The sequence below is a fragment of the Thalassobaculum sp. OXR-137 genome, from assembly GCF_034377285.1.
In the GTDB taxonomy this organism is placed as follows: domain Bacteria; phylum Pseudomonadota; class Alphaproteobacteria; order Thalassobaculales; family Thalassobaculaceae; genus Thalassobaculum.
This window is the reverse complement of the sequence record NZ_CP139715.1, coordinates 3,235,036-3,290,525: the sequence shown is the minus strand read 5'-3', so window position 1 is coordinate 3,290,525 and position 55,490 is coordinate 3,235,036. Positions and strand designations below refer to the sequence as shown.

56 protein-coding genes (2 of these 56 only partly in view) are annotated in these 55,490 nt (G+C 67.9%); 25 read left to right on the top strand and 31 right to left on the bottom strand.

Annotation, left to right across the window (positions count from 1 at the left end; genetic code table 11):
• From T8K17_RS15525 to T8K17_RS15510, 4 genes are all read right to left on the bottom strand, one after another.
• Window positions 1-223 carry the start of a DEAD/DEAH box helicase gene (locus T8K17_RS15525; protein ID WP_322330645.1) on the bottom strand. It extends 2,054 nt beyond the left edge of the window, so only the first 223 of its 2,277 coding nucleotides appear in the window; it begins with the start codon at window positions 221-223; the stop codon falls past the left edge of the window.
• Window positions 224-405: 182 nt separating this feature from the next.
• Entirely contained in the window at window positions 406-654 is a 249-nt protein-coding gene (locus T8K17_RS15520; RefSeq protein ID WP_322330644.1) for a Rho termination factor, read from the bottom strand.
• A gap of 72 nt (window positions 655-726) precedes the next feature.
• On the bottom strand, window positions 727-2,187 hold the full coding sequence (locus tag T8K17_RS15515; RefSeq protein ID WP_322330643.1) for a PLP-dependent aminotransferase family protein: 1,461 nt from the start codon (window positions 2,185-2,187) through the stop codon (window positions 727-729).
• A 20-nt stretch (window positions 2,188-2,207) separates the two neighbouring features.
• Complete coding sequence (locus T8K17_RS15510) at window positions 2,208-3,596, bottom strand: aspartate aminotransferase family protein (protein ID WP_416153118.1); 1,389 nt, start codon at window positions 3,594-3,596, stop codon at window positions 2,208-2,210.
• A gap of 307 nt (window positions 3,597-3,903) precedes the next feature.
• Here T8K17_RS15510 and T8K17_RS15505 point away from each other — a divergent pair, with 307 nt between their 5' ends.
• From T8K17_RS15505 to T8K17_RS15495, 3 genes are all read left to right on the top strand, one after another.
• Entirely contained in the window at window positions 3,904-4,905 is a 1,002-nt protein-coding gene (locus T8K17_RS15505) for an ABC transporter substrate-binding protein (RefSeq protein ID WP_322330642.1), read from the top strand.
• A 76-nt stretch (window positions 4,906-4,981) separates the two neighbouring features.
• On the top strand, window positions 4,982-5,785 hold the full coding sequence (locus T8K17_RS15500; RefSeq protein WP_322330641.1) for an ABC transporter ATP-binding protein: 804 nt from the start codon (window positions 4,982-4,984) through the stop codon (window positions 5,783-5,785).
• On the top strand, window positions 5,782-7,047 hold the full coding sequence (locus tag T8K17_RS15495) for an ABC transporter permease (protein WP_322330640.1): 1,266 nt from the start codon (window positions 5,782-5,784) through the stop codon (window positions 7,045-7,047). Before T8K17_RS15500 ends, T8K17_RS15495 begins: the two co-directional genes overlap by 4 nt.
• Window positions 7,048-7,050: 3 nt before the next feature.
• On the opposite strand, the gene T8K17_RS15490 is transcribed toward T8K17_RS15495, so the two are convergent.
• Window positions 7,051-7,938 (bottom strand): AraC family transcriptional regulator, encoded by an 888-nt coding sequence (locus tag T8K17_RS15490; protein WP_322330639.1) that lies wholly within the window; start codon window positions 7,936-7,938, stop codon window positions 7,051-7,053.
• 158 nt (window positions 7,939-8,096) lie between these two features.
• On the opposite strand from T8K17_RS15490, the gene T8K17_RS15485 reads away from it, so the two are divergent.
• The 4 genes from T8K17_RS15485 to T8K17_RS15470 all read left to right on the top strand — a co-directional run bounded on the left by T8K17_RS15485 (window position 8,097) and on the right by T8K17_RS15470 (window position 13,999).
• Window positions 8,097-8,852 carry an SDR family NAD(P)-dependent oxidoreductase gene (locus T8K17_RS15485; protein ID WP_322330638.1) on the top strand — a complete coding sequence of 252 codons (756 nt, stop codon included), beginning with the start codon at window positions 8,097-8,099 and terminating at the stop codon, window positions 8,850-8,852.
• A gap of 118 nt (window positions 8,853-8,970) precedes the next feature.
• On the top strand, window positions 8,971-11,844 hold the full coding sequence (locus tag T8K17_RS15480; RefSeq protein ID WP_322330637.1) for a hypothetical protein: 2,874 nt from the start codon (window positions 8,971-8,973) through the stop codon (window positions 11,842-11,844).
• Window positions 11,844-12,833 (top strand): lysylphosphatidylglycerol synthase transmembrane domain-containing protein, encoded by a 990-nt coding sequence (locus tag T8K17_RS15475; protein ID WP_322330636.1) that lies wholly within the window; start codon window positions 11,844-11,846, stop codon window positions 12,831-12,833. The genes T8K17_RS15480 and T8K17_RS15475 overlap by 1 nt, the downstream gene beginning before the upstream one ends.
• Window positions 12,833-13,999 (top strand): glycosyltransferase family 9 protein, encoded by a 1,167-nt coding sequence (locus T8K17_RS15470; RefSeq protein WP_322330635.1) that lies wholly within the window; start codon window positions 12,833-12,835, stop codon window positions 13,997-13,999. Before T8K17_RS15475 ends, T8K17_RS15470 begins: the two co-directional genes overlap by 1 nt.
• 8 nt (window positions 14,000-14,007) lie before the next feature.
• Here the strand turns inward: T8K17_RS15470 and T8K17_RS15465 are convergent, their stop codons facing one another.
• Complete coding sequence (locus T8K17_RS15465) at window positions 14,008-15,033, bottom strand: ABC transporter permease (protein ID WP_322330634.1); 1,026 nt, start codon at window positions 15,031-15,033, stop codon at window positions 14,008-14,010.
• A gap of 308 nt (window positions 15,034-15,341) precedes the next feature.
• On the opposite strand from T8K17_RS15465, the gene T8K17_RS15460 reads away from it, so the two are divergent.
• The 6 genes from T8K17_RS15460 to T8K17_RS15435 all read left to right on the top strand — a co-directional run bounded on the left by T8K17_RS15460 (window position 15,342) and on the right by T8K17_RS15435 (window position 22,593).
• Window positions 15,342-16,352 carry a substrate-binding domain-containing protein gene (locus T8K17_RS15460; protein WP_322330633.1) on the top strand — a complete coding sequence of 337 codons (1,011 nt, stop codon included), beginning with the start codon at window positions 15,342-15,344 and terminating at the stop codon, window positions 16,350-16,352.
• Window positions 16,353-16,443: 91 nt separating this feature from the next.
• Window positions 16,444-17,211: an SDR family oxidoreductase gene (locus T8K17_RS15455; RefSeq protein ID WP_322330632.1), complete on the top strand. Its 768-nt coding sequence runs from the start codon at window positions 16,444-16,446 to the stop codon at window positions 17,209-17,211.
• A gap of 115 nt (window positions 17,212-17,326) precedes the next feature.
• Window positions 17,327-18,406, top strand: coding sequence for a substrate-binding domain-containing protein (locus T8K17_RS15450; protein WP_322330631.1), 1,080 nt, complete (start codon window positions 17,327-17,329; stop codon window positions 18,404-18,406).
• Window positions 18,407-18,479: 73 nt separating this feature from the next.
• Complete coding sequence (locus T8K17_RS15445; RefSeq protein ID WP_322330630.1) at window positions 18,480-20,747, top strand: ABC transporter permease; 2,268 nt, start codon at window positions 18,480-18,482, stop codon at window positions 20,745-20,747.
• A complete protein-coding gene (locus tag T8K17_RS15440; protein ID WP_322330629.1) occupies window positions 20,740-21,507 on the top strand; it encodes an ATP-binding cassette domain-containing protein in 768 nt (255 codons plus the stop codon). Before T8K17_RS15445 ends, T8K17_RS15440 begins: the two co-directional genes overlap by 8 nt.
• A gap of 69 nt (window positions 21,508-21,576) precedes the next feature.
• The gene (locus T8K17_RS15435; protein WP_322330628.1) at window positions 21,577-22,593 is read left to right on the top strand and encodes a sodium:calcium antiporter; all 1,017 of its coding nucleotides are present in this window, start codon (window positions 21,577-21,579) and stop codon (window positions 22,591-22,593) included.
• Window positions 22,594-22,630: 37 nt separating this feature from the next.
• On the opposite strand, the gene T8K17_RS15430 is transcribed toward T8K17_RS15435, so the two are convergent.
• Together T8K17_RS15430 and T8K17_RS15425 are read right to left on the bottom strand one after the other, a co-directional pair.
• Window positions 22,631-23,413: an SDR family oxidoreductase gene (locus T8K17_RS15430; protein WP_322330627.1), complete on the bottom strand. Its 783-nt coding sequence runs from the start codon at window positions 23,411-23,413 to the stop codon at window positions 22,631-22,633.
• A gap of 1 nt (window position 23,414) precedes the next feature.
• On the bottom strand, window positions 23,415-24,773 hold the full coding sequence (locus T8K17_RS15425; RefSeq protein WP_322330626.1) for an MmgE/PrpD family protein: 1,359 nt from the start codon (window positions 24,771-24,773) through the stop codon (window positions 23,415-23,417).
• Window positions 24,774-25,017: 244 nt separating this feature from the next.
• On the opposite strand from T8K17_RS15425, the gene T8K17_RS15420 reads away from it, so the two are divergent.
• Both T8K17_RS15420 and T8K17_RS15415 read left to right on the top strand, forming a co-directional pair.
• Window positions 25,018-25,593 (top strand): DUF4347 domain-containing protein, encoded by a 576-nt coding sequence (locus T8K17_RS15420; protein ID WP_322330625.1) that lies wholly within the window; start codon window positions 25,018-25,020, stop codon window positions 25,591-25,593.
• A gap of 159 nt (window positions 25,594-25,752) precedes the next feature.
• The gene (locus T8K17_RS15415) at window positions 25,753-26,760 is read left to right on the top strand and encodes a dimethylarginine dimethylaminohydrolase family protein (protein ID WP_322330624.1); all 1,008 of its coding nucleotides are present in this window, start codon (window positions 25,753-25,755) and stop codon (window positions 26,758-26,760) included.
• Window positions 26,761-26,982: 222 nt separating this feature from the next.
• Here T8K17_RS15415 and T8K17_RS15410 read toward each other — a convergent pair whose 3' ends face one another.
• The 4 genes from T8K17_RS15410 to T8K17_RS15395 form a co-directional block, all read right to left on the bottom strand.
• The gene (locus T8K17_RS15410; protein WP_322330623.1) at window positions 26,983-27,378 is read right to left on the bottom strand and encodes a hypothetical protein; all 396 of its coding nucleotides are present in this window, start codon (window positions 27,376-27,378) and stop codon (window positions 26,983-26,985) included.
• A complete protein-coding gene (locus T8K17_RS15405) occupies window positions 27,375-28,415 on the bottom strand; it encodes a ParA family protein (RefSeq protein ID WP_322330622.1) in 1,041 nt (346 codons plus the stop codon). The genes T8K17_RS15410 and T8K17_RS15405 overlap by 4 nt, the downstream gene beginning before the upstream one ends.
• Before the next feature lie 335 nt (window positions 28,416-28,750).
• Complete coding sequence (locus T8K17_RS15400; protein WP_322330621.1) at window positions 28,751-29,542, bottom strand: hypothetical protein; 792 nt, start codon at window positions 29,540-29,542, stop codon at window positions 28,751-28,753.
• Window position 29,543: 1 nt separating this feature from the next.
• Entirely contained in the window at window positions 29,544-30,326 is a 783-nt protein-coding gene (locus tag T8K17_RS15395; RefSeq protein ID WP_322330620.1) for a gamma-glutamyl-gamma-aminobutyrate hydrolase family protein, read from the bottom strand.
• Window positions 30,327-30,556: 230 nt separating this feature from the next.
• Between T8K17_RS15395 and T8K17_RS15390 the strand changes: the two genes are divergently transcribed.
• Entirely contained in the window at window positions 30,557-31,231 is a 675-nt protein-coding gene (locus T8K17_RS15390; protein WP_322330619.1) for a DUF6655 family protein, read from the top strand.
• A 13-nt stretch (window positions 31,232-31,244) separates the two neighbouring features.
• On the opposite strand, the gene T8K17_RS15385 is transcribed toward T8K17_RS15390, so the two are convergent.
• Window positions 31,245-32,810 carry a glucan biosynthesis protein gene (locus T8K17_RS15385; protein ID WP_322330618.1) on the bottom strand — a complete coding sequence of 522 codons (1,566 nt, stop codon included), beginning with the start codon at window positions 32,808-32,810 and terminating at the stop codon, window positions 31,245-31,247.
• Window positions 32,811-33,007: 197 nt separating this feature from the next.
• Between T8K17_RS15385 and T8K17_RS15380 the strand changes: the two genes are divergently transcribed.
• Window positions 33,008-33,214 carry a hypothetical protein gene (locus tag T8K17_RS15380; protein WP_322330617.1) on the top strand — a complete coding sequence of 69 codons (207 nt, stop codon included), beginning with the start codon at window positions 33,008-33,010 and terminating at the stop codon, window positions 33,212-33,214.
• Between the two features lie 57 nt (window positions 33,215-33,271).
• Here the strand turns inward: T8K17_RS15380 and mdoH are convergent, their stop codons facing one another.
• Window positions 33,272-35,044, bottom strand: coding sequence for a glucans biosynthesis glucosyltransferase MdoH (mdoH, locus tag T8K17_RS15375; protein ID WP_322330616.1), 1,773 nt, complete (start codon window positions 35,042-35,044; stop codon window positions 33,272-33,274).
• A 191-nt stretch (window positions 35,045-35,235) separates the two neighbouring features.
• On the opposite strand from mdoH, the gene T8K17_RS15370 reads away from it, so the two are divergent.
• Window positions 35,236-35,871, top strand: coding sequence for a glutathione S-transferase family protein (locus T8K17_RS15370; protein WP_322330615.1), 636 nt, complete (start codon window positions 35,236-35,238; stop codon window positions 35,869-35,871).
• Window positions 35,872-35,877: 6 nt separating this feature from the next.
• Here T8K17_RS15370 and T8K17_RS15365 read toward each other — a convergent pair whose 3' ends face one another.
• From T8K17_RS15365 to T8K17_RS15335, 7 genes are all read right to left on the bottom strand, one after another.
• The gene (locus tag T8K17_RS15365) at window positions 35,878-36,237 is read right to left on the bottom strand and encodes an iron-sulfur cluster assembly accessory protein (RefSeq protein ID WP_322330614.1); all 360 of its coding nucleotides are present in this window, start codon (window positions 36,235-36,237) and stop codon (window positions 35,878-35,880) included.
• A 77-nt stretch (window positions 36,238-36,314) separates the two neighbouring features.
• Window positions 36,315-36,713: an SUF system Fe-S cluster assembly protein gene (locus T8K17_RS15360; RefSeq protein ID WP_416153117.1), complete on the bottom strand. Its 399-nt coding sequence runs from the start codon at window positions 36,711-36,713 to the stop codon at window positions 36,315-36,317.
• Between the two features lie 28 nt (window positions 36,714-36,741).
• Window positions 36,742-37,989: a cysteine desulfurase gene (locus tag T8K17_RS15355; RefSeq protein ID WP_322330613.1), complete on the bottom strand. Its 1,248-nt coding sequence runs from the start codon at window positions 37,987-37,989 to the stop codon at window positions 36,742-36,744.
• A gap of 2 nt (window positions 37,990-37,991) precedes the next feature.
• Entirely contained in the window at window positions 37,992-39,287 is a 1,296-nt protein-coding gene (gene sufD / locus T8K17_RS15350; protein ID WP_322330612.1) for a Fe-S cluster assembly protein SufD, read from the bottom strand.
• Window positions 39,288-39,297: 10 nt separating this feature from the next.
• On the bottom strand, window positions 39,298-40,053 hold the full coding sequence (gene sufC, locus T8K17_RS15345; protein WP_416153116.1) for a Fe-S cluster assembly ATPase SufC: 756 nt from the start codon (window positions 40,051-40,053) through the stop codon (window positions 39,298-39,300).
• Window positions 40,054-40,077: 24 nt separating this feature from the next.
• On the bottom strand, window positions 40,078-41,535 hold the full coding sequence (gene sufB / locus T8K17_RS15340) for a Fe-S cluster assembly protein SufB (protein WP_322330611.1): 1,458 nt from the start codon (window positions 41,533-41,535) through the stop codon (window positions 40,078-40,080).
• A gap of 23 nt (window positions 41,536-41,558) precedes the next feature.
• Window positions 41,559-42,029, bottom strand: coding sequence for an SUF system Fe-S cluster assembly regulator (locus tag T8K17_RS15335; RefSeq protein WP_416153115.1), 471 nt, complete (start codon window positions 42,027-42,029; stop codon window positions 41,559-41,561).
• Window positions 42,030-42,243: 214 nt separating this feature from the next.
• On the opposite strand from T8K17_RS15335, the gene T8K17_RS15330 reads away from it, so the two are divergent.
• A complete protein-coding gene (locus tag T8K17_RS15330; RefSeq protein ID WP_322330609.1) occupies window positions 42,244-43,119 on the top strand; it encodes a DMT family transporter in 876 nt (291 codons plus the stop codon).
• 156 nt (window positions 43,120-43,275) lie between these two features.
• Here the strand turns inward: T8K17_RS15330 and T8K17_RS15325 are convergent, their stop codons facing one another.
• A complete protein-coding gene (locus T8K17_RS15325; protein ID WP_322330608.1) occupies window positions 43,276-43,701 on the bottom strand; it encodes a flagellar FliJ family protein in 426 nt (141 codons plus the stop codon).
• 13 nt (window positions 43,702-43,714) lie between these two features.
• Entirely contained in the window at window positions 43,715-45,055 is a 1,341-nt protein-coding gene (gene fliI, locus T8K17_RS15320; protein WP_322330607.1) for a flagellar protein export ATPase FliI, read from the bottom strand.
• Window positions 45,056-45,201: 146 nt separating this feature from the next.
• Between fliI and ctrA the strand changes: the two genes are divergently transcribed.
• Complete coding sequence (gene ctrA / locus T8K17_RS15315; RefSeq protein WP_322330606.1) at window positions 45,202-45,900, top strand: response regulator transcription factor CtrA; 699 nt, start codon at window positions 45,202-45,204, stop codon at window positions 45,898-45,900.
• Window positions 45,901-45,968: 68 nt separating this feature from the next.
• Here the strand turns inward: ctrA and T8K17_RS15310 are convergent, their stop codons facing one another.
• From T8K17_RS15310 to T8K17_RS15290, 5 genes are all read right to left on the bottom strand, one after another.
• The gene (locus tag T8K17_RS15310; protein WP_322334967.1) at window positions 45,969-46,805 is read right to left on the bottom strand and encodes a protein-glutamate O-methyltransferase; all 837 of its coding nucleotides are present in this window, start codon (window positions 46,803-46,805) and stop codon (window positions 45,969-45,971) included.
• On the bottom strand, window positions 46,802-47,977 hold the full coding sequence (locus T8K17_RS15305; protein ID WP_322330605.1) for a chemotaxis response regulator protein-glutamate methylesterase: 1,176 nt from the start codon (window positions 47,975-47,977) through the stop codon (window positions 46,802-46,804). The genes T8K17_RS15310 and T8K17_RS15305 overlap by 4 nt, the downstream gene beginning before the upstream one ends.
• On the bottom strand, window positions 47,977-48,342 hold the full coding sequence (locus T8K17_RS15300) for a response regulator (protein WP_322330604.1): 366 nt from the start codon (window positions 48,340-48,342) through the stop codon (window positions 47,977-47,979). Before T8K17_RS15300 ends, T8K17_RS15305 begins: the two co-directional genes overlap by 1 nt.
• Before the next feature lie 61 nt (window positions 48,343-48,403).
• A complete protein-coding gene (locus T8K17_RS15295) occupies window positions 48,404-48,910 on the bottom strand; it encodes a chemotaxis protein CheW (RefSeq protein WP_416153114.1) in 507 nt (168 codons plus the stop codon).
• 163 nt (window positions 48,911-49,073) lie between these two features.
• A complete protein-coding gene (locus tag T8K17_RS15290) occupies window positions 49,074-49,685 on the bottom strand; it encodes a histidine phosphotransferase family protein (protein WP_322330603.1) in 612 nt (203 codons plus the stop codon).
• Between the two features lie 122 nt (window positions 49,686-49,807).
• Here T8K17_RS15290 and T8K17_RS15285 point away from each other — a divergent pair, with 122 nt between their 5' ends.
• Window positions 49,808-49,990, top strand: coding sequence for a DUF3553 domain-containing protein (locus T8K17_RS15285; protein ID WP_322330602.1), 183 nt, complete (start codon window positions 49,808-49,810; stop codon window positions 49,988-49,990).
• A gap of 11 nt (window positions 49,991-50,001) precedes the next feature.
• Window positions 50,002-50,739: a Rossmann-like domain-containing protein gene (locus tag T8K17_RS15280; RefSeq protein ID WP_322330601.1), complete on the top strand. Its 738-nt coding sequence runs from the start codon at window positions 50,002-50,004 to the stop codon at window positions 50,737-50,739.
• Here T8K17_RS15280 and T8K17_RS15275 read toward each other — a convergent pair.
• Entirely contained in the window at window positions 50,730-51,248 is a 519-nt protein-coding gene (locus tag T8K17_RS15275) for a helix-turn-helix domain-containing protein (protein ID WP_322330600.1), read from the bottom strand. The genes T8K17_RS15280 and T8K17_RS15275 overlap by 10 nt on opposite strands.
• Window positions 51,249-51,385: 137 nt before the next feature.
• Between T8K17_RS15275 and bdcA the strand changes: the two genes are divergently transcribed.
• The 3 genes from bdcA to T8K17_RS15260 are packed head-to-tail and all read left to right on the top strand — an operon-like array spanning window position 51,386 to window position 54,508.
• The gene (gene bdcA, locus T8K17_RS15270) at window positions 51,386-52,099 is read left to right on the top strand and encodes an SDR family oxidoreductase (RefSeq protein WP_322330599.1); all 714 of its coding nucleotides are present in this window, start codon (window positions 51,386-51,388) and stop codon (window positions 52,097-52,099) included.
• A 60-nt stretch (window positions 52,100-52,159) separates the two neighbouring features.
• On the top strand, window positions 52,160-53,710 hold the full coding sequence (locus T8K17_RS15265; protein WP_322330598.1) for a class I adenylate-forming enzyme family protein: 1,551 nt from the start codon (window positions 52,160-52,162) through the stop codon (window positions 53,708-53,710).
• Between the two features lie 21 nt (window positions 53,711-53,731).
• Entirely contained in the window at window positions 53,732-54,508 is a 777-nt protein-coding gene (locus tag T8K17_RS15260; RefSeq protein WP_322330597.1) for a citryl-CoA lyase, read from the top strand.
• Between the two features lie 443 nt (window positions 54,509-54,951).
• Here T8K17_RS15260 and T8K17_RS15255 read toward each other — a convergent pair whose 3' ends face one another.
• The gene (locus tag T8K17_RS15255; RefSeq protein ID WP_322330596.1) at window positions 54,952-55,338 is read right to left on the bottom strand and encodes a hypothetical protein; all 387 of its coding nucleotides are present in this window, start codon (window positions 55,336-55,338) and stop codon (window positions 54,952-54,954) included.
• On the bottom strand, window positions 55,338-55,490 hold the 3' end of the coding sequence (mobA, locus tag T8K17_RS15250; RefSeq protein ID WP_322330595.1) for a molybdenum cofactor guanylyltransferase MobA. It continues 489 nt past the right edge of the window; only the last 153 of its 642 coding nucleotides appear in the window; the start codon falls outside the window, past its right edge — the gene reads right to left on this strand; the stop codon is at window positions 55,338-55,340. The genes T8K17_RS15255 and mobA overlap by 1 nt, the downstream gene beginning before the upstream one ends.

The following is a 55,490-nucleotide window of genomic DNA, read 5'->3' as shown; positions in this document are numbered from 1 at the left end:
GCAGGTCGGCGCGGGGCAGCCGCTCGGCACCCTCCAGAAGGGTGGGCGCCATGGCGAGGCCGAAGGCCACGGTCTTGCCCGAGCCCGTCTGGGCCGACACCAGCGCGTCGGCGCCGTCCATCTCCGCGCCCAGAACCGCCTGCTGCACGGGGGTCAGCGTCTCGTAACCACGCTTCGCCAAAGCCTGGGCAAGCGCCGGAACAACGCCTTCGATTTCCGTCATTTCGTGTCTTTCGGGTGCCTGCGATCGGCCGGTCGGAACGTGGATCGCTCCAGGCGGGATCGGCAGTCCTGCGCTAACGGCGCACGGTCATGTCAAAGTGGCGCGCACCATATGCCGCAGCGCGGCAAATGTACAGCATTCCCGACCAAGACTACCGCCGGCCGATCCGGCACCCGACAGGGTCAATGGTTGCGCAGCGCCTTGACCAACTGCGGCTTGCTCATGTCGGAGCGGCCCTCGATGCCGATCTCCTTGGCGCGGTCGTAGAGATCGTCCTTGGTCCACTCCTCGTAGGGGTCGGCCTTGCCGCCCTTCTTCGACGCGCCCTTGGCATTGGCGATGCGGGCCGCCTTCTCCTTGCTGGCGCCGTCCTCGCGCAGCGCCTGGTAGGTCTCGTCGTCCTTCACACTGGGTCCGTGGTTCTTCGCCATGTCCATCCTCCGTCGGATATCGCCCCTTCGATGGCAGAACGCCGGACGCGGTCGGAAGTTGCAGGCTGACGATCAGCGGAGCGCGGCGGCGATGCGCTCGATGCCCTCGGCGATGCGGGCGGACGGGATGGAGGAATAGGCCAGCCGGTAGAACTGCACGTTGCCGTCGGCCGGATCGAAGAACGCCTGGCCCGGCTCGATCAGCACGCCCTGTTTGCGCAGCGACAGGGCCAGTTCGGTGGTGTTCACCCCCTCAGGCGCCTTCATCCAGAAGCTCGACCCGCCGAAGGCGCCGGCCCCGGCCACCTCCAGCCCGCAATCGCGGATCGCCTTGTCCATCACCGCCCGGCGCCGGCCATAGGCCTTGCCGACCCGATTCAGCATGCTGTCGTGATAGCCGCGCGACAGGAAATAGGCGGTCGTGCGCTGCAGGCTGCCCGGCGGGTGGCGCATGACGATGGAGCGCAGGCCCCGCGCCTCGCGGATGAAGGCGGGCGAGCCGACGATGTAGCCGAGCCGGAGCCCGGGAAACAGCGACTTGGAGAAGGAGCCGATATAGACGACCGACCCGGCGCGATCGAGCGACTTCAGCGCCGGGGTCGGCTGCTTGGCGAAGGACATCTCGAACTCGTAATCGTCCTCCACCAGGACGAAGCCCTTCTCGGCCGAGCGGGTGAGCAGATCCTGGCGGCGCTCCATCGGCATGGTGGTGTTGGTCGGACACTGGTGGCTGGCGGTGGTGAAGACCACGCCGGCCCCCTCCGGAATGCGCTCCGGCGGCAGGCCGGCGGCATCCACGTCGATCGGGATGACCGGGCAGTTGGTGTGTTGCAGCACCTCGCGCAGGCCGGGATAGCAGGGATTCTCGATCACCGCCGTCCGGCCCCGGCTCAGCAGGAGCTGGGCGCACATCCAGATGGCGTTCTGCGCCCCCAGGGTCAGCAGCACCTCGTCCTGGTGGGCGGAGATCCCCCGGCGCGGCAGGACGTTGCGCACGATGTACTCGATCAGCTTGGGATCGTCCTGCTCGTAGCTGTCGGAGGTGACCGCGTCGAAATCCCTCAGCCCATGCGCCTCCAGCGCGCAGCGCCGCCAGTTGTGGTGGTCGAACAGCGTGGGATCGGGCTGGCCGTAGATGAAGGGGAACTCGTATTCGCGCCAGTTCGGCGGCCGCGCCAGCAGATGCAGGTGCCCGGCATAACGGTCGCCGAGCACCTTGTTCCAGTCGAACAGCTCTGCCGGATCGGTATTGGCGAGCGTGTAGTGCGGCGGCAGCGGCGCGTTCTCGGAGACGAAATAGCCCGAGCGCCCGCGCGCCACCAGATACTCGGTCGCCACCAGCTCGGCATAGGCCAGGGTGACGGTGATCCGGCTGATGCCGAGCCGCACCGCCAGCTCGCGGCTGGACGGCATCTTCTCGCCGGGCAGGAAGCGGCCGGCCAGGATGCCCTGGCTGACCATCTGCTGGATCTGCTGTTGCAGCGTGCCGTCGAACCCGGGTTCGAGGTGGAACTGCGTCGCCTGGATCCCCATCGCGCTCCCTGGGATTGCCGTTATCCGTTGCCGAAGACCGCGCCGACCGCGTTGCCGATGGCGTCGGAGATCTGGTCGATGTCCTGGGGCGTGGCGATCAGTGCCGGGGCGAGGCAGAGCGTGTTGTTCAGCCCCTCCAGCGACCGGCTGGTCATGCCGATGATCACGCCGTTGGACAGGCAATGGCCGACCACCGCCTGCACCTTGAATTCCTCGGCCGGGGCGCGGGTCTCGCGGTCGGCGACCAGCTCCACGCCGCAGAGCAGGCCCTTGCCGCGGACCTCGCCGATGGCCGGATGCTTGTCCTGCAGGGCGCGCAGGTTGTCCATCAGCCGGTTGCCCATGGCGGTGGTGTTGGCCAGCAGCCCCTCGTCCTCGATGATCCGCATGTTCTCCAGGGCCGCCGCCGGGCCCGACGTGCAGCCGCCGAAGGTGGAGATGTCGCGGAAATAGCCGAGCGGATCGGCCGCGTCGTCCTTGAACAGGTCGAAGATCGCTTCCGTCGTCACCGTGCAGGAGATCGCCGCGTAGCCCGACGCGACACCCTTGGCCATGGTCACGAAATCCGGCTTCACGCCGTAATGCTGGTAGCCGAACCATTCGCCGGTACGCCCAACGCCGCAGACCACCTCGTCCAGGTGGATCAGCACGCCGTATTTGGTGCAGATCTCCTGCACCCGCTCCCAGTAGCCTTCCGGCGGGGTGATGATGCCGCCGCCCGCCGTGATGGTCTCCAGGCAGATCGCGCCGACCGTGTCAGGCCCCTCGCGCAGGATCACCTCCTCGATCGCATCGGCCGCCCGCTCGCCGTAATTCTCGATGGCGCCGTACTGGCTGCGGTATTCCAGGCAGTGCGGGACCATGACGAATCCCGGGGTGAACGGGCCGTACTGGGCCTGGCGCTGCGGCTGGCCGGCGGCGGAGAGCGCGGTGATGGTGGTGCCGTGATAGTCGCGCTCGCGGTACAGGATCTTGTGCTTCCTGCCGCCGTGATGGCGCTGCGAGATCTGCCGCACCATCTTGAAGACCTTCTCGTTCGCCTCCGATCCGGAGTTCGAATAGAAGACCCGGCTCATGCCCGGCATCTTGGAGATCAGCTTCTCGGCGAAGCGCGCGCCGGGGACCGAGCCGACCGTGTTGGCGAAGTAATTCATCTTCACCAACTGGTCGCGCACCGCATCGGCGATGGTCTCGCGCCCGTAGCCCACATTGACCGTCCACACGCCGCCGGACACCGCGTCCAGATGCTCCTTGCCGACGGCGTCCCAGACCTTCATGCCGCGGCCTTCGACCATGACCCGCGGGTCGGTCGTCTCCAGCGCCTTGTGCTGCATCAGATGGTGCCAGACATGCGCCTTGTCGGCGGCGACGGCATCGGACAGGTCGTTCTCGAGATGGGTGGTAGCCACGGCGTTTTGCCCTCCGGAAATGGCGACTGCTCAAAAAGTAATCAATTCAGTTCGCCCAAATCATAATTTGCACAGTCCTTCGCCAAATTATAGGGCCAGGAAGATATTACAGATAAGTCCAGAGCGCTGCACCCCCTTGCCTCGCGAGACCTGACCACCGTAGCGTTATTTTGCATTGCAGCACACACGGTGTCGGCAACGGGTCCGCCGCCGGGAACAGGGGCCGCCACGGGGCCCGCTGTCTACGCTCCGTCAGGGTCGGCGATGGGCGAGCGGGCACCGTCGGTGCAACAAGAAAGAGAAAATCATGTCGCTCAAAGTCACAGCACGCGCGGCGCTCGCCGCTTTCGCCCTTCTATCGTCCGCGCAGTCCGCCTCGGCGCTGGAGGAGATCACGGTCGGCTACTTCCTGGAATGGCCGATGCCGTTCGAATACGGCAAGGCCACCGGCAAGTATGACGAGGCCCTGGGCGTGAAGGTCAACTGGGTGTCCTTCGACGCCGGCACCGCCATGTCGGCCGCCATGGCGTCGGGCGACGTCCAGCTTTCGGTCAGCCAGGGCGTGCCGCCCTTCGTGGTCGCCACCTCGGCTGGCCAGGATCTGAAGATCGTCGACGTCGCCGTCAGCTACTCGGAGAACGACAACTGCGTCGTCGCCGAGAAGCTGGAGATCGACAAGACCAGTGCCAAGGAACTGGAAGGCAAGAAGGTCGGCGTGCCGATCGGCACCGCCGCCCATTACGGCTTCCTGAAGCAGATGTCCCATTTCGGCGTCGATATCGGCACCATGGAGATCGTCGACATGGCGCCGGCCGACGGGGCCGCCGCCTTCGCCCAGGGCAGCCTGGACATGGTCTGCGGCTGGGGCGGTGCGCTGCGCCGCATGAAGGAGCACGGCAACGTGCTGCTGACCGGCGCGGAGAAGGAGGAGCTCGGCATCCTGGTGTTCGACGTCACCTCCGCCCCGGCCTCGTTCGTCGCCGAGCAGAGCGAGCTGGTGGCCAAGTTCCTGAAGGTCACCGCCGACATGAACGCCATGTGGAAGTCCGGCGAGCACAAGGCCGAGATGCTCCCGGTCATCGCCAAGGATGCCGGTATGTCCGAGGAAGCCACCGAGAGCACCATGGCGACCTTCGTCTTCCCGTCGGTGGACGAGCAACTCGGCGCCAAGTGGCTCGGCGGCGGCGCCCAGGAGTTCATGAAGGGCGTGGCCAAGGTATTCCTGGACGCCGGCAGCATCCCGTCCACCCGCGACACCTATGAAGGTGCCGTGGATACCGGCCCGCTGAAGGCCGCCAGCGCCATGTAGGTCCTCTCTCCCATCCGGGTCGGGCGGCGACGGTCGCCCGACCCTTCCCGCATTTCGGCGACCAGGGGGCGCTGCGGTGACGCTGACCATCGAAAACCTGTCCATGCGCTTCGACCTGCCGAACGGCACGGCGGTCCAGGCGCTCAAGGACGTCTCGCTCTCCCTCAACGACGGCGAATTGCTGTCGGTTCTGGGCCCGTCGGGCTGCGGCAAGACCACCCTGCTGAACATCGTCGCCGGTTTCCTGGCGCCGACCGAAGGACGGGTCGCGCTGAACGGCGAAACGGTCACCGGTCCCGCCCCGGAGCGCGGCATGGTGTTCCAGAAGGGCGCGCTGTTCGAGTGGATGAACGTGCGCCAGAACGTCGATTTCGGCCCGCGCATGAAGGGCATGCCGAAGGCCGAGCGGGACGCCATCACCGACCATCTGCTGGAGACCGTGGGTCTGCAGGACTTCAAGGAGAAGGCGGTCTACGAACTCTCCGGCGGCATGCAGCAGCGCGTGGCCCTGGCCCGCTGCCTCGCCAACGATCCCGAGATCATCCTCATGGACGAGCCGCTGGGCGCGCTCGACGCCCTGACCCGCGAGAAGATGCAGGGTCTGGTGCTCAAGCTGTGGAAGGAGACCGGCAAGACCGTCATCCTGATCACCCACTCGGTGGAGGAGGCCCTGCTGCTGGGCGAGCGCCTGCTGGTCATGGCGCCGCGGCCGGGCCGGATCCACCGCGAATACACCCTCCCCTTCGCCGACAGTGCGGTGAACGCCGACCTGCGCGCGGTGAAGAAGCAGCCGGAATTCGGCGAGCGGCGGGAGGAGATCCTGTCGATGATCTGGGAGATGGAAGAGGAGATCATGGGCCGCTCGGAGACCGCGGCATGATCATCCTGTTCGCCTATATCGCCGTCTTCGTCGCGTCCATGCTGATCGTGCGCTTCGTCGGCCGCCTGATGGCCGCCCGCCACGATTTCACCAGCCTGAAGACCGTCACCTTCGGCGACGAGACCGCGGTCAAGCCGCACCGGGTCGCCTCCATCGTGTCCATTCTGGCGATCTTCGCGATCTGGGGTGCCTTCACCGGCTCCAGTCTGGTTCCGATCCATGTGCCGGGGCCGTTCATCGGCACCACCCAGTTCACCTATACCGCCAAGAACGCCGCCGGCGAGACCGACGAAGCGACCGTCACAGTGGTGGTCCACAAGATCGGCGAGGACGTCGCCCTGCCGGAGATCGAGCCCGGCGCCGGCTTCGCCAGGAACGACGTGGACAAGGTCGGCGCCTGGCGCAGCGGCCTGATCCGCCCGGACCGCAACGACGAGGGCGGCAAGGAGGACGGCTATCGGATCGTCGCCGTGGACGGCCAGCCGATCGACGACACCAGGACGGTCGCCGTGGCCGATGGCGCGATTACCATGACGCCGAAGGGCTCGCTGAACTTCACCCCGACGGCCGGGATGCAGATGGAGCCGATCTGGCTGCCCTCGCCGGAAGCGGTCTGGCACCGCTTCGTGGAGATCTGGAGCGAGGGCTATCAGGGCATCACCCTGGGCGAGCATCTGGGCTGGTCGCTGATCCGGGTGCTGGCGGGTTTCCTGGCGGGCTGCATCCTCGGCATTCCGCTGGGCTACGCCATGGGCCTGTCCGGCTGGTTCCGCGGCTGGTTCGACCCGATCGTCGAGTTCATGCGCCCGGTGCCGCCGCTGGCCCTGATCCCGCTGGTGATCATCTGGTTCGGCATCGGCGAGACCGGCAAGGTCATCCTGCTGTTCCTCGCCGCCCTGTGGATCATGACCATCGCCGCGCGGGCCGGGGTGTCGGGGGTGAACATATCCAAGGTGCACGCCGCCTATTCGCTCGGCGCGTCCAAAACGCAGATCCTGTGGCACGTGATCGTGCCGAACTCCCTGCCGGAGATCTTCACCGGCGCGCGGGTCGCCATGGGCGTGTGCTGGGGCACGGTGGTCGCCGCCGAACTGGTCGCCGCCGAGAAGGGGGCCGGCAAGATGATCGTGGCGGCCTCCAAGTTCCAGCTCACCGATATCGTGATCATGGGCATCATCCTGATCGGCGTCATCGGCTTCGGCATCGACGTGCTGATGCGCAGGCTGGAGAGCTGGCTGGTGCCCTGGAAGGGCCGGAGCTGAGCGCTACTCGGCTGCCTCGATGCGGGTCTCTCGCCGGTCGCGGGCCGGCGGGCGGCCGAACATCCGTCCGTATTCCCGGGTGAACTGGGACACGCTCTCGTAGCCCACGGCGAAGGCCGCCGTTGCGGGCGACGCCCCCTCGGCCAGCAGCTTCCGCCGGGCCTCGATCAGCCGGAGCTGCTTCTGGAACTGCAGCGGCGTCAGCGAGGTGACCGCGCGGAAGTGCTGGTAGAAGGCGGCCGGGCTCATTCCGGCGGCGGCCGCCAGACGGTCGGCCGGCACCGTCCGGGCGAAGTCGGCGCGCAGGACCGCCACCGCCCTGGCGATGCGCTGGGCGTGGCTGTCGGGCAGGCCGAGCCGCCGGATCGCCGGGCCGTGGCGTCCGGCCAGCAGCCAGTAATGCAGCTCCCGCCTCAGCTGAGCCTGCAGGACCGGCAGGGCCGCCGGACGGTCGAGCAGCCGCATCAGCCGCAGGGCCGCATCGGCCACCTCGCCGTCGGTCGGCTCCACCCGCACCGGCCCGCCGTCGGCCGCCGGCACCGCCTCCATCTCCAGCGCCAGGTCGGCGATCAGGTCGGCGTCCAAATCGATCACCAGCGACTGGTAGGGTGCGACCACCGTCGCCCGGGTGATCTGGCTGACCGTCGGCACGTCGGCGGTGATCAGCAGGGAGTCCCCCGCCGCGAAGTCCACACTCTGCGACCCGGTGGCGACCCGCTTGGCCCCCTGGAGAACCAGGCAAACCAGCGGCCGGGAGATCGCATAGTCCAGCGCGCTGGGAGCCGTCGCCCGGATCGCCGTGATCCCGGCGATCGGCGTGCGGGCCGTGCCGCTACTATCCGCGTGGCTCTGCGAGAACCGGCGGACCAGTTCGAGGAGTGTCTCCGTCATGCCGCCACTGTAGTCCCGCGCGACGGCCCGCCCAACCGGTTTGGAGGATCGGGCAAGAATCCCCGAGGCCCAGGCAACAAAGGCGGGCCGACCTTTGCGACATCAGGGACAGCCGACGGGGCGTTCCCGTGGCCTCCCCTGACCCGAAGGATCCCGCCATGACCAAGATCACCCTCGTCACCGGCGCCAGCCGCGGCCTCGGCCGCAACACCGCCCTCAGCATCGCCCGGGCCGGTGGCGACGTCGTGCTCACCTACCGCAGCAACGCCGACGAGGCCGCCACCGTGGTCGCCGAGATTGAGCGGATGGGCCGCAAGGCGGTCGCCCTGCAGCTCGACACCGGCACCATCGCCGGGTTCCCCAGTTTCACCGACCGGCTCCGCACTGCCCTCGCCGAGACCTGGCAGCGCGAGAGCGTCGACAATCTGGTGAACAATGCCGGCCATGGCGACATGGCCCCCATCGCCGAGACCACCGAGGCGCAGTTCGACGCTCTGGTGAACGTCCATTTCAAGGGCGTGTTCTTCCTGACCCAGGCGCTGCTGCCGCTGATCGCCGATGGCGGGCGGATCGTGAACCTGTCCTCCGGTCTGACCCGGGTCGCCTTCCCCGGCTTCGCCGCCTATTCGGCCGCCAAGGGCGCGGTAGAGATCCTGTCGCTCTACCTGGCGAAGGAGCTCGGCAGCCGCGGCATCGCGGTGAACACGGTCGCTCCGGGCGCCATCGAGACCGACTTCCTGGGCGGCGCGGTGCGCGACACCCCGGACCTGAACGAGACCTTCGCCGGCATGACGGCGCTGGGCCGGGTCGGCGTGCCGGACGATATCGGCCGGATGATCGCCAGCCTGTTGTCGGAGGAGAACCGGTGGGTCAACGCCCAGCGGATCGAGGTCTCCGGCGGCCAGTCGATCTGACCCGCCATCGGGTGGGGCCTTCGTCGGCCCGGATCCGGCGGGAAATCAGTATCCCCTGGAAATCCCTGAAGCCTATACGGTATCAAGCGCCGCCCGGGACCGACGAAGACCCTGCACGATGCCTGATGCCAAAGCCGGAACGCCTTCGGTCAGCGCCCTTTCCGGGTCGCTGATCGCTGGGCTGGTTCTGGGCGCTACGGCGGCCATCGCGGCGGTCGCGTTTGCCGGTCCTGCCGCCCCCGCCCATCACCCCAGCTTCGTCGCCGGCGAGTCGAGCTTTCTCGGCCTGGGCAAGGGCCTGGAGACGCGGTTCCTGTGGACCCTCCTGCTGGTCTCGGGCCTTGCCATCGCCGGGCTGGAGATGCTGCGGGCACGGGTCCAGCCGGAACTGCACCGGGTGCTGTGGCCGGCGCTGATGCCGGCGGTCTACTGGCTCGCCACCCGCGTCATCGCCCCGCCCACCCCCACCGCCGAGGTGCTGGCGGACACCGCCTGGCTGTTCGTGTCCGCGGGGCTGGTCCTGCTGACGGTGCTGCTTGCGGGCATCGGGCGGCACCATCCCCAGGGCTGGGCGCGCGACGCCGGCTCGGCGCTGCTGTTGCCGGTGCTGGGAGTCGTGTCCGGCATCGCGGTGCTGACAGGGATCGGACGGCTCGACCTCGGCGCCTTCGCGGTGCTGTCGGAGGTGAGCGCCTGGCATCTGGCGTGGTTTTCCGCCCTGCTGACGGTATTCGGCCTGGTCGGTTTCTGCCTGCCGGAAAACGCGCGGGCGGCCTTTCTCGCCCGACTGCTTCGCACCGCCCAGCTCCCACTCGCCGCCGGGTTCCTGTGCCTGCTGCTGCCGCCGGCCGAGGTGGGCGGCACCCTTCTGCGCCAGGGCGGGCTGACCGGGCCGGCGCTGCCGATCCTGCTGGCGCTGGTCGCGGTCGGCGCGGCGGTTGGCATCCTGCTCGGCTGCCGTAAACACAAAGGGCCGAGCCTGTCGCCCTGGGCCGTCGCGGGTGCAGTGACCGCCCTCAAGCTGGGCGACGGCGGCGCCATCGCCTATGCGATGGACAACCCGCTGGATCTCTACCATCACGGCGAATGGCTGATCCCCTGGGACCAGTATTGGCGCCACGGCGTGATCCCCTATGTGGACAGCGCCCCGTCCCACGGCCTGATCAACTTGGCTGTCGGCGGCGTGGCGGCCCTGGTCGGCGACGGCACCATGGTCGGGCTGGCGCAGGGTCAGGTGCTGGTGCGCGGCGCGGCGCTGACGGTGGCAGCCCTGGTGCTGGGACGGCTGCTCGGCGGTCCGGCGGCCCTGCTGGCCCTGGTTCTGCTGCCGTTCAGCGGCCGCACGCCCATCCTGCTGCTGGTCGCCTCCGCCCTCGCCTGGTTCATCGCCCGAACACAGACCCGCCATCCGGTCGCCTGGCTCTGCGCCGCCCTGGCGGTCTGCATCGCCCTGGTCGGCCTCGCGCCAGGACAAGGCTCCATCGCGTCCGTCGCCCTGCTGCCGGTGATCGTGCTGATGCTGTGGCGCGCCTGGCAGGCGCAGCGCCGCGCCCTGCTGGTCGCGGTGTCCGTCGTCCTGGCCCTGGTCGCCCTGGTCGTCGCGCTCGGTCTGGCCGGGCACGGGCCGGGACCGATCCTCTGGGGGCAGATCCGCTTCATCCTGGAGAACCGCGCCCTCTATGAGGCGGTGCACGGCCTGCCCTGGACGGCGTCCTTCACCCATGACATGCCGCTCGGCCCGGTCGCCTGGGAAGTGCTGCGGGCGCTGTGGATCCCGGTCGCCGCCGGCCTGGTCGCAGTGCTGGTCCTGGCCGCGACCCGCCGCGCGCCGGGGGGCGCTTGGATCTTCATGGCCGTCGCGGTGCTGGTCTACCTGCTCGGCACCGTCGGCCATACGCTGGGCCGCATCGACCTGGGCGGGCCGTCGCGTACCGGGGCGCAGACGGTGTTCGCCCTCGCCATCCTGCTGCCGATGGTCGCGGCGATGCTGTCGCCCCGGCATCTGCTGGCCGCCCTGTGGCTGGCGCTGGTGCCCATCGCCCTGCTGAGCCCGAGCTTCCGCGCGACCCTCAATCCTCTGGCGCTGGCCCATCTGCATCAGGCCCGCGACCGTGAGGAGGCCGGGCGCCGCTGGATCGACGGCGCCGCCGAAGGCCTCCCTTCCCTCGGCACCGGCCTTATGTCGCCCAGCCTGGTCGTGCTGGTGAAGCCGGTCCACGCCCTGGTCGAAAGCGTGCTGGCCGAGGACGAGACCTATCTCGACCTGACCGACCGCAACGCCAACTACTTCTACCTGCGCCGCCCGGTGCCGGTGGAGAGCGGTGCTGTGGCGACCATGGCGACCCAGGGTATGCAGACCCGCTCCATCGCCAGGCTACGCGCCGACCCGCCGCCGCTGGTGCTGCTGGACGCCGCCTATCCCGCCGGCAACCCGTTTCCACCGCCCCTGCGCACGCCGCTGCTGTACCGGTACCTGATGGCCGAGCTGGCCGCCGGCCGCTATGCGGTGTGGAGCGACGGCACCCTCACCGCCCTGATCGAACCCGGCCGCGCGCCCTCTCCGCCCCTGTCGCGGGAAGAGGGCATCGCCCGGCTGGACGCAATCTGGGGCCGGACGCCCCTCGAGCACCTCCCGACCGCCTGGGGCGCGTCGGCCGACACCATCGCCGAGGACCTCACGCCCCTGCCCGCCACCGTGTCCCTGACGGGCGGCTCGGTGGAGGTCACCCTGGAGACGCCCGGCACGGTCGACTTCCTCGGCCTGCGCCTCACCTGTATGGGTGACGTGGGCGACGCCGCCCTGACCTGGACGGTCGGCGCCCGGACCCCGTCCTTCACCTTCAGCCCGAGCACCGGTTTGGCCCTTCTGCCCCTCGATATCTGGCCGCCCCAGGCCGTCGCCCTGGCAGCACCGACGGCCCGGTTCGCGCTGACCCTGCCGGCGGGCTGCACGATGACGGACGGGGCCGTGTGGTCGCGGAAGGTTCCGTGATGGCCGGCTACTTCAAGACCGGCCTCAAGGTCTGCGTCACCCTCGGCCTGCTCGCCTGGGTGTTCTCCCTGGTCGACCGCGAGGCGGTGCTGGCCCAGCTCGCGCGCATCGATCCGGTCTTCGGCATCGCCGCCGTGCTCGCCCAATGCGCCCAATTCCCCGTCGGCGCCTGGCGCTGGCGGATGATCCTGGCCGCGGACGGGGTGGCCATGCCGTTCCGCGATGCCTTCTCCTTCCTGATGATCGGCCTGCTGTTCAATCAGGTCCTACCCTCGACCATCGGCGGCGACGGGGTGCGGGTCTGGCTGTCGGCGCGGACGGGCATCGGCTGGAGCCGGGCCTTCGGCGCCGTCGCCGTGGACCGGGCGGCCGCCATCTTCATGATCCTGGTGCTGTCGGTGCCGCTGTTGCTTGTCCTGACGCCGATCGTCGACAACGCCGTGGCGCGGACCAGCCTGACAGTGGTGGTGCTGCTGGGCGCCGCCGCCGTCGCCGTGGTCCTACCCCTGGCCCCGGTGGTGATGTCCAGGCTGGTCACCCGCCTGCCCGAGCGCCGGATCCTGCGCCCGCTGATGGCCGCCGCCGGACAGAGCGCGATCCTATGGCGCCGGGGCTCGACCACCGCCGTGCTGTCGGTCTGCAGCGTTCTGATCCTGACCAGCCATGTGGCCACCGTCTGGCTGATCGCCCTGTCCATGGGGGTGACCCTCGACCCGCTGAAACTGTTCGCGCTGATCCTGCCGGTCATGCTGCTGCTGGCGGTGCCGATCTCCATCGCCGGCTGGGGCCTGCGCGAGGGGTTGATGGTCACCGCGCTCGGCTATCTCGACGTGGAACCGAGTGCCGCCGTCGCCATCTCCCTGCTCTGGGGCGGGGTGACCCTGTTCGGCGGGCTGCTGGGCGGCATCGCCCTGATGCTCGACCGCACCGACCTCGCCACCCTATTCCGCAGCACCGGCACCGCGCCGGTCGAGGAAGAGCGCCCCTGATGACGAGCCTGCGCGCCAAGCAATGGATCGACGACAAGCTCGGCAGTCTGCTGATCGCGATCCTGAAGCCGATGGCGCTCGCCCTCGGCTTCCTGCTGCGGCGCGACCATGGGCTGAGCGTCCAGGGCGACATCGTGGTGATCAAGCTGCTGGGCGGCGGCAGTCTGGTGCTGGCCCTGCCCGCTTTGCTGTCCCTGCGCCGGGCCCATCCGTCGCGCCGGCTCAGCCTCGTCTGCACCCGGGGAACGAAGGCCTTCGCCGAGACCCTGGGCGTATTCGACGACTACATCGTGGTGGACGATGGCGGGGCGCGGGCGCTGCTGGTCTCCGGCCTGCGGGCGCTGACGCGCTGCTGGCGGGTCGACACGGTCATCGACCTGGAAGTGCACAGCCGGCTCAGCACCGTGTTCGGCTGCCTGACCTGCGCGCGCAACCGGATCGGCTTCTACCTGGACACCGCCTTCTGGCGCCGCGGCGTGGCCACCCACCTGTTCTTCTACAACCGGGCCAGCGCCAGCCATGTGCATTACGAGCAGATCGCCCGCGCCCTCGGCGGCACCATCGCGCCCATGGCGGAGGTCCGAGCCGCCTACCGCACCGCCAACGGCCTGCCCGCCGCGCGCAGCCCGCAGAGCCCGGCCACCCGCATCGGCCTCGGCTGCTTCTGCTCGGATCTGAGCGTGGAGCGGATGCTGAGCGCGCAGGAATGGGCGCGCATCCTCGCCGGCCGGCTGGGCGAGGAGAAGGTCACCCTGCACCTGTTCGGCGGCAAGCAGGACCGGCCCGCCGCCGACCGCTTCATCGCCCTGCTGTCCCAGGCGCTGCCGACCGCGGAGTTCGTGAACGAGTGCGGCGCCCACGATCTGACCGGCAGCCTGCGCCTGCTGGACCGGATGGACCGGTTCTACTCGATCGACAGCGGGCTGCTGCACATCGCCCGGCTGATCGGGGTGGAGACGGTGTCGTTCTGGGGGCCGACCGATCCGCAGACGCTCCTGCTGCCGCTCCCGGAAGGCAGCACCGACGAGGTGCACTACAGCCGGCTCGCCTGCTCGCCCTGCGTCCACCTGACCGAGGTGCCGCCCTGCCGGGGCAACAACATCTGCATGCACGCCCATCTCGACCCGAGCCTGGCCGACGAGCCGCCGATCTGGGTGATCCGCTAGCTCGGGCGCTAATCCGTCTTCCGCACCGTGCGCAGCCGGTCGATGGCGACCGCGACGATGATGAAGGTGCCGACGAAACTTCCCTGCCAGAAGGTGCTGATGCCGAGCAGGATCAGGCTGTTGCGGATCACCTCGATCAGCGCCGCCCCGATCACAGCACCGAAGGTCGTGCCCGACCCGCCGGCGAGGTTGGCGCCGCCGATCACCGCCGCGGCGATCACCGTCAGCTCCATCCCCTGCCCCAAATTGGTGGTCACCCCGCCGAGCCAGCCGACCTCCAGCACGCCGGTCAGCCCGGCGCAGAAGGCGCAGAGCAGATAGACCGACAGCTTGACCAGCCGCACCGGCACCCCGGTCATCCGCGCCGCCTCCTCGTTGCCGCCGATGGCGAAGAGATGGCGGCCCCAGCGGGTCCAGCGGAAGGCAATACCGATCACAACGGCGAGCAGGATCAGAATCAGCACCGGGTTGGCGATGCCGAACGTCGTCCCGCCGCCCAGCGCCAGCAGCAGGGCCTGGTCCGGACCGAACTGGTAGATCATCTTGTTGTTGGACAGCACCATGGCGAGGCTGCGGGCCAGCGCCAGGGTGCCCAGCGTCACCACGAAGGGCGGCATACCCACGAAGGCGATCAGCACGCCGTTCAGCAGCCCGACACAGAGGGCGGCGAAGATCGCCAGGGGCATGGCGACCATCAGCGGCTGCCCCGCCTCCATCGCGCCGCCGACCACGATGCCCGCCAGCACCAGGGTCGAGCCGACCGACAGGTCGATGCCGCCGGACGCGATCACCGCCGTCATCCCCAGGGCCACGATGCCGACGAAGGCGAAGTTCCGGGTGACGTTGAACAGGTTGCGCTCGGTGGCGAAGGTGTCGGTGGCGAGCGACAGGACGATGCAGGCGATCACCGCCGCCAGGAAGATCCAGAAGGTCTGCTGTCCGGCCAACCAGCGCAGCCACGTGTCGTGTTCGCGGCCGCCGATGGCCGCCTTGAGCGTGTCTCCCGGCCCCGACGCCAAGCCCTCACCCGCCATGGCGACCGCCCCGGCGCGGCAGCCGCACAGCAACCACAACCTGAACTAATCCCACACACCGACGTGGCCGTCGCAGCGGTCCGAAGGGCATCCGATCCTCCCTGGCAGGCCGGATTTCGACGCCGGCGCTCCATTTTTTGTTCAAAATATCAACTTATTTAGACCCAAGCAACCAACAACCCTGCCGTATAGATAGCAATCTTGCTTGACTCCCCCCGTATGCCGGCAAATAATTTTTCTTGTTAATTAATTAATCCGTGGAACCGTCGAAACCGGCGGAGCAAACCAACGGACGGGAGGACACCACCATGAAACGCATTGCAGGCATGAAGCGTATTGCAGGCCTCGGCGCGGTCGCCCTCATGCTCGCTCTGGCGGCGGGCACCAGCGACGCGGCGGAGAAGAAGACCCTGGCCATCGTGGTGAAGGGTCTCGACAACCCCTTCTTCGAGCAGATCAATCTCGGCTGCCAGAAGTGGCAGAAGGAAAATCCGAACTCCGAATACACCTGCCTCTATACCGGCCCGGCCTCCAGCGCCGACGAGGCCGGCGAGGTGCAGATCGTCGACGACCTGCTGACCCGCGGCGTGGCCGCCATCGCCATCTCGCCGTCCAACGCGCCGGCCATGGGCAACCTGATCAAGCAGCGCGCGCCCGACATCCCCGTCATGACCATCGACGCCGACTTCATCGAGGCCGACCGCGGCCTGCGGGTCACCTATCTCGGCACCGACAACTACCTGATGGGCGTGAAGATGGCCGAGCACGCGGCCAAGCTGAAGCCGTCGGGCGGCACGGTCTGCCTGCAGCTCGGCAACGTCGCGGCCGACAACATCAACGCCCGCGCCGCCGGCTTCCGCGACACCATCGCCGGGGCCAAGGGCACCGACCGGCTCACCGGCCAGAGCGGCTGGACCGAGATCGACGGCTGCCCGGTCTTCACCAACGACCAGGTCGACCTCGCCAACCAGCAGATGGCCGACACCTTCACCGCCAACCCGGATCTGGACGCCTTCGTCCTGATCGGCGGCTGGGCCCAGTTCGCGCCCCAGGCCTATGCCCAGGTCACCGACCAGGTGATGGACAAGCTGAAGAGCAAGGAGCTGATCATCATCGCCGGCGACACCCTGCCGCCGCAGATGGACGCGCTCAAGGCCGGGCGCAGCCGTGTCCAGGTCGGCCAGCGGCCGTTCGAGATGGGCTACCGGGCGCCGAGCGTCATGATCGACCAGATCGAGGGCAAGACGGTCGAGGACCCGCTCTATACCGGCCTCGACGAGTGCACGCCCGAGACCGCCGACAGCTGTCTGGCGAAGTAACCGGTCTTCCGCGGACCAGGACCAACCGATCCGATCCCGGCGCTCCCAACGGGCGCCGGGGCCGGACCCTCGCGACAGAAGGAACACCGCGATGACCGAGCAGATGGCGACATATCCGAGCCTGGCCCACCGCAGCGTGCTGGTCACCGGCGGCGGCTCCGGCATCGGGGCCGAGATCGTCCGGCAGTTCGCCCGCCAGGGCGCACAGGTCGCGTTCCTCGACATCGACGTCGACGCCTCCGGGGCCCTGGTCGAGGAACTGACGACCGCCGGCGGGGCCGTGTCGTTCTACGAGTGCGACCTGACCGACATCCCGAAGCTGCGCGAGACCATCGCCGCGGCGGCGGCCGTCCAGGGGCCGATCACGGTCCTGGTCAACAACGCCGCCAACGACCAGCGCCACCCGATGGAGGACGTCACCCCGGAATACTGGGACGACCGGCTGGCGGTGAACCTGAAGCACCAGTTCTTCGCCGCCCAGGCGGTGGCCCCCGGCATGAAGGCGGCCGGCGGCGGCGCCATCGTCAATCTCGGCTCGATTTCCTGGATGGTCGGCCAGGGCGGAATGCCCGGCTACACCACGGCGAAATCCGCCGTGCTCGGCCTCACCCGGTCGCTCGCCCGCGATCTCGGCCCGGACGACATCAGGGTGGTCTGCGTCGTGCCCGGCTGGATCATGACCCAGCGCCAGCTCGACAACTGGCTGACCCCCGAGGCCGAGGCCGCCCTGATGAAGGCCCAGTGCCTGAAATACAAGCTCTACCCGATCGACATCGCCCGGCCTGTCCTGTTCCTCGCCTCCGACGAAGCGCGGGGCTGCACCGGCCAGCACTACATCGTCGATGCCGGCTGGCATTGAGACCGGCTGGCACTGAGACCGGCGGATCGGCGCACACGGCGGTCACAACGGCGGGACCGTCCGGCCAAGGAGACAAAACGCCGACAGAAAAAATGAGAGAGTGGAGGACACGCCCATGTCTGCGATACGCACACTGCTTCTCGCCTCGGCCTTCAGCCTGGCCGCGACCGGCGCGATGGCCCAGTCCGGCAGCATCGACCGCGCGGTCGGCGGCTACAGCTTCGAGGACGCCGCCAAGGAGGCGCCGGGGACCAAGGACTTCCATTCCAAGGACGGGGTCCTGACCTTCGCCATCGTCACCCACACCGCCGGCAACGGCTTCTTCGACCCGGTCTATGTCGGCGCGCTCACGGCGGCCAACATGATCGGCGCCAAGGTGCTGCTGCTCGGCTCGGAATCCCCGGCCGACGATCCGGCCCGCGAGATCGAGATCCTGAACCAGATCATCCAGGATCCGACCCTGGACGGGCTTATCATGACCACGCCCCAGGTCGGCGCCTATGACGACATCGTCAAGGCGGCCATGGGCAAGGGCCTGCCGGTGGCGACCACCAACTCCTATGACGGCGGGATCCTGAACCGCAACGCCATCAGCCATACCGGCCAGGACGCCAGCGCCGCCGCCATCGCCGGCGAGGCGCTGGTGCAATGCCTGCAGGAGCGCGGCGTGACCGGCGGCACGATCCTACTGCCGAACGATACCGCCATGGGCAATATCGAGGTGAACAACCGGGTCACCGCTGCCTATGAGGCGATCGTCGCCAACCTGGCCAAGGCGGGAACGCTTGGGAATTTCAAAGTAGATGCCGGGCCGGAAAGCGTGGGCGTGTCGGCCGACATGAACGATCCGGTCAACAGCATCATCTCCCTGATCGAGAGCCGCGGCGACGTGGTCGGCGCCTTCGCCGGCAACAACGTCTTCACCCCGGCCCTGGCCAAGGCGGTCGCCCAGACCGGCAACAGCGGCAAGATGTGCGCCTACGGCTTCGACCTCGGGCCGGCACAGCAGGAGGCGCTGCGCTCCGGCGACCTGACCGGCGCGCTGGGTCAGCAGCCGTTTCTGCAGGGCTTCTGGCCGGTGATGCAGCTCTACCTGCAGATCGACCGGGGCATCTCCGCCGCCAACCTCGACACCCGCGCCCAGCTCGTCACCAAGGACAGCGTCGGCAGCGTCGGCAAGCGGTTCGAGAACTAGCCTGACACCCCGGCGGGAGGGGCATACCTCCTCCCGCCGCCCAAGCCCCCTGGGAACCGGACCGGATCACCCCATGACGGACACATTGGCGAGACCGGCCTGGCGACGGCCCGGCGAGCTTGTCGGCGCCTGGGAGGCCGGGCTGCTTGCGATGATGGCCCTGCTGTTCGTCGCCGGCGCCGTGCTCAACCCCGCGTTCTTCGGCACCACCGATGCCCTGCACGCCCTGTTCCGCGACAGCGCCCGCGTGGCGGTGATGACCGTCGGCATGACCTTCGTCATCGCCAACAAGGATCTCGACCTCTCGGTCGGCTCCACCCTGGGGCTGGTCGCGGTGGTCTTCTCCATCGTCTTCGATCCGAACCGGATGGACATGGGCGTGGTTCCGGCCGTCGCCGTCTGCGTCGTGCTGGGGACCCTGATCGGCGTGATCAACGGGGTGCTGGTCACCTATCTGCGGGTGCCGGCCTTCATCGCCACCCTGACCATGCTGTTCATCGGCCGCGGGCTGGTCCTCGGCCTGACCAGCGGACGCTCCGTGCTCTATCCGATCAAGGCGCGGGAGTACGAGACATTCTTCCAGCTCGGCGAGACCAACGGTTGGGGCTTCAACAACCAGATCGTCCTCGCCCTGATCTGCGTGGCGCTCGGCGCGGTGGTGCTCGGCAAGACCCGCTGGGGCTACGAGACCATGGCCACCGGCGGCAACGAGCAGGCCGCCAAGTATGCCGGCATCCCGACCAACCTCGTGCGCATCCGCGCTTATGTGCTTTCCTCGCTCTGCGCCACCCTGGCGGCGCTTATGACCGTCGCCCAGGACAAGGGCGTGACCTCCCAGGCCGGGCTGCTGACCGAGCTGATGGTGATCGCCGCGGTGATCGTCGGCGGCGCGTCCATCCTCGGCGGACGCGGCCGGGTCATCGGCAGCTTCCTCGGCGCGCTGCTGATCGTGCTGATCAACAAGGTGCTGCGCGAGGGCGTGCCGATCACCCGGGTCGTTGAGATCGGCGGCCAGAAGATCGAGGTCAACGCCGTCTCCACCCTGCCCGCGGGTGCTGTGCCCGCCTTCATCGGCACCCTGCTGATCGTCGCCGTGCTGATCGAGCCCTATGTGATTCGCCGGCGGCTGCTGGCCCGGCTCTGGGCGCGGCTGCGCAACCGCCCGCCGCCGCCGAAACCGGATGTCGGCGGCATCGCCCTGGTCGGGGCACAGACCCGGGCGTCCGGTGGGGGCGAGCTCAGCCTGTCGACCAATCCGATTGTCCGTTTCCTGGCGCGGCGCGACGCCCTGGCGATCCTGCTGACCGTGGCCCTGTGGATGGTCGGGATGGCGCTGCGACCGGACTATTGGTGGCACCTGTCCAACAGCTTCGCGATCCTGCTGAACTATACCGAGCTCGCCCTGCTCACCGTCGGGCTGACCTATGTGATCGCCTGCGGCGACATCGACCTGTCGGTCGGCGCGGTGCTGGCGCTCGCCGGCAGTGCCGCGGCCTACGGGCTGAAGGTGCTGGGGCTCGACCCGGTCTCGGCCATGGCGCTGGGGCTGCTGGCGGGGTTCCTCGCCGCCTCGGTCAACGCGCTGGTGACGGTCGGCTTCGGCCTGCCCTCCTTCATCGCCACCCTGGGCATGTTCTACATCGCCCGCGGGGTGGCCGCCTGGATCGTGTCGGGCCAGCAGCTCACCGGCTGGTCGGAAGGCTTCAACCTGATCGGCCGCAAGGTCGGCGACATCCTGGACTATGCCGGGATCGCCCCGCCCGGAGGATGGCTGGGGTCGGTGGCCGACGTGGTCAGCGTCCAGACGGTCTGGCTGCTCATCGTCGCCGCCCTCGCCGGCCTCGTGCTGGCCCGCACGCCGCTCGGCCAGGCGGTCTACGCCACCGGCGGCAATCGGCGGGCGGCCGACTATGCCGGCATCAACACCAACCGGGTTCGGATCATGGCGCTGCTGCTCTGCGGCTTCTGCGCCGCCATGGCCGGGGTGATCAACGTCGCCTATTTCCGCAGCTTCAACCCGGTCGCCGGCCAGTTCCGCGAGCTCGACGCCATCGCCGCGGTGATCATCGGCGGCGGCTCGATTTTCGGCGGCTACGGCACGCTGATCGGCTCGCTGGCCGGGGCGGCCGTCATCACCCTGGTGCGCGCCATCCTGCAGCTCAACATCGTCACCGCGTCGGGCGAGTCCATCGTGCTGCCGCAGCACTGGGTCAACGTGATCATCGGCCTGATCCTGATCTTCTCGGTGCTGACCGACATCTGGCTGCGCCAGTCCCGCCCGCTCGCCCGGCTCACCGCCCTGCTTCTCCGGCGCCGCATCAGGAGGCAACCCCATGCCTGACACGTCCCCCGCCCCGTTCCCGGCTCCCGCTCCCTTCATAGAGATGCGCGGGATCTGCAAGAGTTTCGGCGCGATCCAGGCGCTGACCGACGTGAACTTCACCATCGGCCATGGCGAGATCCTGGGGCTGGTCGGGGACAATTCCGCCGGCAAGTCGACCCTGATGAAGATCCTCACCGGCGCCTATCAGCGCGACACCGGCAGCGTCACCGTCGACGGCGCACACACCGATTTCCGCAGCCCGCACGAGAGCCGCGACCGGGGGATCGAGATGATCTACCAGGACTTCGCGCTGTGCGGGAACATGGATGTGGGCCAGAACATCTTCCTCGGCCGCTGGCCGCGCAAAGGCCTCTTCGTCGACCGCAAGAAGATGTACGCCGATGCCGCCGACGTGCTGCGCCGGCTCAAGGTCGACGTGAACTCGGTCTATCAGCGGGTGGAAAGCCTGTCCGGGGGCCGGCAGCAGTCGGTCGCCATCGCCCGCGCCATCTCCTTCCAGCCCCGCCTGATCGTCCTGGACGAGCCGACCGCCAACCTGTCGGTCATGGCGACCAACCAGCTGCTGGAGACCATGGCCGAGCTGAAACGGCTGGGGGTGGCCCAGGTGATCATCTCCCACCGGCTGACCGACATCTTCGAGGTCGGCGACCGGGTGATGGTGCTGAAGCGCGGCCAGAATGTCGGCGAGCGCCGGATCGCGGAGACCACCGAGCAGGAGGTTCTGGAGATCATCGTCTCGGGCACGCCCACCGGCTGACCCGACATTCGGCGAACCGACCGCGCTCTGGTCCGTTGCCCCATGATGTTCTCAGATTTATCGACTCCGATGCTGCTCGGCATCTTCGCCGCCTGCGCCTTGGGCATCCTGCTGGGCGGGTTGCGCATGACCGGCCAGGCCGACCAGATCGCCGACCGCACCGGCCTGGGCGAGGCCCTGGTCGGCGGCGTGCTGCTGGGAGCCGCGACCTCGCTCTCCGGCACGATCGTGTCGCTGACCGCAGCCATGGACGGCCGGGCGTCGCTCGCCTTCTCCAACGGCATCGGCGGCATCGCGGCGCAGACCGCCTTCCTGGCGCTGGCCGACATCCTGCACCGCAAGATCAACCTGGAGCACGCGGCGGCCGACCTGTCGAACGTGTTCCAGGGCGCCCTGCTGATGCTGATGCTGGCGCTGCCGCTGTTCGCCCTGACCGGACCGGACGTCGCCATTTTCGGCGTGCATCCGGTGTCGATCCTGCTGGTGGCGATCTATGTGGCCGGCGTCATCGCCACCAGGCGTATCCGCGAGGAGCCCATGTGGCGGCCGGTGGAGACGCGGGACACCATCCCGGACGAGCCGGAAGAGGAAAGCGACAAGGGCCCGTCCACGCCCTGGCTCTTCGCCTCGTTCGTGGCACTGATGCTGGTGATGGGCGCCATCGGCTGGGTGATCGCCCAGATCGCCGAGACCATGACCGACCGCTACGACCTCTCCGCCTCGGTCGTCGGCGCGCTGATGACGGCGGTGGTGACCTCCCTGCCGGAGCTGGTGACGACACTGGCCGCCGTGCGGCGCGGGGCGCTGCAGCTCGCGGTCGGCGGCATCATCGGCGGCAACACCTTCGACACCCTGTTCCTGACGATCTCCGACGTCGGCTACCGCGAGGGCTCGCTCTATCACGCCATCGGGCCGGACGACCTGTACTGGCTGGCGGTCGGGCTGATCATGACCGCCATCCTGACCCTCGGCCAGCTCTACCGCCAGCGCGAGGGCCCCGGCGGGATCGGCCTGGAGAGTGCCGCCATGCTGGGCGTCTACGCGGTCGCCATCGCGCTGCCGCTCCTGGCCGGCGGCAGCGCCTGATCCTTGCTGCACTTGATCCCTGCGGCGCCCGACCGCCTCAGGCGGCGAACCAGCCGCAATCGACCGGCAGGGCGGTGCCGGTGATGTCGTCGCCCGCCGGGCTGCACAGGAAGACCAGGGCCGCCGCCAGCTTCGCCGGATCGACGAACCGGCCCATCGGGCTGCGGTCGGCGGCATAGCGTTTGGCGACCGTCTCAACGTCCTCCCCGCTCTTGGCCGCGATTCCGGCGATCCGGTCCTCGATGGCCGGGGTCAGCACCGAGCCGGGGCACAGCGCGTTGCAGGTCACGCCGGTCCCCGCCGTCTCGATGGCGATGGCCCTGGCCATGCCGATCAGCGCGGTCTTGGTGGTGACGTAGTCGATGCGGTTCTCCGCGCCTCGGAAACCGTAATAGGAGGACAGGTTGACGATCCGCCCCCAGCCCCGCGCCTTCATCCCCGGCAGCGCCAGCCGGGCGGTGTGGAACGGCGCGGTGAGGTTCACGGCGAGGGACTCCTCCCAATCGGCCGTCGCGAAATCCTCGATCGGCGAGAAATGCCGGATCACCGCGTTGTTCACCACGATGTCGAGCCCGCCGAAACGCTCGGCGACACCGGCGACCATCGCCGCGATCCGGTCGCCGTCGCGCAGGTCCGCCCCGTCGAACGCCGCGGACACCCCATGCGCCTGCGCCAGCCGGTCGGCGGCGGCTTGCCCCTCCTCTGGGGTGCAGAGCCCGTTGATCACCACATTGGCCCCGGCGGCGGCCAGCCCTTCGGCCAGCGCGTAGCCGAGCCCCGCCACCGACCCGGTGACGAGCGCCGTGCGTCCGTTCAGCATCTCAGCCTCCCGCCGCCAGACGGACCACTTCGCCGGCATCGGGCGCGTCGTCCAGGGTCCAGATCGCCTCGATGAGCGCCTCCACCTCGCCGGTGAACCCGACCCCCTCGGCCAGGGTGGCGAGCTTCGCCTCCAGCTCGCTGTCGGTCAGCGGATTGGTCTTCGAGCCGCGCGCCGCCTGGACCTCCCGGGTCAGGCTGCGCCCGTCCTTCAGGTGCAGGGTGATCACGGCCGAGGCGACGTCGCGCCCGGCCTCGTCGCGGAAGCGGACCTCGGGCCGGCCAGTGGCGGCGGTCTCCGCCACGGCGGCGTCGGTGAACTCGGCCAGACCGGCACGGCCATGGGTCAGGACCATGGCGATCGCATGCTGGGCGCTGACCTGGGCCTCGCGGCCGGTGGCGATGTCCGGTCGGTCGGTGCGCTGCTGCAGCAAGGGATGGCCGATGAGATCGACCGAGGCCACGTCGCCGGCCCGCACCTCCTCCTCCAGATACAGCTCCAGGCAGGCATCCAGCACCGGGTTCAGCACCACGCCCACCGGATAGGGCTTGTAGGCGTTGTCGGCGATCTCCCAGCGGTGGCCGAGATCGTCGCTCAGCGCGGCGGCATCGGCCTTGTCGCCATAGACCGCCAAGTACCCCCGCGCCCCGGTCAGCGGCTGCGCCGGGCCGGAGAAGCCGCGCGAGGCCAGGTCGGCGGCAATCAGCCCGTTGCGCGCCGCCCCGCCGACGCTGGCGCTCTTCGCCATGGTGCCGAGCGTGTCGACCAGGCCCGACGACTGCGCCGCCGCCGTGGCGAAGGCGCCGTTCATCTGCGCCGCATCCAGGCCGAACAGCGCCCCGCTCGCCGCCGCCGCGCCGAACGCGCCGCAGGTGGAGGTGATGTGCCAGCCGTGGCTGTAGTGATAGGGCGACACCGCCAGGCCGATCCGGCACAGCACCTCGCCGCCGATCACGAAGGCCCGCAGGGCGTCGATGCCGGCGAACGGATGCGCCTCGGCCCGGGCGAAGATCGGCGCGAAGACGACCGAGGCCGGGTGGATGATCGTCGCCTCGTGGGTGTCGTCGAAATCGAAGATGTTGGCGGCCATGGCGTTGACGCAGGCGGCACTCGGCGCGTCCAGCCGCTCGCTGCGGCCGATCACCGTGCTGGTCGCCGGCCCGCTATAGGCGGCCGTCGTCTCCACCATGATGTCCACCGCCGGCTCGCGCGAGCCGGCGAGGGCCGTGGCGAAGATGTTCATCAGCGAGCGCTTGGCCTCGTGGCGCACCCGATCGGGAATATCCTCCCAGCGCAGCGAGGCGGCGAAGGCGCACAGCGCCCCGTCCCCCGAGCGGGCCGCGGCCCATTGCGTCTCCATCCCAGTCCCTTTCGCAGGTTTCTTTCCGGTCCGCCCATCCGACCACGCTTTGCGCCCCGGAGGCCAGACACGAACGGAAACGGTTAAAATGAGACGCTAAGACAAGATTTTTGAGACACCGGCGCAATCGCGAGAATTTGAACTGGGCCATAATGGGGTAATCAGCCTATCCCGCCGACGACCCTCGGTGCGGCCGCCTGCCTCGAATGCTTGTGGGATCCAGAAAGGTGACCTCGACATGGACATGCTAGAAAGCAGACCGACTCCGGCCAACAGACGCGACACGGAAAAGCCGGTTCTCGTCATCGACGCCGAAGTCGCGGAAGCGGGCCTGCTCATCGACGATCTGGACGATGCGGTCGATATCCTGCTGCTGATCCCGGGCCGCAGCGGTCTCGGTCAGATCGCGGACTATCTCGAATTCCGGCGCGACGTCCCGTCCCTGCACATTCTCAGCCACGGCCAGCCGGGCGCGCTGTTCCTGGCCGGCAGCCGGATCGACCTGGCCTCCCTCGTCCTCAGCCAGAAAACCCTCGACACCATCGCCGCCGCCCTCAGTGCCGACGCCAGCGTCGTGCTCTACGGCTGCTCCGTGATGGCGGGACCGAAGGGCTCCAGCTTCACCAGGTTCCTGGGCGTGGCGCTCGACGCCGACGTCTCCGCCTCGCTGATGCCGGTCGGCAGTCTGGCGCTGGGCGGCGACTGGATCCTGCGGAACATCGACGGCGAGTGGATCGAGCCGATCTTCACATCGAACGCGCGGGTCAGCTACCCGGCCCTGCTGGCCGACGGCCGCCGCATGGGACGCGCGTTCGCCTGAGCTCCGGGGGGAGGCCCGGGGTCCGGACCGTCCTTCGGGACGCCGGACCCCGGGTAAAGGAGCCCCCGCATACGGTCCGTCCGGAAATCAGCGGGTGGCGTCCCCGGCGACCGCACTGCACCATTGGTCCCTCACGCTCCGGCCGATGAGGGACGTCCCATGACCGCCAAGCCGTCCGCCCACTGGGTCTATAACGAGACCATCCGCCTGTTCGCCGCCCCGGCCGAGCCCGCCTTCCACACCGAGGGCGAGATGACGTCCATCTGGGGTCGGAACTGGGGCGTCGACAACGATGTGGGCCGGCTGCGGGCGGTCATGGTGCACCGGCCGGGTCCGGAGATGGCCGTGGTCGACCCCTCCCAGCGCATCGCGTCCACCGGTTCCTTCGGCGATGTGGCGCACGGCTGGTATTTCCAGAGCGAAAGCGTGCCCGATTTCGACGAGATGCGGGCCCAGCACGACGCCCTCGTCGCCACCCTGAAGGACGAGGGCGTGGAGGTGTTCGAGGTCCAGGGCGTGACCGGCGGCCGGCTGAAATCCTGCTATACCCGCGACCCGTTCGTCATGGTGAAGGGCGGCGCCATCGTCAGCCGCATGGGCGCGCGCATCCGCCGGGGCGAGGTGCTGGCGATCACCCGAACCCTGGCCGAGCTCGGCATCCCGATCCTGCGCACCCTGTCCGGCACGGCGCTGTTCGAGGGCGGCAGCTTCGCCTGGATCGATGCCAAGACCGCCGTGGTCGGCTGCGGCATCCGGGTGAACCGCGAGGCCGCGCGCCAGATCGCCGAGGTGCTGGCGACCCAGGGGGTGGAGCTGCTGGCGATCGACCTGCCCGGCCACGACATCCATATCGACGGCCAGTTCCTCATGGTCGACAGGGACCTCGCCCTGATCGACCAGGACCGCCTGCCCTACTCGTTCCTGGAAGCGCTGAAGGAGAAGGGCATCCGCACCATCGAGATCAGCCCGGCCGACAACCGCGCGATCATCAACTCGCTGGCCGTCGCCCCGGGCCGGCTGATCATGCCGGAGGGCGGCACAAACGAGACCCTGGACAAGCTGGCGGCCGCCGGGGTGACGTGGACCACGCTGGCCTACGAGAAGATGATGCTGAACGGCGGCGGCATCCACTGCTCCACCATGCCGCTGATCCGGGACGCGGTGTAGGGGGCTGGGGGGGGGCTCCTGAGAGCCCAGAGTGACGAATAAAGCGGCGAGCACGAAATGGCTGCTCTGTGCCAATATTCTGTCGTTCTAGGCAACAATAATGGTTGGCTAAAACGCCCATCGGCAATCTGACTTGGTCGAGCGGCCAATCAAAGGACTAACCCACAATGCTTGGGAGCGACCGCCACGCTCCAAAGTTTGGGCGTCTCTTCAGGGAGGTTGTTACTCGGATCTGAATGCGTCGCCCTTGGAGGCGCGAGATATCGAGACCTCGACGATGCGGTCGACGACGCGATCCCTGTCTTTCCATTTCATGACGAGTTTTCCCGGATCCATGCCGTAATCTGCCACTATGTCGAGTAGTTGCTCTAGATTGAGGGGGCGCAGCGCATTGCGAAGCGTTTCGGGGCCTGACTGGGCGATCGCTACCGGGTCGATCAATGCTGGTGTGCGTCGGCCGCCCTTTCGGGCACCCTGATTCCTCGTCGTGCTCTTGGGTTTCGTCATGCCGTCACCGCCCATGATCTCTTCGATTTTCTTCGCGAACTCGGGATCGCGAGCCGCCTGTTCGGCGATGGCGGCAGCGAGCCTTGAAAGCCGTATCTTGAGGGTCGTCATTGCATGTCCAGTCGGGTCAGGAGTTCCTGCGCTAGGTCGATGTAGCGAGTTGCGAGGTCGCCATACCCGTACTTCTGCTTAAGCGTCCGGCGTTCCGACTGCCACTCGGCAGCAGCGGCGATCTGGTTGGCTTGTCTGACAACGGTGGCGAAGACTGGGGGGTCATCCCGGCGACGCAGGTCCCGGGATACGTTCACGTGGATGGTGCTGGCCTCTTGGTATTTGGTGATGACGATGCCCAGCGGCTCAATGTCTTCCCCCACCTCCTTCGAGAAGTTGCCGACACGGGTGACGATCTGGGGGATACCGTAAGTCGATAGAACGTCGGGCACAGTCGGGATGATGTAGCCTTCGGAGATGCGCAGGCCGTTTAACGTGATGATGCCAAGATTAGGCGGGCAGTCGACGAGAACAATGTCGTAGTCGTCCAGAATTGGCTTCACCGCCAGGCGCAACAGGTCAATCGGCGTGACCGAATAGAACTGGCCCGTCGGCGCGCTCGCTAGTTTGTCTTGTACGTCGATTAGATCGAGGCTGGACGGTAGCAGGTCGACGGTCTTGGCACCCTGCACGTCCGACACCCCCTTTTGGAGCGTCTTCTTCAGGTCAAATGACTTGTTTTGCGGATCAAGTGCGTCCTTGAACAACGTTGCCAGCGTCCAGCCCATCCCATTGATCTCCTTCCACCGCTTCTCACCAATCAGGATCGTGGTAGCGTTGGTCTGAGGGTCCAAATCGATGACAAGCACCCGCTTGCTAAAATGCGCTGCCAGCGTTTCAGCGAGTGCGACAGTGGTAGTCGTCTTGGCGACGCCGCCTTTAAGGTTAATGAGAGATACGACTCGAGCCATGGGTACTTTCCTTCTTCTGAGCCAAGATCGGACTTGGGTGGTTTTGAAAACAGGGCCTGCAGCGAGTTCAACGACCGGAGTTGGAAAGTCGCGAAACCGGGTTCGCCAGTTGGCGACCGCCTGCCTTGAGACCTTTGCCATTGCCGCGATCTCATTAATTCCCACTAGGTCTTCTTGCTCGTCCAACGCCTCAACCTCTCGTGTTTACGATGAACACATTTATTGTGATCATCGTAAACAGTCAATTGGTAATCTTGGGGGTGGCAAATTTTCTTGCACAGCGGGCCAAGCGTGATGGTGTCGCTCATTTGGCTCGCTCTAAAGTCGCAGAACAGCCCCTGTCGTGGACCTGCATCGCGAAACTAGACAGTCCAAATTCGGCCGACAGCAGAACGCTGCGACACAATCACGAATGTCCGAATAGGCCCGCCATCCAGTCATCGGCCAATATTTCGCCAACGTCCGTTATCGGAAGACCCGGCCGTCGCTATTCCCGCCGCGTCACACGACCAGCACTCAGCTCACAACCTGAACAGCCCGCCGTATCCCGACACCTCCGCCCTTACCCCGGACAGGCGCAGGCAGTGCCAGAGGCTGACCTGGTTGGCTGACAGGACCGGGCGCTGCAGGTCGCGCTCCAGCGCGTCGAGGATCGCCACGCAGCGGAAGCCGGTGCCGGCGATGAAAACGCCGTCGGCCTCGGCCGGGCAGGCGTTGCGGATCTGGGTGTAGAGCGGCTCCACCTGCTGCTCGAAGCCGAGGCCCTGCGGGTACATCTCGCCGTGCGGCACGTCGCGCCAGCCGCGGCCCGGGTCGTAGCTGAGCGGGCCGACCGGCTCCACACCGAGCCCCCGGTAATAGGCCATCGCCTGCTCGGCGGTCGCGGCGTTGAACCAGGGCGGCAGCACGATGAACGGACGGCGCACCCCGGCGGCCCGCATCGCCGCCTGACCGTCGAGCCCGTTGGTGGTGACCCTGGTCTCCGGCCGCACGATCGCCGAGATCGCCTCGACCACCGCGTCGTCCCAGCCGGCCCCGCCCAGAATGCTGCTGGAGCTGTGGCCGATCACCACCGCGTCCAGGCGCATGCCGGCGAAATGCTCCGCCCCGCGCTGCAGGTCCGGCTCCAGCGTCACCGCCGTATGGTCGTCGTTCCAGCGGGCCCAGGGGGCCTTGGCGGCGACCCGCGCGGCATGGACGGAGACATGCGGCGGACACATCGCCCACCACTCGGCCTCGGGCACCGCCTCGCTGGAGACGATGAACATCCCGATCCGCGCCTGCCAACCCCAGTTATCGGGGGAGAAGGTCACTTCAAGCCGCTCCGGCGAGGCGGCCCGCCTCTCGGCGCGTCCGGCGCACCCGGGCGGCCTCGCCCAGACGCTCGAACAGCACCCGGCTGACCGGATCGGCGGCGGCGTTGTACTCGGCATGCCACTGCACGCCGATGGCGAAGCTCGGGGCGTCGGCGATGGAGATCGCCTCGATCGTGTCGTCAGCCGCCAGCCCTTCGACCACCACCCGCTCGCCGGTCTTCAGGATCGCCTGGCCGTGCAGCGAATTGGTGACGATCTCCTCGGTGCCGAGCATGGTCGCCATCAGCCCGCCGGGGGTCAGCCGCACATGCTCGCGCAGGGCGAAGATGATCTCCGGGTCCTTGCAGTCCTTGGGCATGCGGTGCCGGTGCTTGCCCGGCAGCTCGCCGATCTCCGGATGCAGGGTGCCGCCGAACGCCACGTTCATCTCCTGGATGCCGCGGCACAGGCCGAGGATCGGAATGCCCCGCTCCACGCAGGCCCGCACCATCGGCAGGGTCAGAGCGTCGCGCCCGTCGTCCATCTGGCCGTGACGCTCGGACAGCTCCTCGCCGTAGTGCCGGGGGTGCACGTTGGCCCGCCCGCCGGTCAGCACGACCCCGTCCAGCACCTCCAGCAGGTCGGCCAGGTCGACCGCGTCGGGCATGCCCTGGATCAGCAGTGGCGTGCAGTCGGCCACCGTGCCGACCGCCTCGATGGTCCGCTTGCCGGTCATCTGGGCCTCGATGACCCCCTCCGCGACGTGGCGGTTGCACTGGATGCCGATCACGGGCCGGGCCATGGGGTCTCCTTCGGACGTGGATCCGCGCGAACGCGCGTCCCCTTAGTTTTATCCACCGCCGGGGGGTGGCGTCCAGGCATCGACGTATGCAGGGTGCCGCATCGCGCCGGGTGCGCCGATGCCGGAACGGAATTAAAGCGCCGCTCCGGCGGTCGCTTCAGACAACGAGCTGGCCCGCGATCCGACCGACGATCCACCCGCCCCGCCCACTCAGCACGACGATTTCAGCGATGACATCGAGGACCGGACGACTGGCGATACCTTTGGCGATTCTCGCCCTGTGCACCGCCTGTACCGAAAGCCGGCGCAGCGATCCCGAGCGCACGGCGGAGGAACAGCTCCTGCTGTCGACCGCCGTCGACCGGGCGGTGGACGGGGTGACCCTGAACGTGCCTAAGGGGACCAAGGTGTTCGTCGACGCCTCGCGGTTCGAGGCCTACGACAAGAGCTACGCCATCAGCGCCTTCCGCGACCGAGTCCTGGAGAGCGGCGCCCATCTGGTCAGCCAGCTCGCCGACGCCCAGGTCATCGTCGAGATCCGCTCCGGCGCGCTGTCGACCGACGGCAGCAGGACCATCGTCGGCATCCCGTCCTTCGACGTGCCGATCCCGCTGGCCGGCGACCTGTCGGTGCCGGAACTCTCCCTCGCCTCGCGCAAGCAGCGACTCGGCGTGGCCAAGGTGGCCTATACCGCCTATTGGCGGGAGAGCGGCGCCCTGGCCGACCGCAGCGAGCCGATCCAGGGCGTGGCGGGGTATCGCGACTGGGAGTTCATCGGCTTCGGCTGGCGCTCGGGCGACACGCTGATCCAGGCCGACATCCCCGACACCCTCGCCGAGCCGCAGTCGGAACAGCCGGAAGAGACCTCCGATCCGGCCGCAACCGGCGGGGATGCCGGCCGCTGACCGGTCCGGCCGGTCAGTCGTCCTTCGGGTTCCAGGTATAGATCCAGGTCTCCGTCAGCGCCCCGCCGCGGAAGCGCAGGAAGGCGCGCATGTCGACCGATTCCGTCCCTTCCGGATCCAGGTCGAAATTCATGCGCCAGCCGCCCAGCTCCTCGATCGGCCGGCAGGCGACCCGGCGCACCGACCCGCCGGAGCTGCTGACCACCGCCTCGACCTCGTCGCCTTCGCGCAGGCGGGCGAGGTCGCCGCCGGTGAAGTCGACCACGAACTTGCGCACCTTGGGGTCGCGCTCCTCCCCCGGAATGCCGCCGATCCCGGTCCAGGTCGCCATGACGCGGCCCGGGGCCGGCAGCCGGTCGGGCATTTCCGTGCCCCAATACATCCGGTAGCCGACGGTCAGCGGCTGGTCCGGCTGCGGGGTCGCTTCGGGACGCCAGTAGACGACCATGTTGTCCACCGTCTCATCGTTGGCGGGCAGCTCGACCAGCTCGACCCGGCCCTTGCCCCAGTCGCCGTTCGGCTCGATCCAGAGGTTGGGCCGGCGGTCGTAATAGACGCCGTCGTCCAGGTAATGGGCGAAGCTGCGGTCGCGCTGCTGCAGGCCGAAGCCGCGCGGCGCGGTGTCGGTGAAGGTGCTGATCCGCGGCTCCGACGGGTTGCGCAGCGGGCGCCAGATCCACTCGCCCGCGCCGGTGCGCATGACCAGCCCGTCGGAATCGTGGACCTCCGGCCGGAAGTCGTCCCGTTTGCGGTAGTCGTTCTCGCCGTGCAGATACATGGAGGTGATCGGCGCCAGGCCGATCCCGTCCAGCTCGGTGCGCGGGAAGATCGACGCGGTCACGTCCATCACGGTGGATCGCCCGCTCTCGATCACGAACCGGTAGGCGCCGGCGGTGCTGGCGCTGTCCAGCAGGGCGAGCACGGTGATCGCGTTGCTCTCTGGCGCGGGACGCTCGAACCAGAAGGCGCGGAAGATCGGGAACTCCTCCTCGCCGAAGCTTGCGGTGTTCAGCGCCAGGCCGCGGGCCGACAGGCCGTACTGCATCTCCTTGCCGACCGCGCGGAAATAGCTGGCGCCTAGGAAGGCGGCGATGTCGCGCTCGAAGTCGAACCGGTCGAACAGCCGGAAGCCGGCATAGCCCAGCCGCTCGCTTTCGCCGGCGTCGGGAGCCGGGATCTCCGGGGGATAGGCGAAGCGGCTGGCGTCGAACGGCACCGGCGAGGTCCCGTCCGGGCCGATCCGGTACAGGGCGATCGGATGCGGGAACAGCCAGCCGGTATGGAACGGCGCCGTGCGGAACGGCAGGTCGGTCTCGGCCCAGAGCTTCGCCCCCTCGGCCAGACGGATCGACATGTAGGCGTCGTGGTTCAGCTGGTTGAACCGCTCGGGAACACGCGCCGGCGCCTCGAACGGGGTCTTGGCGACCTCCTGGGCGAGCGCCTGCAGGGCCTCGAAGGAGCCGACCCGTCCCATGCGCTCACGCAATCCCTCGTTCTGCGCCCAGGCGCCGCCCATCGGCAGGGCCGCCGCCAGCGACGACGCGCCCAGGGCCAGGAGTTCTCGACGGTCGATCTTCATATCGCCTCCGTTAAGTCGTTCTAAACTCGGGAACATTCGGAACAGGAAACCGAATGCCCCGTCATGCGTTCAGGAATTGGGCACGGCAATTCGGAATTTCCTTCGGCCGTGCACCGTCAGTGTCAAGTGAGGCACGAGACGGATCCCCGCCTCGGTGCCGCCACCACCCGCCAGAAAGGGCAGGCTTTATGTCTTCCGTGGACGTTGACTTACTGAGTGCGCTCGACGACGCCGCCAACCCGCTGACCCCGCCTCCGGCGCCGATGCCGATGCCGGCGCGCGAAGTGCGCACCGTCGGCGGTCTGATGATCACGGCGATGTCCGGTTTCCGCCCCTTCGCCCCTGCCGCCCTGCCGCAGCATGCGGTCGCGACGGCCGTCGAGACCCCCTCCTCCCGCCGGTAAGTCCGGCCCGGCGCCGGCCTCCCCGGCCCGCGCCCGGCGCCGTTGCGCGCCACCGCCCTACCCGCCATCGGTCAAGACCCGCGGCGGGTGAACTTCTTCCGGAATCAGGAACAGCCTGGCCCGCCGCAGCGCCGCCCCAAGCCTGGGGGAGCTCCCGGCGAGGGTGAGCGGCGCCGACAGCACCAGTCCGGCGATCACCGGCGAGGCCACCGCCAACGCCTCCAGCGACGCCCAGCCGATCGCCACGGCGGCAATCACCCCGATCAGCATGTGCATGCCGTGGGCCCGCAGCACCTCGCCCAGGGCCGCCTGCTCGCCGGTGCGCTGCCCCGGTTTCCAGCCGCTGGACGCGCCGGCCAGGATCTCGCCGACGAAGCGGGTGTGCAGCAGCATCATCACCGGCGCGCTAAGGGTGCTGAACACCATCTCCATCAGCATGCTGCCGAGCAGCGCGAAGAACCCGCCATGGCCACGGCGCAACTCGCCGTCAGCCATCACCAGCAGCGTGCCGATGATCTTGGGCAGGAACAGCATGCCCAGGGACACCCCCACCAGAATCCAGGGATTGGCGTCCACCACCGGGGGCAGCGAGACCGGCGCCACGCCGGACAGCGCCGCCATGCCCGGTGCGCGGGACAGCAGGCCGACCGCGCCGGCGATCAGGAACAGCATCCAGATCGGCGAGGCGAGATAGGCGAGCGCCCCCATGAAGAAGTGCAGCCGGTTGGTCCAGCCGATGCCGTCGGCGACGAGAAGCTGCATGTGCTGCAGGTTGCCCTGGCACCAGCGCCGGTCGCGGGCCGCATGGGCCAGTAGGCTGGGCGGCGGCTCCTCGAAGCTGCCCAGGCGGTCGGCCACCACCTTCACCGACCAGCCGCCCCGGTGCAGCATCGCCGCCTCGACGAAATCGTGGCTCAGGATCTCCCCACCCAGCGGCGCGTTGCCCGGCAGTGCCGCCAGGCCGCAGCATTCCGCGAAGGCCGCCATGCGGATCATGGCGTTGTGCCCCCAATAGGTGGCGCTGTCGCCCATCAGCAGGCGCACGCCCTCGGCCGAGGCCTGGCCGTAGACCGAAGTGGCGAACTGCTGCATGCGGCCGAACGGCGTGGTGCCGCGCACCGGGCGCACCCAGGTCTGCACCAGGGCGAGCTTCGGATCGGCGTCAAGCTCGTCGGCCAGGCGCTGGACCGTCGGTCCGTCCATGCGGCTGTCGGCGTCGAGGATCAGGGCGAATTCGTAGGCGCCGCCCCAGGTCTCCACGAAGTCCTGGATGTTGCCGGCCTTGCGCCCGTGGTTGTCCTTGCGCTGGCGGTAGAAGATCCGGTCGGCCGCGTCGTATTTCGCCCTCAGGCGGCGGCAGACGGCGATCTCCTCGGTGACCTTCTCCTCGCTGCGGGTGTCGCTCAGGATGAACAGGTGGAACCCGTTCAGCCGCGCCTCGGCGCTGAGCGAGGCGAACATGCGGTCGAGCCCCGCTTCCACCGCCTCGGGGTCCTCCTCGTAGATCGGGATCGCCACGGCCAGCCGGCGGCCGACCACCCGGTCCGAGTGGGGCGCCCGGCTGCGCCGGCTGATCGCCAGGGAGACGGCGCCGATCAGCGAGAGACTGAAATTGGCCGAGATCCAGGCGGTCAGGATCGCGAACAGCCCGACCAGCAGCCACTGGTACGGCCCGACGATCGACTGGGAGATGTAGTCGTGGAATTCCAGCGTGATGCCGATCGTGAGCGCGAAGGTCATGGCGGCGCAGAGCACCGACAGGACGAGCGGTCGGACCCGGCCATGGCCGGTCTTGGTCGCGGGCGGGGTTGGCGGGGGTCGGTTGGACATGGACTAGGGTCACTCGTGGCGAACACAGGCGCATCCCCGCCGCCGTCTCGCGGCAGCGGAACACCCTAGTCAGACGCCGGGATGGCGTGTGTTATTCCCATGGCAGCGGATCTCGACCGGTTTGCCGCCGGAGCCGTCCGCGCGTCCCGCCCCTCCCCTCACCATCTCCATGACGAGAAAGGGATTGTTCGATGGTCCACACGCTCTACTGGGGCAGCCATACCGGATCCCTGGCGCCGCTCTGCCTGATGATCGAGGGCGGGGTGCCGCACGACACGGTCCAGGTCCGCACCAAGGAGCGCGAACACAAGGCCGCCGCGTATATCCGGAATGTCCACCCGCTCGGCACGGTGCCGGCGCTGCGGCTGCCCGACGGCAGGGTGCTCCTGGAATCGGCAGCCATGGTGCTGTACCTGGCCGAGCTCGTCCCCACCCTGGCGCCGCCGCCGGGGGCCGCCGATCGGCCGATGTTTCTGCAATGGGTCGCCTACGGGTCGGCCACGCTCTACCCCACCTATCAGCGGATCTACCATATCGAGGACATGGTGCCCGAAGAGGCGGCGCGGCCGGCCGCCAAGGACCTGGCGGTCTCCGCTCTATCGCCGCGGTGGGGCGTCGTGGAAGAGGCGCTGGGCGCCGACGGGCCGTTCCTGTTCGGGGAGACGCCGAGCGCGGCGGACGTCTATCTGGCGATGCTCGCCCTGTGGCATCCGCACCCGGACAGGTTGTCGGCAGGCTGCCCGAAGGTGGCGGCGATGAAGAAGGCGGTGTGGCAGATGCCGTCGATGCAGCAGGCCCTGACAGTGCACGGCCTGCCGACGGAGTAGGACGCCTTACTGGGCGGCGGCGACGCTGAAGCTCTCGCCGCAGCCGCAGCGGCCGGTCTCGTTCGGATTGTTGAACACGAAGCCGGAGAACATCTTGTCCTCGGTGTAGTCCATCTCCGAGCCGAGGATGAACATGATCGCGGTCGGGTCGATGAAGATCTTCACGCCCTTGTCCTCGACCACATCCTCCATCCGCTTCCGCTCCTTGGCGTACTCGACGATGTAGGACAGGCCCGAGCAGCCGGTGTTCTTCACGCCGACGCGCAGGCCGATGACGCCGTCGTCGCCGGCATTCTCCATCAGCTTGCGAACCCGCGCCGCGGCGGCTTCGGTCAGGGTGATCGGGGCTTTTCCGGGTTGGAACATCGATCTCACCTAAGGTTTGGGCAGCCTTTGACGCTCAAAGCCTGCGCTCACGTCCTCACCGTACAGGTGGGGATAGTTTAGAACATGTCCAGGAGCAGTCGAGCCTCTTCGCTCATCCGGTCCTTGGTCCAGGGCGGATCCCAGACCAGAATCACCTGGACCTCGCCCACGCCGTCGGCCTTGGCGACGGCGTCGGCCACCATTTTCGGCATCTCGCCGGCCACCGGGCAGGCCGGCGCCGTCAGGGTCATCTCGATCTTCACCGTGCCGTCGTCGAACCGCTCGATGTCGTAGATCAGTCCCAGATCGTACAGGTTCACCGGGATTTCCGGGTCGTGCACGGTCTTCAGCGCCTCGATCACCGCCTGCTCGTCGGCCGGTCCCTTGGGATCGTCCAGCGGCGCGCCGGCCTGGGCCATGCCGTCGGGTCCGACGGTGCCGGGCATGAAGTCGTGCAGGCCGAGTTCGTGATTCATGACGAGGTCCATCCTCAGGCGGTCCGGCTCAGGCGAAGATCTGGCGCACTTTGTCGAGGGCCTCGACCAGCACGTCGATCTCCTCGCGGGTGTTGTACAGGGCGAAGCTGGCCCGGGTGGTCGAGCCGACGTCGTAGAAATCCATCAGCGGCTGGGCACAGTGATGGCCGGCGCGCACCGCCACCCCCTGCTGGTCGACGATGGTGGCGATATCGTGCGGGTGGGCGTAGTCCAGGGTGAACGTCACCAGCGACACCTTCCCCGCGGCGGTGCCCAGCATGGTCAGCCCCTCGACCGAGGCCAGCTTCTGGGTGGCGTAGTTCAACAGGTCGCGCTCGTGCTCGGCGATCCGGTCGAGACCGATGCCGGTCACGTAGTCGATCGCGGCGGCCAGGCCGATCGCCTGGGCGATCGCCGGGGTCCCGGCCTCGAACTTCGCCGGCAGGTCGGCCCATTCGCTCTTCTCGATCGAGACCGAGGAGATCATGTCGCCGCCGCCCTGATACGGCGGCATGGCGTCGAGCACGCTCTCCTTGCCGTACAGCACGCCGATGCCCGAAGGGCCGTAGAGCTTGTGCCCGGTGAAGCAGTAGAAGTCGCAGTCCAGATCTTGGACATCGACGCCGATATGCTGCACCGCCTGGCTGCCGTCGAGCAGCACGGTGGCCCCCGCCTCGTGGGCGAGCCGGGTGAGCTCCTTGACCGGCACCACGGTGCCCAGGACGTTGGAGACGTGGCAGACGGCGACCAGCTTGGTGCGGTCGGTCAGCATCTCCTTGAAGGCCGCCATGTCGAAGGCCCCGCCCTCGCCCGGCTTCACCGCCTTCAGCACCAGCCCCTTCTCGTCGCGCAGCATCTGCCACGGCACGATGTTGGAGTGGTGCTCCATGTAGGTGATGACGATCTCGTCGCCCGGCTGCAGGTTCTTGCGGCCCCAGCTCGAGGCGACCAGGTTGATCGCCTCGGTGGTGTTGCGGGTGAAGACGATCTCGGCCGTCGAAGCGGCGTTCAGAAAGCCGCGCACGGTCTCGCGGGCACCCTCGTAATCGTCGGTGGCCTTCTCGCTCATATAGTGGAGGCCGCGGTGCACGTTGGCGTAGCCGCTGCTGTACACCTCGGAGATCCGGTCGATCACTTGGCGCGGCTTCTGGGCCGACGCACCGTTGTCCAGATAGACCAGGGGCTTGCCGTGCACCGTCGTCGACAGGATCGGGAAGTCGGCCCGGTACCGGGCGACGTCGTAGGCTGCGTTTCCGGTTGCACTACCTTCCGGCATGGTCACGCCCCTTCGCTGGCCGGCGCGCCGGCAATGTGCTTCTGCATCCAGTCAGCCGCCGCCGTCCGGAACGCCTCGCGCACCGGCTCGCGCTGGATCTGGTCGATCGCCTCGTCCACATAGGCCGCCACCAGCATCGCGCGGGCCCGCTCCTTGGGAATGCCGCGGGCCATCAGGTAGAAGAGCTGATCGTCCTCCAGCTCGCCGACCGTGGCGCCGTGGCTGCACTTCACGTCGTCGGCGTAGATCTCCAGCTCCGGCTTGGAGTTGATCTCCGCCTCGCGGGACAACAGCAGCGCCCGGTTCATCTGGTAGCCGTCGGTCTTCTGCGCGTCCGGGCGGACCAGGATCTTGCCCTGGAACACGCCATGCGACCGCTCGGCCAGCACGCCCTTGTACAGCTCGTGGCTGGCGCAATCGGGTTCGGCATGGTCGATGAAGGTCGTCGTATCCAGGTGCTGGTCGCCGCTGGCGAGGTAGCCGCCGTTGATCCGGTACTCGATATGCCGGCCGGCCAGGGTGGCGCGGATCTCGTTGCGGGCGAGCCGGGCGCCGGTGGACAGAGCGAAATTGTCGTAGGTGCTGCTGTCGGCGCAGCGCACCGCCGTCATGGCGATGTGGAAGGCCTCGCCGCCCTCGGCCTGGAGTTTGTAGTGGCCCAGGCGGGCATCCTTGCCGACCACGATCTCGCTGACCGCGTTGTTCACATAGGCGCCGCCGCCGGTGTGGATCTCCACCAGATCGGCCATGGCCCCGTCTTCCGCCACCACCAGCAGGCGCGGATGGGCCGCCACCGTCTCGCCGTCGGCGCGGGTGTCGACCAACAGCAGGATCGGGGTCTCGACCGTCGCGCCCTTGCGGATGCGCAGGGCGACGCCGCCGGTAAAGGCACCGGTATTGATCGCGGTGAACGGATGGGCGGCGACCTCCGCCACCGTGCCGAGCGTCTGCGAGACCCAGGCCGGCGCGTCTTCCGGATCGGCGAGGCCGACCAGATCGACGCCGTCCGGCAGGTCGCCGGCATGAGTCAGCATGCCGTTCGACAGGTGCAGCTCGACCGCCTCCAGCCCGGCGAACGCGGCCGGACGGGCGATCTCGGCGGTGCCGGTCGCGGCCACCGGCTCCAGGGCCTTCAGCGCGTTGAGGTTGGTGAACTTCCACGCCTCGCTGCGCACGCCGGGCAGGCCCGCGCGCTCGGCGTTCTCCACCGCCTTGCGGCGCAGCTTGGTCAGCCACTGCGACCCGCCCTCGGTCTTGGGCGTGGCGGTCAGCAGCGCAAGGGTTGATTTGTCAGCCATATCGGTCCCTTCAGGCCGCCGCCTCAACGAAATCGGCATAGCCGTTCTGCTCCAGCTCCAACGCCAGCTCCTTGCCGCCGGTCTTCTGGATGCGGCCATGGGCGAGCACGTGGATCACATCCGGCTCGATATGGTTCAGCAGCCGCTGGTAATGGGTGATGACCAGCATCGAGCGGTTGTCGGCGCGCAGGGCGTTCACCCCCTCCGAGACGACCTTCAGCGCGTCGATGTCGAGGCCGCTGTCGGTCTCGTCCAGGATGCAGAATTTCGGCTCCAGTACCGCCATTTGCAGGATCTCGTTTCGCTTCTTCTCGCCGCCGGAGAAGCCGACATTGACGGCGCGCTTCAGCATGTCGTCGGTCACGCCGAGGGTCTTGGCCTTGGCGCGGACCATCTTCAGGAAGCCCATGGCGTCGATCTCGTCCTCGCCGACTGCCTTGCGCCGGGCGTTCACCGCCTCGCGCAGGAAGGTCATGCCGGTCACGCCCGGAAGCTCCACCGGATACTGCATGGCGAGGAACACGCCGGCGACCGCCCGCTCGTCCGCTTCCATCTCCAGAAGATCCTGGCCGTCCAAGAGGATGGAGCCGTCGGTGACCTCGTAGCCTTCGCGGCCGGCCAGCACGTAGCTCAGGGTGCTCTTGCCGGAGCCGTTGGGGCCCATGATCGCGTGGATCGTGCCCGGTTCGATCGACAGGTCGATCCCTTTCAGGATTGGCTTACCATCGACTGTTGCATGGAGATTTTTGATATCTAACAGTGCCATAGCGTATTTTCCTCACGCGCCGTATTAGCCGACGCTGCCTTCCAGGCTGATGCCGATGAGCTTCTGCGCCTCGACGGCGAACTCCATCGGCAGTTCCTTCATGACTTCCTTGCAGAAGCCGTTGACGATCAGGCCCACCGCGTCCTCGGTCGAGAGACCGCGGGACATGCAGTAGAAAAGCTGATCCTCGCTGATCTTCGAGGTGGTGGCCTCGTGCTCGATCCGGGCGGACGGGTTCTTGCTCTCGATATACGGGACCGTGTGGGCGCCGCACTTGTCGCCGATCAGCAGGCTGTCGCACTGGGTGAAGTTGCGCGCCCCGTCGGCCCGCTTCCCCACGCGCACCAGGCCGCGATAGGTGTTGTCGGCCCGGCCGGCGCTGATGCCCTTGGAGATGATCGTGGAGCGGGTGTTCTTGCCCAGGTGGATCATCTTGGTGCCGGTATCGGCCTGCTGGGCGTTGTTGGTGATGGCGACGGAGTAGAACTCGCCGACGCTGTCGTCGCCCTGCAGGATGCAGCTCGGATACTTCCAGGTGATGGCCGAGCCGGTCTCGACCTGGGTCCAGGAGATCTTCGAGCGCTTGCCGCGGCACGCGCCGCGCTTGGTCACGAAGTTGTAGATCCCGCCCTTGCCGTTCTCGTCACCCGGATACCAGTTCTGCACGGTGGAGTACTTGATCTCCGCATCGTCCAGGGCGACCAGCTCGACCACGGCGGCGTGCAGCTGGTTCTCGTCGCGCTGCGGCGCGGTGCAGCCCTCCAGATAGGAGACGTAGCTGCCCTCGTCGGCGACGATCAGGGTGCGCTCGAACTGCCCGGTATTCTGGGCGTTGATCCGGAAATACGTCGACAGCTCCATCGGGCAGCGCACGCCCTTGGGGATGTAGACGAAGCTGCCATCGGTGAAGACGGCGCTGTTCAGGCAGGCGAAGAAGTTGTCGGCGGCCGGCACGACCGAGCCGAGATAGCGCTTCACCAGCTCGGGATGGGTGCGCACCGCCTCGGAGATCGAGCAGAACACGACGCCGTGCTTCTCCAGCTCCTTCTTGTAGGTGGTGGCCACGGACACGCTGTCGAACACCGCGTCGACGGCCACCACGCCGGCCAGGATCTCCTGCTCCTTGAGCGGGATGCCGAGCTTCTCGTAGGTCGCCAGCAGTTCCGGGTCGACCTCGTCCAGCGAGTTCAGCTTCGGCTTCTGGGTCGGAGCGGCGTAGTAGTACAGGTCCTGGTAGTCGATCGGCGGATAGCCGACCTTGGCCCAGTTCGGCTCCTTCATCTGCTGCCACTGCTGGAACGCCTTCAGGCGCCATTCCAGCAGCCATTCCGGCTCTTCCTTCTTGGCCGAGATGAAGCGGATGGTGGTCTCGTCGAGCCCCTTCGGCGCCATGTCCATGTCGATTTCGGTCACGAATCCGTGCTTGTAGGCACGGCCGGTGACTTCCTCGACTTGGCGGACGGTATCGGCTGTGGCAGCCATCCTTCTCTCTCCCAGTCCTGATCTCAGGCGTTCTGCAGGCTCGGCTGCGGGGCGGCTGCCCCCTCGGCCGAACGGTCCGGGAACATCTCTTCCGGATCCATCATGTCTGCAAGCGTTACGGCATCCAGGGCGGCATGGATCGCGGCGTTCACCCGGTTCCAGTTGCCCCGCATGAAGCAGGAATGCTCCACCTCGCAGCTTTCTTCCGCCCCGTCGACGCAGGCGGTCAGCGCGATCGGCCCCTCCAGGGCCTGAATAATCTCGGTCATGCTCACCGCCGAAGCCGGCCGGTCGAGCGAATAGCCGCCCTTGGCCCCGCGATGGGCGGTCACCAGGGAGGCGTGGGTCATGATCTTGAGGATCTTCGACACGGAGGGAAGCGGCACCCCGGTCGATTCCGACAGGGCCGCAGACGTGCGCACGCGGCCGACGTCATGGGCCATGTGGCCCAGGATGACGATCGCGTAATCCGTCATGCGATTAAGTCGCAACATCACAAACCGTACCTTTCCAGTACGGTATAGATAGGCCGCCCCTCCCGCCGGGTCAACGGGAATGAGGACCGGAATGGTTCAGTATTGGCTCGGCGGGTCTGCAGCGGCAGCGGAAGATTGCCGGATCGCGGGCCCGGCGCAGAGGTTCCGGAGGCCGGCTTGACGGCGCATCCCCGCGGGTGTCTTCTCCTCGACCCACCGATGGAGCCCTCCCTTGGCCATCCCGTCCCTTCCGCTTCAGAAGAACGTGCTCAAGGCCGTGCTGTGGATGATGGGCGCGCTGGTCTCGTTCACCACGATGGCGCTGGCCGCACGCGAGCTGACCCATGAGATGTCGGTGTTCCAGGCGCTCAGCTTCCGCAGCATCATCTGCGTCGCCGTCCTCACCGCCATCGCCGCCTTCAACCGGTTCGAGGGCGTGCGGACCGACAAGATCGGCCTGCATCTGTCGCGGAACGTCATCCATTTCGCCGGCCAGTTCGGCTGGGTCTACGGGCTCAGCCTGCTGCCCCTGGCGGCGGTGTTCTCCATCGAGTTCACGGTGCCGATCTGGACCGCGATCATGGCGGCCCTATTTCTCGGCGAACCGTTCACCCGCTGGCGGATGATCTCCGTGGCCATGGGGTTCGTCGGCATCCTGATCGTCGTGCGGCCGGGCGCGGCGATGATCGACGTGGCCGCCTTCGCCGTTCTGGCGGCGGCCATGGCCTATGCGGCGACCTTCGTGTTCACCCGGCACATGGCCTCCACCGAGCGCCCTTTCACGATCGTCTTTTGGATGAACCTGATCCAGTTGCCGCTCGGCCTGATCCCGGCGATGACGATGTGGGTGACGCCGTCGCCGGAGAACTACTTCTGGATCGCCGCCATCGGCCTCGGCGGGCTGTGCTCGCACTGGTGCGTCGCCCATGCCATGCGCCACGCGGACGCGGCGGTGGTGGCGCCGATGGACTTCATCCGGCTGCCGATCATCGCGGTGATCGGGTTCATGTTCTACGACGAGCCGTGGAACCCCTACGTGCTGGCCGGCGGCGTGCTGATCTTCGCGGGCAACATGGTGAACCTCTGGGGCGAGCGGCGTAGGCGCTAGGGGTACTTCTTTTCCACTCATACCTCACTCCCCGGATTTATTCCGGGGCAAGGCCGGGGTTAGACCGGACGTCCAAGGATTCTTTCCGGACGATGAAGCGTCGGATGCCTCGCCCCGGAATAAATCCGGGGAGTGGATCGGTTCAGGGGAAGCCCCCTACAGCCGCTCGTCCTTGCGGCGCAGCAGATTCCCCGCGATCTCGTCGATCTCCATCTGCTCCTTGGCCGCGCGTTCCTTGCGGGCCTTCTCCAGCCGGGCCTGGTGCGCCATCTCGTAGCGCTTCAGCTCGGCGAAGGCCTCGCGGACGATCTCGCGCTGCTCCTCCACCGCCTGCTCGGCCTTGGCGACGACATTGTCGGCCTCCGCGCGGCGCTGGACCAGCCGCCCGGCATAGGCGCCGTAGGCGAACCCGACCAGCCCGGTCTCCTGGGAGGCCACCTGCTGCTCGCGGGCCTGCTCCTCGTCCAGCCCCTGGCGCACAGAGCGCGCATGCGCCAGGCGCTCCTCCAGCATGGCGAGCCGTTTGCGCTTCTCGTCGAGCTGGTTCTCCGACAGTTCGATCAGGGTGTCGAACGGGCGCATGGCTCAGCCGCCCCTACTCCGCGTCGCCCATGGCGACGCCCAGGATCTCGGCCAGCTCGGCATACCCCGCTTCCAGGTCGGCATTGTCGTCCTTGTCCTGGTTCAGGAAGGCCTCCAGCGGCTCGTGATAGCGGATCGCCTCGTCGACCAGCGGGTCGCTGCCCTTGCGGTAGGCGCCGAGCCGGATCATGTCGGCCATGTCCTCGTAGGTCGACATCAGCGCCCGGGCGCGGCGGACCAGGGCGGTCTGCTCGCCGGTATTGCAGTCCGGCATCATGCGGCTGACCGAGCGCAGGATGTTGATCGCCGGATAGCGGCCGCGGTCGGCAATGGCGCGCTCCAGCACCACGTGGCCGTCGAGGATGCCGCGCACCGCGTCGGAGATCGGTTCGTTGTGGTCGTCGCCCTCCACCAGCACGCTGAACAGCCCGGTGATCGAGCCCTCGTCCACCCCGGGCCCGGCCCGCTCCAGCAGCCGCGGCAGCTCGGCGAACACCGTCGGGGTGTAGCCCTTGGAGGCCGGCGGCTCGCCGGTCGCCAGGCCGATCTCGCGCTGGGCCATGGCGAAGCGGGTGACGCTGTCCATCATGCACAGCACCTGCTTACCCCGGTCGCGGAAATACTCGGCCACCGCCAGGGTCAGATAGGCCGCCTGACGGCGCATCAGCGGGCTCTCGTCGGAGGTGGCGACCACCACGACGGAGCGCCGCATGCCCTCCTCGCCCAGATAGTCCTGGATGAACTCCTGCACCTCGCGGCCGCGCTCGCCGATCAGGCCGATGACGAACACGTCGGCATTGGAGAATCGGGCGAGCATCGCCATCAGCACCGATTTGCCGACGCCGGAGCCGGCGAAGATGCCCATGCGCTGGCCGCGGCAAATGGAAATGAACTGGTTGATCGCCCGCACGCCCACGTCGAGCTTGGCGCCGACCCTCCGGCGCCGGTGGGCCGGCGGCGGGCTGTTGCGCAGGGGATAGGCTTCCACCCCTTCCGACAGCGGACCGTGCCCGTCGATCGACTGGCCCATGGCGTCGACCACCCGGCCGAGCCAGGTGTCGTCCGGATAGATCACCGGCTCGGCGTCGGAAATCTGCGCCCGCGAGCCGATGCCGACCCCTTCCAGCGGGCCGAACGGCATGGCCAACGCCCGGCCGTCGCGGAAGCCGACGACCTCGCAGGCGACCATGCGGTTGCCGCGCGCCTGGACGAAACAGCGGTCGCCGATCGACAGGGCACGCTCCACCCCGCCGATCTCCACCATCATCCCCAAAACCGCGGTTACCCGGCCATAGAGACGAAATTCAGGTATTTTTTCAATATCGTTTGCGAGGTGCCTGAGCAGGGTGGCCACGGCCAACTCCTTGATCTGCCGACTTTTCAAAGATTATCACAAGCTTTTCGTAGGCACGAGCGCCGCTGCGGCGTTAACCTTTCTTTTAAGCCATGTCTCTTAAACGTCTGGGTTAATCCCGGGTGGGGATCAAAGGGAGAGAAGCCATGCGCATCCTGCTGGTCGAAGACGAAGACGCGGTCGCTCGCAGCATCGAACTGATGCTCAGCGCCGAAGGCTGGGTGGTGGACCGGGCCGAAGCCGGCGAAGACGGCCTCGAAATCGGGAAGCTGTACGACTACGACATCATCCTGCTCGACCTGATGCTGCCGGACATGGACGGGTACGACGTCCTCAAGCGGCTGCGGCAGGCGCGGGTGAAGACCCCGATTCTGATCCTCTCCGGCCTGTCGGAGCTGGATGCCAAGATCAAGGGCCTCGGCTACGGCGCCGACGACTACGTCACCAAGCCGTTCGACCGCCGCGAGTTGGTCGCCCGCATCCAGGCGATCGTCCGCCGCTCCATGGGCCACAGCGAATCGATCATCGCCACCGGCAAGCTGCAGGTGAACCTGGACAGCCGCTCGGTCGAAGTGGAGGGCCAGCCCCTGCACCTGACCGGCAAGGAATACGGCATTCTGGAGCTGCTCTCGCTGCGCAAGGGCACGACCTTGACCAAGGAAATGTTCCTGAACCATCTCTACAACGGGATGGACGAGCCGGAGCTGAAGATCATCGACGTCTTCATCTGCAAGCTGCGCAAGAAGCTGTCGAACGCCACCGGCGGCGACAACTACATCGAGACGGTCTGGGGCCGCGGCTACGTGCTGCGCGACCCGAACGAGGCGAAGAACAACGCGGCGTAAGCCCTGCCGCGTCCCGCCTTTCTGTTACAGACGCATCGCCGGCCCCCGGCGGTGCGTTTTGCTTTCGGTCAGGCCGTCGCCTTGACCGCCGTCTTCTGGGAGATCCGGTAGACGCCGCGCTGGCCAGGAATCGGCTCGAACCGGTCGGTGATGCCGAGCACCGTCTCCGCCCCGCCGAGATACAGACCGCCGTCCGGCGCCATCTGGTCGGCGATGCCGGCCAGGACCTTGGTCTTGGTCGGCTGGTCGAAATAGATCAGCACGTTGCGGCAGAACACGATGTCGAACTGGCCGAGCATCCGCGGATGGTCGAGCAGGTTGAACTCGCGGTACTGGACCATGTTGCGGATCTTGTCGCTGATCCGCCACTTGTCGCCCTCCTGGGCGAAATACTTCACCAGCATGGTGATCGGCAGGCCGCGCTGGACCTCGAACTGGGAGTAGGTGCCCTGCTTGGCGCGGGTGATGATCTCGGTCGACAGGTCGGTGGCGACGATCTCGAACCGCCAGCCGGCCACCTTGGCGCCGAGCTCGGTCAGCAGCATGGCGATGGAATACGGCTCCTGCCCGCTGGAACAGGCGGCACTCCAGATCCGGATGCGCTTGCTCGCCGCCCGGGTCTTCATCAGCTCCGGCAGCAGGATGTCGCGCAGGTTGTCGAACGGCTTCATGTCGCGGAAGAACAGCGACTCGTTCGTGGTCATCGCGTCGACCACGTCCTTGATCATCTTGTGATCGGCGCGGGCCCGCATGGCGCCGACCAGGGCGTCGATGGAATCCATGCCCCACTTGCGGGCGACCGGCTGCAGCCGGTTCTCCAGCAGATACGCCTTCTCCGCGGTGACAACGAGGCCGGACTGCTCCTTGAGCAGCTTGGCGAGATGCTCGAGATCCGCCGCCTTCATGCCGCCCACCGCGAGGTCTGCCGGTCGATCCAAGAGGCGATCTGATCCAGCGGCAGCACCGCCGTGCAGATGCCGGCCCGGGCCACCGCCCCCGGCATTCCCCAGACCACGCTGGAGGCCTCGTCCTGGGCGATCACGGTGCCGCCGGCATTGACCAGGACTTCCGAGCCCTTCTGCCCGTCATGGCCCATCCCGGTCAGGATCACCGTCAGCGCCTGTCCGCCCCAGGCCTCGACCACGCTGCGCAGCATCGGGTCGACGGCCGGGCGGCAGAAATTCTCCGGCGCGCCCTTGTTCAGCCGCAGCACCACGCCGGTCCCGGAGCGCTCGGCCAGCATGTGGAAGTCGCCGGGAGCGAGGTGCACGCGGCCGGACTGCACCGGCATGCCGTCGGTCGCCTCCACGCATTCCCAGCCCGTGGACCGGGTGATGTGGTCCGCCAGGATCGAGGTGAAGGTCGCCGGCATGTGCTGGGTCAGCAGGATCGGCAGCCGCAGCGTCTTCGGCAGGGCACCGAGCATCTTGAAGAGGGCCTGGGGTCCGCCGGTCGAGCTGCCGATGCACAGCACCTGCGGTGGCCTTCGCCCGGCCGGGCGCAGTTCGATCGCCGGGGCGGCCGGCTTGGCGGCAGGGGCCGCGGCCGCCGGACGGGCCGCCGTGGGGGCCGCGCGGTCGGCGGTGAAACGGGGCCGCGCCGGAGCGCTTGCGCCGGCCCGGCGGCGGCGCGCGGCGGCGAGGGTCTTCACCTTCTCTAGCAGCTCGCGCTTGAACGTCTCGGCGGCGGACAGCTCGCGCATGCTGCTCGGCTTCGGGATGTAGTCCTTCGCCCCCAGCGCCAGCGCCTTCAGCGAGATGTCCGCATTGCGCGCGGTCAGGGTGGAGGCCATGACGACGGGCACGTCGGGATCGATCTTCAGCAGCTCCGGCAGCGCCGTCAGACCGTCCATGCGGGGCATCTCGATATCGAGGACGATGACCTCGATCTTGCCCTTGTCCTTGCCCAGCGTGTTGACCGCCATCTGTCCGTCGCCGACCGAGGCGACGACCTGGACTTCCGGGTCGCTCTCCAGCGACCGGGCGAACAGGCCTCGGATCACGGCGGAATCGTCCACCAGCATGACCCGATACGGGTCGGCGGAACGCGGCGGCTTGGGGGGAGCTGTCAGCACCATCAGATCAACCCCACCTGCTGGAACTTGGTGGCGATGATGTCGCTGTCGAATGGCTTCATGATGTACTCGTTGGCGCCGGAGGATATCGCCTCCTGGATGTGCGAAAGGTCGTTCTCGGTCGTGCAGAACACGACGATCGGGCCGTCGCCGCCGGGCATCTTGCGCAGGGCGCGCAGGAACTCGATCCCGTTCATCACCGGCATGTTCCAGTCGAGCAGCACCGCGTCGGGGAGCTTCCGCTCGCAGGCCTCGAGCGCCTTCTGGCCGTCCTCGGCCTCTTCGATCTCGAACTCCAGACCCTGCAGGATCCGGCGCGCTACCATCCTGACGACTTTCGAATCGTCGACCACCAGACAGGACTTCATCGGCGTCGCCTCGCCGCTCCAGTCGGAGCTTTGCCGTTTCTTATAAAATATCCGCCAAACATCATGCGTGTTCCTGCCCGATGAAGTCGAGAAGATTGGACACGTCGAGGATCACGAGCAGATTGTCCTTGAGCTGGTAGATCCCGACCGAAATCTCGCGGATATGGGACGGCATGGTCGGCGGGTGCGGCTCGAAATTGTCCAGATTCAGCATCAGGACCTCGCCCACGGAATCGACGATCAGGCTGTACAGATCGCCATGATGCTCGACCACGATGCTCATGGTCTTCTGGTCGGCCGGCAGCGGCTCCAGGCCCAGGCGTCGGCGGACATGCACGGCGGTGACGATCCGACCGCGCAGGTTCAGCGATCCGGCGATCTCCGCCGGTGCCAGCGGGATCCGGGTGATGCGCTGCGGCCCGAGCACGTCGTGCACCAGCAGGACCGGGATGCCGAACATCTGGCCGCCGATGGAGATCGACACGAACTGAGCCGTGTCGTCCTCCCCCACGAAGGCCTGGGGAACGCGCGCGTTTCGCACCGTCGAAGGAAGGTTCTCGTTGGCCATTTCCGCCCGTCACTGGACCCGCGGGTCCGGTCGCCAGAATCCGTGGATGTCGCCGTGGAGCACCCTCCACAGCCGCCCGCCCACTTTCTCGCTCGAATGCGGCGGCGACACAAGAAAAGTCGCTGCGTATCGCGGGGAGTCCGACGGCGATCACGGCGGGCGCCTAGACCAGCCGGACGACGAACCGGGGCGGCGCCGCGGAGACGACGTCGTAGCCGATCTCGAACCGGCGGGCGGTTATGCCGACGGTGGCGGGGACCACCAGGACCTCGTCCTCGGGCTCCAGGGTGCCGGCCAGGGCCTGGGCCGCCTTGTCAGAGAGGGCGGCGTCCCGGCCCTCGGCCTCGATGCGGACCTCCTCCGCCGTCGCCGACACCGACACGACGCCGCCGCGCGGCAGGCTTTCGGCCGCCACGACGGCAAGGCCGAGCACCAGCTTGATCACGCCCGGGGCCGGCCGCGCCAGCCCGTCGGCGATGGCGATCCGCGGCTCCAGCTTGCGGTGGGAGAGGTAGTCGGCCAGCACGGGCCGGGCATCGAGGAATTCGATTCCCCCGCCGCTGCCGGCACCGCCGAACGCCATGCGGAAGAAGGTGAGCCGGGCCGCGACCTGATCGACGGAGCCGGCGACCAGGTCCATCGCCTCGGCGCCGACATCGTCGCCGCCGAACTCCCGCACCAGCTCCAACCCGTTGCGCGCCGCCGACGCGGGACCGATCAGATCGTGGAACAGACGGGACAGCAGCAGGTCCAGATGGCGCGGTGAAATGCTCAAAACCGCCTCCTCGGTTGTCGTTCGAAAAGTATCACCACCATACCGCCCTTAAAGGATTCGTTAATGCCCGCATGGAATTCTGTTATCCTTAAAGTGTCGGTGTCAGGGCGTCGGAGAATGACATGCAGTTCCTCAGTCCGGGCGGCTATGTGCGATTGGAGGGGCGTCCCGATTGGGGATTGGGCCAGATCCAGTCGGTGGTGGGCTCCCGCGTGACCGTGAACTTCGAACACGCCGGCAAGCAGCTCATAAACACGGACCGCGCGATGCTCTTGTCCGCGGACGCGTCCAGCACCGCCAACTGACCGACCGCCCCATGCCCCCAAGCCTTCTGGCGTCGGCCCTCGACGGCATCGGCGACGGCGTCGCCGACCGAATCGTCGTGGGTTTCAACTGGACCGCCGTTCAGTGCGGGGCCGCCATCGGCCTCGCCTGGTCGCCGCGCGGCATGGCCGGGGCCCATACCACGGCGGAGACCGGCCGCTATGCCGGACGTCCGCTGGCCGCCCTCGCCCGGCTCTGCCTGACCGACAATCCCTACGAGCGCTCGATCGGGCTGGCCGCCGCCAATGCCTTCTGGAACCGCCCGTCCGAGCGCCTTGGCGAGGGCGACGGCCTGACCCCCTGGGCGGACAATCCGGTCGGCCGCCGCGAAGAGCTGGCGCGCACGGTGATCGTCGGCCGGTTCCCCGGCCTTGACGTTAAGTTCCCCGGCGCCACCGTGGTCGAACTCGACCCGCGCGAGGGCGAAGTCGCCTACGCGGATGCCGGCCCCGTCCTGGTCGCGGCCGTGTCGGTGATCGTCACCGGCTCCACCCTGGTGAACGGCACCGCCGAGACGATCGTCGGCGGCGTGGCGGGCGAGACCCGGATCACCCTGGTCGGCCCCTCGGTGCCGCTCTGCCCCGGCCTGATCGCCGGTCCCGTGCGGCGGCTTGCCGGGTTCGTCGTCACCGAGCCGGACGCCGCTTTCTCCGCCGTCATGGAAGGCGCCGGTGCCAAGACTCTCAAGCGGTTCGGCCGGGCCGTGACCCTCACCGACCCTCAGGCATAGACGGCCGCCGCCGCCCGGACGGCGGCGATCAGCCGATCCTGCCCGATCCCCTGGCGCGCCATCGCCGATAGGCCGGCCATGACGACCAGGGTGTAGTCAGCCAGGCGCTCCGCGTCGTCGGGCCGCTCGCGGGCGATGCGGTCGCGGATCCTGTCCCGTCCGGCCTGCAGGCGCCGGGCGGTGACGGCGATCGCCTCGGCATCGGCGCTGTTCCAGGTTCCGCTCAGCACCATGCAGCCGCAGGGCTGGCCCGGCCGCGTATAGAACCGGGCGGCCTCCTCCAGATAGGCGGGCATCAGGTCCCCAACCGGCGCGTTCCGCTCCAGGAACTCGGCCAGGATTCTGCCGTAGCGGGCCTCATAGGCCGCCACCGCCCGCTCGAACAGGCCGAGCTTGCTGCCGAAGGCGGCGTAGAGGCTGGGTGCCGCGATGCCGATGGCCTCCCCCAGTTCGGCCACCCCCACGCTGTCGTAGCCGCGCGTATGGAACAGCTTCTCGGCGGTTTCCACGGCCGTCTCCTCATCGAAACGGCGCGGCCTGCCTCGCCCGCGGGATTTTTTTGTATCGGTCACTACAAAATTCCCTTGTTTGCCCGCTCCCGGTATTTATATAGCGGTCACTTCATATTTCCTCAAGGAGACCACACGTGTCCATTATCGCCAACAAGCGCGCCCTCGTTCTCGGTGGAAGCCGGGGTATCGGGGCCGCTATCGTCCGCCGGCTGGCCAGCGACGGCGCCGACGTGACCTTCACCTATGCCGGCTCCGCCGAGGCGGCCCAGACCCTCGCGAAGGAAACCGGCGCCAAGGCCGTCCAGTCCGACAGCGCCAGCCGCGACGCCACCCAGCGCACCGTCCGCGAGGCCGGCCCGCTCGACATCCTCGTCGTGAATGCGGGCATCGGACTGATCGGCGAGGCCATCGGGCTCGATCCGGACGAGGTCGACCGCATGATCGACGTCAACATCCGCAGCCCCTATCACGCGTCCGTCGAAGCGGCGAAGACCATGCCCGAGGGCGGCCGGATCGTGATCATCGGCTCGGTCAACGGCGACCGCGTGCCCTTCGCCGGCGGTGCGGCCTACGGCATGACCAAGTCGGCGCTGCAGAGCCTGGCCCGCGGCCTCGCGCGGGAACTGGGACCCCGGGAGATCACCGTCAACGTGGTCCAGCCCGGTCCGATCGACACCGACATGAACCCGGCCGACGGCCCGATGCGCGACGCCATGCACAGCTTCCTGGCGATCAAGCGCCACGGCACCGGGGCGGAGGTCGCCGGCATGGTCGCCTATCTGGTGGGACCGGAGGCGGGCTACGTCACCGGCGCCATGCACACGATCGACGGCGGCTTCGGGGCCTGATCCGACCCCGCCCGATAAGGACCGCTTGATCAGGAGGCGGAAGGCGCTACGGTTTCGATCATGACGCCCGCTCCTTCCGCCTCCACCCTCATTTCGCGCAGTGCCCTGAGCACCGTGGCCGGGCTGTTCCTGCAGCAGGTGCGCCGGGGCGGCGACCGCCCGGCCGTCCAGACCAGGGACGCCACCCTCTCCTATGCGGAGCTCTGCGACCGCGCCCGGCGCTTATCGGCGGTGCTGGAGAGCAAGGGCATCGGTCCCGGCGACCGGATCGCCATCCTGTCGGAGAACAGGGGCGAATATCTGGAAGCCTATCTCGCCGCCGCCATGACCGGCGCCATCCTGGCCTGCCAGAACTGGCGGCTGTCGACCGCCGAGCTGACCCATTGCCTGGGGCTGGTGGAACCGTCGCTGGTGCTGGTCTCCGAACGCCATGCCGGCAAGTTGGCGGAGGTCGAGGGCTACAGCGGCAACACCCTGGTGCTGGGCGACGCCTATGAGGCGGCGCTGGCCGCGGCCGACCCGTCCCCCCTACCCGCGCTGGAGGGTCTCGACCCCGAGGCGCCGCTGCTGATCCTCTATACCTCGGGCACCACCGGCCTGCCCAAGGGGGCGGTGATCAGCCACCGCGCCCAGATCGTCCGCAACATGGTCACCCGCGCCGAGTTCTCCATCGACGCCGCCGACAGCTTCGTCGCCTGGTCGCCGATGTACCACATGGGCGCGGCCGACAATTCCATCGGCACCCTGATGGCCGGCGGCAAGGTCATCGTGGTCGACGGTTTCGACCAGGGCCACCTGGCCGAGGTGGTGCGAGAGGAGCCGATCGGCTGGCTGCTGCTGATGCCCGGCATGGTCGGCGGCTTCGCGGCCGAGATCGAACAGCGCCAGGTGACCGCCAAGGGCATCAAGGTCTGCGGCGTCATGGCCGATCTGGTGCCGCCGGCGGAGATCGCCCGCATCACCCGCCTGCTCGACGCCCCTTATGCCAACACGTTCGGCGCGACGGAGACGGGCTGCCCGCCCTGCTCCTCCTCGCTGATCCCGGTGGGCGTGGCCCCCACCAGCCTGTCGAAGGAACAGAGCATCTTCTGCGAGGTGCGGCTGGTCGATCCGGACGGCAACGAGGTGGCAGACGGCGCCCCCGGCGAGCTCGCCATGCGCGGCCCGACCCTGTTCAGCGGCTACTGGCGCAACGAGGCGACCAACCTGTCGGATTTCCGCGACGGCTGGTTCCACATGGGCGACGTGTTCTGCCGCAACCCGGACGGCAGCCTCGATTTCGTCGACCGGGTCAAATACCTGATCAAGTCGGGGGGCGAGAACATCTACCCGGCCGAGATCGAGCGGGTGATCCTGGCCGATCCGCGGGTGATCGACGCCGCTGTCGTGCGCCGACCGGACGCGAAATGGGGCGAGGTGCCCATCGCCTTCGTCGCCAAACAGGACGACAGCCTGACCGATTCCGATCTCTACGCCCGCTGCCGGGCCGAGCTCGCCGGCTACAAGCAGCCCAAGGGCATCCACTTCATCGCGATGGAGGACTTCCCGCGCTCCGCCTCGGGCAAGATCCAGCGCCACGAACTCGAGAAGCGGCTGCCGGCCGCCGACTAATCTTCAATTCGGAGGAAACGCATGAGCGCCAAAGCCGCGCCGACGACCAGCATCGCCACCCACACCAACGACGACATCTACATCCGCGACAAGAGCCTGTGCAGCGAACTGATCGGCAAGCTGACCTTCACCGAGATGATCGTCTTCCAGATGCTGGGGCGGGTGCCGAGTGCGGCCGAGACGGCGATGATCGACGCCTGTTTCGTCACCCTGATGGAGCACGGCCTGACCCCCAGCGCGCTGGCGACCCGGCTGATCTATGCCAGCGCCCCCGAGGCGATGCAGGCGGGCGTGGCGGCCGGGCTGATGGGCGTCGGCAGCGTCTTCGTCGGCACCATGGAGGGCAACGCCAAGCTGCTGCTGGAGATCGTGGCGGATCCGGCCGGCATCGACGCGGCGGCCCAGCGGGTGGCGGAGGAGCACCGGGCGGCGCGCAAGCCCCTGCCCGGCTTCGGCCACCACCTGCACAAGCCGGACGACCCGCGCCCAATTCGACTGTTCGCGCTGGCCGAGGAGCATGGCCAGTCCGGCACCTATATCGCCGCGCTGAAGTCCCTGAGTGCGGCCATCGACCGGGTCTACGGCAAGCACATCACGATCAACGCGACAGGCGCGATCGCGGCGGTGCTACTGGATTGCGGCGTGCCGGCGGAGATCCTGCGCGGCTTCGCCCTCATCACCCGCTGCGCCGGCCTTGTCGGCCATGTGCGCGAGGAGCAGGAGAAGCCGTCGATGCGCACGATCTGGGAAACCGCCGAAGAGGCGATCCCCTACGACGGGACGATCCCGGGGGTTTAGAGCGACCCTGATACCCCCACCCCCGTCGTCCTGATGCAAATCAGGACCAAGCTGCCAGCGTCGGAGCTTAGCGGAACCCGGCGCCGGTGCACCGCAGATCCTGAATTGCATCAGGATGACGGTGTCGGGGGAATGTCGGGGAGGTGAGCGGTCGAGGTGGTGAGGTGCCCGACCTCGCGCAGTGACCGCCGCCACCGCCCCATTTTCCCCTCTACTCCTCTACTCCCCTACTTCCCTACTTCCCTACTTCCCTACTTCCCTACTTCCCTACCTCCCCACTCCCCAAATCCGACGTCCTGGAAGCGTCCCCGGGCCTGACCCGGGGCGCTGTCCAGGATCGTGCTGCGGACCGGTCGGCCGCACGATCCTGGATCGACCCGGCTCGCGCCGGGATCGTCCAGGAAGTCGGATAAAGAGGAGAGGGAAGGAGGGAGGGAGTGCCGTTACTCGACCCGGCAGCCGATGCGCTCGACCGCGTCGAACACCACGATGGTCTCGCCGACATTCATGGTCACCCAGCAGTCGTCCCACTGCTTGCGGGTCTTCGCCTCGACCTGGACCGCGTTGATGCCGTCCTGATTGACGAACGCGATCTCCGCGCTGTCGCCGGCGGACACCTTCATGTAGTCCTTCGACCAGAACTTGATGCGCAGATTGGCCTCGGTGGAGCTGTCGTTGCGCACGAAGATTTTCGACATCGGAGGGCCCTTGGGCTCCTCCTCGCCGCACGCGACCAGCCCGAGACAGGCGGCCAACAGAATCATCGGTTTGCGCATCATGGCGCAAACCGTGCGGTATTCCGCGCCCCAGGGCAAGCGCTTCCGCTGCATCACTTGTCTCGGTCCGCGATGCGCTGCAGATCCTCCGGCGCGTTCACGTTGACGAACGGGTCGTGCGGCGCTGCCGGCCATTCAGCGACCGCCCGCCGACGGGCGCCGGCAAAGGCCTCCACCTTGCGCGTCCCCTCCGCCAACGCCGCGCG

Excerpts from the sequence above, each read along its gene's own strand:
- T8K17_RS15520 (WP_322330644.1), bottom strand. The coding sequence starts at position 654 with ATGGCGAAGAACCACGGACCCAGTGTGAAGGACGACGAGACCTACCAG.
- T8K17_RS15515 (WP_322330643.1), bottom strand. The coding sequence starts at position 2,187 with ATGGGGATCCAGGCGACGCAGTTCCACCTCGAACCCGGGTTCGACGGC.
- T8K17_RS15505 (WP_322330642.1), top strand. The coding sequence starts at position 3,904 with ATGTCGCTCAAAGTCACAGCACGCGCGGCGCTCGCCGCTTTCGCCCTT.
- T8K17_RS15495 (WP_322330640.1), top strand. The coding sequence starts at position 5,782 with ATGATCATCCTGTTCGCCTATATCGCCGTCTTCGTCGCGTCCATGCTG.
- T8K17_RS15490 (WP_322330639.1), bottom strand. The coding sequence starts at position 7,938 with ATGACGGAGACACTCCTCGAACTGGTCCGCCGGTTCTCGCAGAGCCAC.
- T8K17_RS15485 (WP_322330638.1), top strand. The coding sequence starts at position 8,097 with ATGACCAAGATCACCCTCGTCACCGGCGCCAGCCGCGGCCTCGGCCGC.
- T8K17_RS15480 (WP_322330637.1), top strand. The coding sequence starts at position 8,971 with ATGCCTGATGCCAAAGCCGGAACGCCTTCGGTCAGCGCCCTTTCCGGG.
- T8K17_RS15475 (WP_322330636.1), top strand. The coding sequence starts at position 11,844 with ATGGCCGGCTACTTCAAGACCGGCCTCAAGGTCTGCGTCACCCTCGGC.
- T8K17_RS15470 (WP_322330635.1), top strand. The coding sequence starts at position 12,833 with ATGACGAGCCTGCGCGCCAAGCAATGGATCGACGACAAGCTCGGCAGT.
- T8K17_RS15465 (WP_322330634.1), bottom strand. The coding sequence starts at position 15,033 with ATGGCGGGTGAGGGCTTGGCGTCGGGGCCGGGAGACACGCTCAAGGCG.
- T8K17_RS15460 (WP_322330633.1), top strand. The coding sequence starts at position 15,342 with ATGAAACGCATTGCAGGCATGAAGCGTATTGCAGGCCTCGGCGCGGTC.
- T8K17_RS15455 (WP_322330632.1), top strand. The coding sequence starts at position 16,444 with ATGACCGAGCAGATGGCGACATATCCGAGCCTGGCCCACCGCAGCGTG.
- T8K17_RS15450 (WP_322330631.1), top strand. The coding sequence starts at position 17,327 with ATGTCTGCGATACGCACACTGCTTCTCGCCTCGGCCTTCAGCCTGGCC.
- T8K17_RS15445 (WP_322330630.1), top strand. The coding sequence starts at position 18,480 with ATGACGGACACATTGGCGAGACCGGCCTGGCGACGGCCCGGCGAGCTT.
- T8K17_RS15440 (WP_322330629.1), top strand. The coding sequence starts at position 20,740 with ATGCCTGACACGTCCCCCGCCCCGTTCCCGGCTCCCGCTCCCTTCATA.
- T8K17_RS15435 (WP_322330628.1), top strand. The coding sequence starts at position 21,577 with ATGCTGCTCGGCATCTTCGCCGCCTGCGCCTTGGGCATCCTGCTGGGC.
- T8K17_RS15430 (WP_322330627.1), bottom strand. The coding sequence starts at position 23,413 with ATGCTGAACGGACGCACGGCGCTCGTCACCGGGTCGGTGGCGGGGCTC.
- T8K17_RS15425 (WP_322330626.1), bottom strand. The coding sequence starts at position 24,773 with ATGGAGACGCAATGGGCCGCGGCCCGCTCGGGGGACGGGGCGCTGTGC.
- T8K17_RS15420 (WP_322330625.1), top strand. The coding sequence starts at position 25,018 with ATGCTAGAAAGCAGACCGACTCCGGCCAACAGACGCGACACGGAAAAG.
- T8K17_RS15415 (WP_322330624.1), top strand. The coding sequence starts at position 25,753 with ATGACCGCCAAGCCGTCCGCCCACTGGGTCTATAACGAGACCATCCGC.
- T8K17_RS15410 (WP_322330623.1), bottom strand. The coding sequence starts at position 27,378 with ATGACGACCCTCAAGATACGGCTTTCAAGGCTCGCTGCCGCCATCGCC.
- T8K17_RS15395 (WP_322330620.1), bottom strand. The coding sequence starts at position 30,326 with ATGGCCCGGCCCGTGATCGGCATCCAGTGCAACCGCCACGTCGCGGAG.
- T8K17_RS15390 (WP_322330619.1), top strand. The coding sequence starts at position 30,557 with ATGACATCGAGGACCGGACGACTGGCGATACCTTTGGCGATTCTCGCC.
- T8K17_RS15385 (WP_322330618.1), bottom strand. The coding sequence starts at position 32,810 with ATGAAGATCGACCGTCGAGAACTCCTGGCCCTGGGCGCGTCGTCGCTG.
- mdoH (WP_322330616.1), bottom strand. The coding sequence starts at position 35,044 with ATGTCCAACCGACCCCCGCCAACCCCGCCCGCGACCAAGACCGGCCAT.
- T8K17_RS15370 (WP_322330615.1), top strand. The coding sequence starts at position 35,236 with ATGGTCCACACGCTCTACTGGGGCAGCCATACCGGATCCCTGGCGCCG.
- T8K17_RS15365 (WP_322330614.1), bottom strand. The coding sequence starts at position 36,237 with ATGTTCCAACCCGGAAAAGCCCCGATCACCCTGACCGAAGCCGCCGCG.
- T8K17_RS15360 (WP_416153117.1), bottom strand. The coding sequence starts at position 36,713 with ATGAATCACGAACTCGGCCTGCACGACTTCATGCCCGGCACCGTCGGA.
- T8K17_RS15355 (WP_322330613.1), bottom strand. The coding sequence starts at position 37,989 with ATGCCGGAAGGTAGTGCAACCGGAAACGCAGCCTACGACGTCGCCCGG.
- sufD (WP_322330612.1), bottom strand. The coding sequence starts at position 39,287 with ATGGCTGACAAATCAACCCTTGCGCTGCTGACCGCCACGCCCAAGACC.
- sufC (WP_416153116.1), bottom strand. The coding sequence starts at position 40,053 with ATGGCACTGTTAGATATCAAAAATCTCCATGCAACAGTCGATGGTAAG.
- sufB (WP_322330611.1), bottom strand. The coding sequence starts at position 41,535 with ATGGCTGCCACAGCCGATACCGTCCGCCAAGTCGAGGAAGTCACCGGC.
- T8K17_RS15335 (WP_416153115.1), bottom strand. The coding sequence starts at position 42,029 with ATGTTGCGACTTAATCGCATGACGGATTACGCGATCGTCATCCTGGGC.
- T8K17_RS15325 (WP_322330608.1), bottom strand. The coding sequence starts at position 43,701 with ATGCGCCCGTTCGACACCCTGATCGAACTGTCGGAGAACCAGCTCGAC.
- ctrA (WP_322330606.1), top strand. The coding sequence starts at position 45,202 with ATGCGCATCCTGCTGGTCGAAGACGAAGACGCGGTCGCTCGCAGCATC.
- T8K17_RS15310 (WP_322334967.1), bottom strand. The coding sequence starts at position 46,805 with ATGAAGGCGGCGGATCTCGAGCATCTCGCCAAGCTGCTCAAGGAGCAG.
- T8K17_RS15305 (WP_322330605.1), bottom strand. The coding sequence starts at position 47,977 with ATGGTGCTGACAGCTCCCCCCAAGCCGCCGCGTTCCGCCGACCCGTAT.
- T8K17_RS15300 (WP_322330604.1), bottom strand. The coding sequence starts at position 48,342 with ATGAAGTCCTGTCTGGTGGTCGACGATTCGAAAGTCGTCAGGATGGTA.
- T8K17_RS15295 (WP_416153114.1), bottom strand. The coding sequence starts at position 48,910 with ATGGCCAACGAGAACCTTCCTTCGACGGTGCGAAACGCGCGCGTTCCC.
- T8K17_RS15285 (WP_322330602.1), top strand. The coding sequence starts at position 49,808 with ATGCAGTTCCTCAGTCCGGGCGGCTATGTGCGATTGGAGGGGCGTCCC.
- T8K17_RS15280 (WP_322330601.1), top strand. The coding sequence starts at position 50,002 with ATGCCCCCAAGCCTTCTGGCGTCGGCCCTCGACGGCATCGGCGACGGC.
- T8K17_RS15265 (WP_322330598.1), top strand. The coding sequence starts at position 52,160 with ATGACGCCCGCTCCTTCCGCCTCCACCCTCATTTCGCGCAGTGCCCTG.
- T8K17_RS15260 (WP_322330597.1), top strand. The coding sequence starts at position 53,732 with ATGAGCGCCAAAGCCGCGCCGACGACCAGCATCGCCACCCACACCAAC.
- T8K17_RS15255 (WP_322330596.1), bottom strand. The coding sequence starts at position 55,338 with ATGCAGCGGAAGCGCTTGCCCTGGGGCGCGGAATACCGCACGGTTTGC.